This window comes from Mycobacterium sp. PTI7, assembly GCF_056679845.1.
This window is the reverse complement of the sequence record NZ_CM155252.1, coordinates 4,205,861-4,262,885: the sequence shown is the minus strand read 5'-3', so window position 1 is coordinate 4,262,885 and position 57,025 is coordinate 4,205,861. Positions and strand designations below refer to the sequence as shown.

Below are 57,025 nucleotides of genomic sequence, written 5' to 3'. Positions count from 1 at the left end.
CCTCGGCGGGCGTGCCCTTCTCGAGGATCACGCCGCCGTCGGTGAACAGCACCTGATTGGACACCTGCTTGGCGAACTGGATCTCGTGGGTGACGATCACCATGGTCCATCCCTCGACGGCGAGGTCCTTGATCACCGACAGCACCTCGCCGACCAGTTCGGGGTCGAGCGCCGAGGTCGGTTCGTCGAACAGCACCAGTTTGGGCTTGAGTGCCAGCGCTCGGGCGATTCCGACGCGCTGCTGCTGCCCGCCGGACAGCTGGAACGGGTACTGGTCCTGCTTCTCGCGTAGGCCGACCTGGTCGAGCAGTGCGACGGCGTCGGCGACGGCCTCGTCCCGCGGCCGCTTCTGCACGATCACCGGTCCTTCGATGACGTTCTGCAGCACCGTCTTGTGCGGGAACAGGTTGTGGCCCTGGAACACGAAGCCGCTGCGCGACTGGAACCTGCGCACCTCGGGCTTCGGTGTGGCCGTGGCGAAGTCGATCTCGACGTCGTCGACCCGGATCACACCTGCGTCGGCGCGGTCGAGCGCGTTCAGCGTGCGCAGCAGCGTCGTCTTGCCCGAGCCCGACGGCCCGATGATCGCCGTGGCGGTGCCGCGGGCGACCTTGAAGGACACTCCCTTGAGCACCTTGTTGTCGCCGAACGCCTTCTCGACGCCCTCTGCGGTGACGCGGTACTCGACGGCGTCGTCGGAGCCGTTCCCGGGATCGGTCATCTGGCCACGTACCTTTCCAGTCGGTGCTCGACGCGACTCTGGCCGAACGACAGCACCAGGCAGATCACCCAGTAGTACACGGCGGCCGTGCCGTAGAGCGCGAAGAACTCGAACGTCGGCGCCGCGACGATCTGCGCCTGCCGCAGAAGTTCGGTCACCAGGATGGTCGAGGCGAGCGAGGTGTCCTTGACGAGCGAGATGAGCGTGTTCGACAGCGGCGGCACGGCCACCCGTGCGGCCTGCGGCAGGATGATGCGCCGCAGCGCGCCGACGTAGTTGAGGCCGATGGTCTCGGCGGCCTCCCACTGGCCCTTCGGGATGCTCTGGATCGCGGAGCGGATGATCTCCGCGGCGTAGCCGCCGACGTTGAGGCTGAACGCGATCACCGCCGCGGGGAACGGATCGATCTTCACGCCGAACTCGGGGAGCGCGAAGAACACGATGAACAGCTGCACCAGCAGCGGGGTGCCGCGGATGATCGAGATGTAGAAGCGGGCGACGTTGCTCAGCACCACGTTCGACGACAGCCGCGCCAGCGCCACCCCCAAGGCGATGATCAGGCCCAGGATGAAGCTGATGATCGTCAGGGGGATCGTCATGGTCAGCGCCGCCTTGGCCAGCGGCCAGAGGTTGTCCAGCACCAGCTGCGTGGCCGACCGGACCTGCGGCGCCTCCTGGGCCGATCCCGGTGCGGCACTGGTCTGCGACGCGCCGGTGGCGTCGGCCTTGAGGTACTTCTGCGAGATCTCGGTGAGCGTGCCGTCGGCGCGCAGTTCGTCGAGGGCACCGTTCAGTTCGGGCAGGTATCCGCTGTCCTTGCGGGCGGCGAGACCCTGCTCGCTCTTCTCGTCGGTCTGCGCGGCGATCTTGACCGACGTGTCGCCGGTCTCGGCGAGGTAGGCGTAGACGGCGATGCTGTCGTTGACCGTGGCGTCGATGCGGCCCTGGTTGAGCAGCGTGATGGCCTGCGCGAAGCCTTCGACGGATTCGACGTTGGCGCCGGCGTCACGGGCCACCTGGGCCCAGTTGCTGGTCGTGGACTGGGCGGTGGTCTTGCCCTTGAGGTCCGCGAGGCCCTTGATCGAGTCGTCGTCGGCGCGCGTGACGATCACGCCCTCGCCCACCGAGTACGGCTGCGACAGGTCATACTTCGCCTGGCGTTCGGGGTTGATGGTGACCTCGTTGGCCACCACGTCGAAGCGGTTGGCCTCCAGTGCGGCGAAGATGGAGTCCCACGGCGTCTCGACGAATTCCACCGGGACGCCCAGCTTGTCGCCGATGGCGCGGGCGACGTCGACGTCGTAACCGGTGAGTTCACCGGTGGCGGGATCGTGGTAGCTGAACGGCGAGTACGTGCCCTCGGTGCCGACGCGCAGGACGCCGGCCTCCCGGATGGGGGTGGCCGCGGGTGCGCCCGTCGCGTCGGCCTTGAGGTACTTCTGCGAGATCTCCGACAGGGTGCCGTCGGCGCGGAGTTCGCCGAGCGCGCGGTCGAGTTCGGGCAGGTATCCGCTGTCCTTGCGGGCCGCGAATCCCTGCTCACTCTTCTCGCCGACGGTGCCTGCGATCTTGACCGACGTGTCGCCGGTCTCGGCGAGGTAGGCGTACACGGCGATGCTGTCGTTGATGACGACGTCGACGCGGCCCTGGTTGAGCAGGGTGATCGCCTGGGTGAACCCCTCGACGGCCTCGACGTTGGCGCCCGCCTTGCGCGCGACGTCCGACCAGTTGCTGGTGGCGTTCTCCGCGGCGGTCTTGCCCCGGATGTCGGCGAGGCTCTTGATCGAGTCGTCCCCGGTGCGGGTGACGATCACGCCCTCGCCCACCGAGTACGGCTGCGACAGGTCGTACTTGGCCTGCCGCTCGGGGTTGATGGTGACCTCGTTGGCGACGATGTCGAACCGGTCGGCCTCGAGCGCGGCGAAGATGGAATCCCACGGCGTCTCGACGAATTCGACCTTGACGCCGAGCTTCTCGCCGACGGCCTTGGCGACGTCGACGTCGTAGCCGACGAGGTCGCCGGTGGCGGGGTCGTGGTAGCTGAACGGGGAGTAGACGCCCTCGGTGCCGACGCGCAGGACACCCGCCGACGCGATCGGGTCGGCGCCCCGGTCGCCGGACGATCCGCAGCCGGCCGCGCCGAGGATCACCGCCGCGACGAGGACGACGGCGAGCAGCGCCCGACGCATGATGGTTCTCACGGGCGGACGGTAGCAATGCCGACCCGATTCGCGAAGGGTTCTGCTCACGTGGGCCGATATACCCACGGTTCGGCCGGCAACCGTCCGGGCTCGAACTCGTCGAGCATGCCCGGCAGGTTGGCGGCGGAGAACCCCAGGGATTCGCCGATCCGGGCGAGGGCCTGCTCGACCCCGACCTCGCCGAGCGTCACCGCCCCGTCGCGCTTGGCCAGCCGCTTGCCCTCGACGTTGAGCACCAGCGGCACGTGCCCGTACGTCGGCGGGACGTGTCCCAGCAGCGTCGCGAGGTAGGCCTGCCGCGGCGCGGACGCCAGCAGGTCGTCCCCGCGCACCACCTGGTCGATGCCCTGGGCGGCGTCGTCGACCACGACCGCCAGGTTGTAAGCGGGAACGCCGTCGCCGCGGCGGAGCACGAAGTCGTCGACCACGCCGGTGTACTCGCCGTGCAGCACGTCGGTGACGGTGAACGTGGTGACGTCCGACCGCAACCGCAGGGCGGACGGGCGGCCGGATGCGGCACGTTCGGCTCGCTGCCCGGCGGTGAGGTCTCGACACGTTCCGGGATAGGCGCCCTCCGGTGCGTGTGGAGCGCGCGGCGCCTGCTGGATGTCCCTTCTACTGCAGAAGCATTCGAAGGTCAGGCCGCGATCGGTCAGCTCGTCGACGACGGCGTGGTAGCGCGGCTTGTGCGCGCTCTGCACCTCCGGCGGTTCGTCCCAGGTGACGCCGAGCGCGGCGAGGTCGGCGAGTTGCCGCGCCGCCACCTCGGGTCTGGTCCGGTCGTCGAGGTCCTCGATCCGGACCAGGAAGCGACGTCCGGTGGAACGGGCGAACAGCCAGGCCAGCGCCGCCGTGCGCAGGTTACCCAGGTGCAGGTCTGCGGAGGGGCTCGGCGCGAATCGACCGGCGGGCGTCATGCCCGAAATCTAGTCGGCTACGCGCACGCCGCCGCGTCGGCCAGCCGGGACCGGGCCTGATCGACGCACCGGGCCCACGTCGCTCCGGGGACGTGCACGGCCGTGTCGCCGGGGAACGCGCTCGAAATCACCAGCGAGGGACGGAGTGTGGAGAGGACGCGCAGGCTGGCGTCGAGCGCGGCGGGGTCGCTGATCGGGGGCAGGAATCCGGCCGCCCACGTTCCGTCGCCGCCGAGGAAGATGGTGTCGCCGGTGAAGAGGTAGGTCTGCCCGTTGGCGCCGGGCACCAGGTAGCTGGTGCTGCCCGGAGTGTGGCCGGGGGTGGGGATGACCTCGATGCCGTGGTCGTCGACGTGGCGGCCGGCCAGCGGGACGTCGACGCGTGAATGTTGGCCGATCGCAGAGAGTTCGGCGGCGGGCGCGTGCAGCCGTGCGCCGAAGCGGTCGGCGATCCGGGCCAGCATGGGGCCGGCCTCGTCGCGGTGGGACAGGTACTGGTGGGCGATGCCGCCGAGGCCCTCGATCCCGTCGAAGTCCGCGTCGGTCGCGGTGCCGTAGAACAGGACGTTTCCCGCCGGCCCGCCGGTCCAGAGGTAGGCGTGGGTGGTCAGACCCGGGAACGGGCTGTCGACCCTGGTCTCCCACAGGTCACTTCGGATGGGGCGCATGGTGTTCTCCTCGGTGTGGTCGCCGTCGATCGACCCACCATGCAACCTCAACCTCTATTCAGGTCAAGGGACGTGTCAGCTGGCCTTCGTGGTCTGGCTCTGCAGTGCCACCGACGCGGTGTCGACGGCGGACTGCACGCCCACCCCGCGGCCCTGGACCGTCACCGCCAGACGCGTCCGGTCCCCGCGAAACAGGTCGCGGGAGAACTCGCACGGCATTTCGTTCTGGTCGTAGGTGACCCGGGTGATCAGCAGCAGCGCCGACTTGGGCTTGATGCCGAGCAGGGTGGCCTCCTCGGGCGTGGCGTTCACCGCCTCGATGCGCTCGTCGGCACGCGCGGTGACGAGACCGTAACGGGTCTCCAGCATCTCGTAGATCGAGCCGCCGAGCTGCTGCTCGAGCAGTCCGGGGAAGGCGTCGGCGGGGAACTGCGCCAGTTCCAGTGAGATGGGCGATCCGTCCGCGAGCCGGACGCGTTGGATCTCGACGACGAAGTCCTCGGCGGTGAGGTTCAGGGCCTGCTGCGTGGGACGGTCGGGTGCGGTGATCTTCGTCGACAGCACTCGGGTTCCGGCGACGTAGCCCTGGTTGGCCAGGAACGCGGGCACGCCGACGACGTCGGACAGGCTGCGCTGCACCTGGGCGTGGCTGATGAAGATGCCGCCGGCCCTGCCGATGACGCGGTCGACGAGCCCGGCCTCCTCGAGCGCGGCCAGCACCTGGCGCAGGCTGGACCGGCTGGTCCCGTAGCGCTCCGACAGGTCGCGTTCGCTGCCGAGCTTGGTGCCGGGGACGCCCGCGTTGATGTCGCCGACGATGCGGCGCCGCAGTTCCTCCGTGGGCGTGGACACCGCGACCTCCCTGACCGATCGATTTGGTACGACCAAATATAGGGGACGTGGCAGCTCGGCGAGCTACATGTCGGCGATGGCCTCGGGTGACTCCGGCAGGATCTGCCCGCCGTCGACGACCAGAGACTGTCCGGTCACGTAGGCCGCCTCGTCGGTGGCGAAGAACAGTGCCGCGTTACCGATGTCCGCGACGCTGCCGAGGCGTCCGGCCGGCACGGCGGCGGCCATTTGGTTCATGTAGTCCTGGCCCATTTCGATCAGGCCCTCGGTGAGGATGTTGCCCGGCAGCACGGCGTTGACGGTGATCTTCTTCGGCGCCAACTCCATTGCTGCGGTGCGCAGGAATCCCAGCTGTGCCGCCTTGCTGGCGCCGTAGTGCGACCACCCCGGGTAGCCGGTGACGGGTCCCGTGATCGACGACGTGATGATGACCCGGCCGTGTCCGGTGGCGGCCAGCGCCGAGATCGCGGCCTGCACGATGTAGACGGTGCCCTTGACGTTGACGCCGAGCACCTGCTCGAGGTCGTCGGGCGTCATGTCCTCGAGCCGCGCCGACGGGAAGATCCCGGCGTTGGCGCAGACGACGTCCAGCGAGCCGTGCCGCTCCACGGCGGTCGCGACCACGCGCCGGCAGTCCTCGGGGCTGGTCACGTCGGCGGCGAGCCCGCTGACTGCTCCCTCGTGGCCGGCGAGCGCCGACACGGTGGCGTCGATGTCGGTCTGGGTGCGTCCGGTGATGACGACGTTGACCCCCGCGGCGGCGAACACCTCGGCGATCCCGCGGCCGATGCCCTTGCTGCCGCCGGTGACGATGGCGGTGCGGCCCTTCAGTGACGCGAACATGGTTGTCTCTCTTCGTTCGTGGCGGGTGGGTCAGGCCAGTCGCTGGCCGTCGAAGGTGAGATAGCGCTCGGCGAGGGCGCAGCTGCCCTCGGCGTAGGTGATGGACATGGCCTGCGACTCGCGGGAATGGGCGTGCGAACCCATCCAGGCCAGCAGCAGGAGACGGCGCAGCAGGACGAACGACGGCAGCATCGCCTCGTCGGCCGGCGACATCGGTCGTCTGGTCCGGTATCCGGTGACCCACGCGTCGAGCCACTCCGGCACCGCGGGATCGTCCTCGAAGAACGACACCGCGGTGCCGACGTCGTAGAAGTACCAGCCGAATCCGCAGTCGTCGAAGTCGATGACGGTGATGGCGTCGTCGTCGACGAGCAGGTTGGCGAGCCGCAGATCGGCGTGCACCAGGCCGAACACGTCCGGGCCGGTGCCGTAGTCGGCGAGCCGCTTCTCGAGCAGCCTGGCCGCCTGGGTCAGGACGGCCGACTCCGACGGTCCGACCCCGACGGCGTCCTGCCAGCGGCCCCAGCGCGGGGTGTCGCCCAGACTGTGCTGCCAGTCCCAGGCGAAGCGCCCGAAGCCCTCCGGCCGCTGCCATGCCCGGGAGTGATCGTGCAGCGCGGCGGTGATGCGTCCGAGCGTGTGGAAGTCGTCGACGGTGAGCGACTCGGCCTCGGGCTCGGCGCCGGGCACCATCGCGAAGTGCACGACGTGGCGGTCGGTGCCGCCGTGGCCGACCGTGACGACGCGGCGTCCGTCGCGCGCGGGCAGGACGGTCGGCACGGTCACGTCGCCGTCGCGCCGCAGCGCGTCGAGCCAGTGCAGTTCGGACTCGATCTCGTGGGCGCGGTGATAGTCCTTGCGGTGCACCCGCAGGATCGAGCGCTCACCGGTCGCGGCGTCTTCGACTGCGTACGTGGCGTTCTCGGACAGGTTGAGCAGCCGGAGCGTCGAATCGGGGGACAGGTCGTAGGCGGTCAGCGCGAGTTCGGCGACCTCGACGTCGTCCGCCACGAAGGCATCGTCGTCTCCTGTGTCGCTTCCCTGGAGCCTCGCTTGCGCGGACTGCCCTCCGGTGTCAGCCGCGGCGCTCATCGGTACAGCCTGCACTCGCCCGTGGTGGTCTGCACGTCGGCGCCGTCAGACGGTGCTGGCCGCGGCAGCGCGGGCCCGCTCGACGGCCGTCTCCAGCCGGTTCAGCACGTCGTCGCACAGGTCGCGGGTGAGAAGCAGGCCCGGCTTGAACTGCAGGACGCGGGGATCGAGGGTGGAGAAGATCGCCCAGACGCCGTTCTCGTACAACTCCCGCATGACGAACTTGGCGCCCTCGGGGTGGTTGAACTCCAGCCCGATCACCACGCCGTTCTGCCGGATCCCGATGAACCAGTCCGGGTAATCGGCCTGGATGCGGGCCAGGCCGGTGGCGAACACCTCGGTGATCGCGTGCACGTTCTCCCGGACCTCGGGGCGACTGGTGATCTCGAGGGTCTTGATCGCTGCGACGCAACCGAGTTCGGCGCCGCCGAAGGTCGAGATGTGGGCGAAGCCGTCCTGGTCGAGCCAGCGGGAGGCGCGCTCGCCGAGCATCGCGGCGGTGATCGGGTACATGCCGCCCGACAGGCCCTTGCCCGCCACCATGATGTCGGGTTCGATGCCGTGCTTGGTGATGCCCCACATCTCGCCGGTGCGCATCAGGCCGGTCTGCACCTCGTCGGCGATGTACAGCGAGTCGTAGCGGACGCACAGGTCCTTGACCGCCTCGAGGTAACCCGCTGGCGGCAGCGGGAATCCGTACGTCGCGGGGATGGTCTCCATGATGACGGCGGCGACGTCGCGATCACGCAGCGCCTGGTCGACGGCGTCGACGTCGCCGAAGGGCACCTGGATGAACTCGTCGGGTCGGTCGGAGAGGAACAGCTTGGAGAACCGGTCGTCACCGGTGGCGACCGCCAGGCCGGTGTGCCCGTGGTAGGCCTTGATGACCGAGACGATCTTGCGCCGCTGCGTGGCGTGCCGTGCGCTCTTGAGCGCGATGTCGATGGCCTCGCCGCCGCCCGAGCCGAACGCCACCTTCTCGATCGATGCGGGCGCGGACTCGACGAGACGCTGCGCCAGCGCCGTTCGCGCCACCGAGGGGAAGTGGTGGTTGCCGACGTCGAAGTACTGCATGCCGTCGATGAGGGCGGCCATCACCTCGGCGTTGCGGTGCCCGAGGTTGTAGGTGCCGCCGTTGAGGTGCATGTCGATCAGCCGGCGACCGTCCATGTCCCACAGGAAGTATCCGTCGCGGCGGTCGATTACCAGGTCGACGCCGGCGTCGGTCCAGAACTGCGTCTTGTCCGGATTCCAGTACTTCTTGGCCAGTTCCAGCACTTCGGCCTTCGACTGGAATGAGAACGTGCCGTAGTCGTGCACCGGGGCTCCTGCCGTGAACGTGCGTGTGGGTGTGGAGAGGGGGCCGGAGCGACGTCCGGATCCCCGCGCGTCGTCGCTGTCGAACTCCCTCACCCTAAAAAGGTTGGACCATTTGTGTCAATGGTTGCAGTTCCTGTTGCGAGACCTAATTGGTCGTGCCAATATTCGGAGGTTCGCCTGTGGGATGAACCACACCGGACACCCATCGTTCGCCTGAAAGGTACTCCCACAGATGACCGAACAAGTCGTGTCCCGCGACGAAAACACAGGTGACTCCGTCCAACGGCTCAAGCGCAACGCCGTCGGCACCTTCGGTGTCATCTTCATGGCCGTGGCCACCGCCGCACCCATCACCGCAATGGTCGGCAACGTCCCGATCGCCGTCGGGCTCGGAAATGGTTCGCACGCGCCGGCCGGCTACCTGGTCGCCACCATCGTGCTGGGCCTCTTCGCCATCGGCTACGCGACGATGGCCAAGCACATCACCGCCACCGGCGCGTTCTACGGGTTCATCTCGCACGGTCTGGGTCGCGTGGTGGGCATGGCGAGCGGCGTCATCATCACGATGGCCTACATCGTGTTCGAGGGCTCGCTGATCGGCATCTTCTCGTACTTCTTCGTGGACTTCGCGAACACGCAGTTCGGCTTCGCCATCCCCTGGCTGGTCCCGGCGATCCTGATGCTGGTGCTGAACTGCATCCTCACCTACTTCGACGTGAACCTGACCGCGAAGGTGCTCGGTGTCTTCCTGATCACCGAGATCGTGATGCTGTCGCTCGGTGCGCTGGCGGTGCTGTTCCGCGGCGGCAACCCCGAGACCGGTTTCGCGGTCGCGGAGACGCTGAACCCCGTCGGCGCGTTCACGCCTGCGGCGGGCGTGGTCGGCGCCAGCGCCGGTATCGGTCTGTTCTTCGCGTTCTGGTCGTGGGTCGGCTTCGAGTCGACGGCCATGTACGGCGAGGAGTCCAAGGACCCCAAGAAGATCATCCCCCGCGCCACCATGATCAGCGTGCTCGGCGTCGGCCTCTTCTACGTCTTCGTGTCGTGGATGGCGATCGCCGGAGCGGGACCGCAGAACGCGGTGGCGCTGGCACAGGATTCGGCGACGGCAGGCAACATCTTCTTCGACCCGGTGCAGGCCACCTACGGCGACTGGGCGATCACCCTGTTCAAGCTGCTGCTCGTCACGGGCTCCTTCGCCTGCGGCATGGCCTTCCACAACTGCGCGTCGCGCTACCTCTACGCGATGGGCCGGGAGGGACTGTCCAAGGGACTGCAGAAGACGCTCGGCGCGACCCATCACAAGCACGGCTCGCCCTACATCGCGTCGTTCGTACAGACCGGCATCACGCTCGTCCTGGTCCTGCTGTTCTTCGCCGCGGGCATGGATCCGTACGTCCACCTGTACGGGCTGCTCGCCATCCTGGGCACCATGGCGATCCTGATCGTGCAGTCGCTGTGCGCGTTCTCCGTCATCGCCTACTTCCACCTCCACAAGAACCATCCGTCCAGCGCGCACTGGTTCAAGACGTTCCTCGCTCCACTGCTCGGCGGCATCGGCATGCTCTACGTGGTGTACCTGCTGTGGATCCACAAGGACACGGCTGCCGGCGCGGCCTCGGGCACGCTGCTGTTCAAGCTGACGCCGTGGATCGTGGTCGGGCTGTTCGTGCTCGGTGGTGCGATGGCGCTGTACTTCAAGCTTCGCGATCCGCGCCGCTACGAGATGATCGGCCGAGTCATGTACGAGGACACCGAAGTTCGGGACTGACGGAGCAGCGACCAGAGGAGGTTGACCGGTGGAGCAGTTGGGACGGTTTCGCGTCCTCGATGACAAGCCGGTCAACCTCGACGGGTTCAGCGTCGCAGACCCCGAACTCGGCCTGGTCGCCATGCGCAGTCCGTGGGACCCCTCCCCGTCGCTGACCATCCGCGACGGGGAGGTGCTCGCACTCGACGGCAAGTCCGCCGCCGAGTTCGACGTGATCGACGAGTTCATCGCCCGGTACGGCATCGACCTCGCGGTCGCCGAGGAGGCGATGGCGCTCGACGACGCCGCGCTCGCCCGCATGGCGGTCGACGTGAACGTCCCTCGCGCCGAAGTGATCCGGCTGATCGGCGGCACCACGCCGGCCAAGCTCGCCCGGGTGGTCGCCCTCCTCAGCCCCGTCGAGATGCAGATGGCGATGACCAAGCTGCGCGCCAGGCGGACGCCGAGCAACCAGGCGCACGTGACCAATCAGCTCGACGACCCGCTGCTGATCGCCGCGGACGCCGCCAGTGCCGTGGCCTACGGCTTCCGCGAGGTCGAGACCACGGTGCCCGTGCTCGGCGACGCCCCGTCGAACGCCGTCGCCCTCTTGATCGGTAGTCAGGTGGGCACGCCCGGCGCGATGGCGCAGTGCTCGATCGAGGAGGCGCTCGAACTCCGGCTCGGGCTGCGTGGCCTGACCAGCTACGCGGAGACCATCTCCATCTACGGCACGGAGCAGGTGTTCGTCGACGGTGACGACACCCCGTTCAGCAAGGCGATCCTCACGTCCGCCTACGCCTCGCGCGGCCTCAAGATGCGGGTCACCAGCGGAGGCGGCGCCGAGGTGCTGATGGGTGCGGCCGAGCGGTGCTCGATCCTCTATCTCGAGAGCCGGTGCGTCTCGCTGGCCCGTGCGCTGGGCAGCCAGGGCGTGCAGAACGGCGGCATCGACGGGGTGGGCGTCGTGGCGTCGGTGCCCGAGGGCATGAAGGAACTGCTCGCCGAGAACCTGATGGTGATGATGCGCGACCTCGAGTCGTGCGCCGGCAACGACAACCTGATCTCCGAGTCCGACATCCGGCGCAGCGCGCACACGCTGCCGGTCCTCCTCGCGGGCGCCGACTTCATCTTCTCCGGATTCGGCTCGATCCCGCGCTACGACAACGCCTTCGCGCTGTCGAACTTCAACTCCGACGACATGGACGACTTCCTGGTCCTGCAGCGGGACTGGGGCGCCGACGGCGGACTCCGCACGGTGTCGCCCGAGCACCTCGAGCGCGTCCGGCGCCGCGCTGCCACCGCCGTCCAGGCCGTGTACCGGGATCTGGGACTCGCCGACTACGACGACGCCCGGGTCGAGGAGGTGGTGCTGGCCAACGGGTCTCGCGACCTACCCGCGGGCCACCCGAAGATGGTCGCCGAGGCCGCGTCGTCTATCGAGGCCCGGCAGCTGACCGTCTTCGACGTGATCGCCGCACTGCATCGCACCGGCTACGCCGACGAGGCGCAGGCGATCACGCGGCTCACCCGCGAACGGTTGCGCGGCGACCAACTGCAGACGTCGGCGATCTTCGACGACGAGTTCCACGTCCTGTCCAAGCTCACCGACCCGAACGACTACGCCGGTCCCGGAACGGGATACGCGCCCACGCCGCAGCGGCGGGCCGAGATCGACGGCATCCGGCAGGCTCGCACGTCGGCGGAGCTGACCGCCGACCAGGTGGAGCACCAGGGTCACCTGACCGTCCGCGACGTGGAGGTAGCCCGCCAGGGCAGCGATCCCCGCGAGGTGGTCATCGGGCTGTCCCCGGCCTGGGGACGCAGCGTGTGGCTCTCCCTGTGCGGCCTGACCATCGGCGAGGTGCTGCGGCAGATCTCGGCGGGTCTCGAGGAGGAGGGCTGCGTGCCGCGACTGGTCCGGATCCGCTCGACGATCGACGTCGGACTCATCGGTCTGACGGCCGCCCGGCTGTCCGGGTCGGGGATCGGCATCGGGTTGCAGGGCAAGGGGACTGCGCTGATCCACCGGCGTGACCTCGCGCCGCTCGCCAACCTGGAGCTGTTCAGCGTCGCGCCGCTGCTGACGGCGAAGATGTACCGCGATCTCGGCAAGAACGCCGCCCGGCACGCGAAGGGCATGGCGCCGGTGCCGATCTTCACCGGCGGCACCGACGAGTCGATCTCGGCGCGCTATCACGCCAGGGCGGTCGCGCTGGTGGCCCTCGAGCGCGAGGCGTGCGAACCGGGCGAGGCGCCGATGACGGTGGAGGTGGCGCGGCCGTGACCCGGACCGAGATCACCGTCGACAACGCGGTCGACGGCAAGCTGGGCCTGCCGGACCTGCGGATGGATCCCGCCGTACTGGCCCACCAGGCGGTGGTGGCCGAGGAGGGCGGTAATCCGCAACTCGCCGAGAACTTCCTGCGCGCAGCCGAACTCGCGATCCTCGACGACGAGGACGTGATGGCGCTCTACGAGGCGCTGCGGCCGCACCGCTCCACCGCCGCCCAACTCGCCGACCTGCAGACGTCGCTGGAGGCCCGCGGCGCATCGCGTTGCGCCGCGCTGGTCGCCCAGGCCGCGGTGGTCTACGCACGGCGGGGTCTGTTGCGTTGACGGTGACGGTGGCCGGCATCGACGTCGGCAACCACACCACGGAGATCGTCCTCGCCCGGGTGGTGGACGGCACCGTGACGCCGATCGCGCACGCGCAGGCGCCGACCCGCGGCCGCAAGGGGTCCCGTGACTCGCTGCTGGGTGCGGCGGCGCTGCTGCGGAAGGCCGAGGCGGACGCCGACGTCCGGGTGGACGAACTGCTGCTGTCCGCACTGCGGCCGGTCGACACGGCGACGGCGCCGCTGCCACCCCCGACGTCACCACGCTCCCCGGTGCGGAACCTGCGCCGGCCCGACGCGAGCACTCCCGCGGGCACCGGGTTCGGGGTGGGCCGGCACGTCCTGCTTGCCGGGCTCGACGGCCCGCCGTCCGACGGGCCCGTCGTGGTGTCGGTGGACGCGCTGACCGACTTCGAGGTGGCGGCCGCCGCCATCACCGACGCGGTGCAAGCAGGGTGGCGGGTGGTCGGGGTGATCGCCGCGCAGGACGACGCCGTGCTGATCCGCAATCGCATCCCGGTGGCGATCCCCGTGGTCGACGAGGCCGACGTCGACGTGGACCCCGGCGCTCTGATCGCGGTCGAGGTGGTCGAGGAGGGGCGCGCGTACCGGGCGATGGCGGACCCCATCGCGCTCTCCGCGGCCCTCGGCATCGACGCCGCCGCGATCCACGACGTCGCGGAGTTCTGCCGCGAACTGTCGGACGCGTCGGCCATCGCCGTGACCCGGCGTGTGGGACCGCCACCCGTGCCCGCGGTGGACGACGACTTCGTCGACTGCACCATCGACGGCGACTCCCGGCGCTACACGCCGTCGCAGGCCCACGCCGTGCTGCGGCTCGCGCCGCCCGGGTGCGTCACGTACCTGCGACTGTGCGCCGTCCCCGCGGCCGAGCACGGGATCGCCGTCGAAGACGCGTTCTTCACCGATCTCGGCACCCTCGACGACGGCGCGTGGCTGCGTCGCGGGGTCGCCGACGCCCACGGCACCGTGGTCGCGATGCTCGCCGCCGACGAGGTGTCCGACGCCGCCGAGACGCTCGCCGGCCTGACGGACCGGCCGGCCCGCACGCTCGCCACCGAGCCCGCGGCGGCCGCCGCGGGCGCCCGCACCACGGCGGGTCTGCCGCCGGACTCGATGGTGTGCGACATCGGCGGTGGCACGGTCGATCTGATCGGTGCCGACCGCACGGTGGTCGCGGCGGGGGCGGGGGAGACCATCACGGTCGCGGTGGCACGCGTCCTCGGCATCCCGCGGGCGCTGGCCGAGCAGGTGAAGCGGACGCCTGCGGTGCGCGTCGAGGGGCCGCACGTGGCGCACGAGGAGGACGGGCGGCGGGTCTTCCTGGACTCACCCGCGCCGTCGGACGCGATCGGGCGACTCTGCACGCGTGGCAGCGCCGGGCTGGTGCCGTTCTCGAACCGGTTGGCCGCCGAGGAGTGGCGGAGTCTGCGGCTGGCGATCAAGCGGGAGACCATCGCCGCCAACATCGCCCGCTGCCTGCGTGCCTTCGACCGGCCGCCCGCTGCGCTGGTGCTGGCCGGTGGCGGCGCGCTCGACGACGAGCTGCTGCGCTCGGTCGCCGAGGCGCTGCGCGGCGTGCCCGTCGCGGTCGGGCGCGCGGACGTCGACGGCATCCACGGTCCGCGCTTCGCGGTGGCCAGCGGACTGGTGCACCTGTTCGCGGCGGGTCGCTGACGCCGCGATCGTGAATCTGGCGACGCGACACGCGAGGGATCCGTCGCCAGAGTCACAGTGGGCGGCTAGTACCGCCGGCCGAGCCCCGGCACGATGTCGTCGAGGTCGAAGTCCACCGGCTGCTCGAGTTGGTCGTACGTGCACGACCGCGCGTCGCGGTCGGGGCGCCACCGGTTGAACTGCGGCAGGTGGCGGAAGCGTCCGCCCTCCATGTGGTCGTAGCGCACCTCGACGACCCGCTCCGGTCGCAGGGGCACGAACGAGAGGTCCTTGCCGGCGTTCCAGCGTGATCCCGCACTGCGCGGCGTCGGCTCCTCGGCGGTATCGGCCATCCGCCCGCCCCAGTTCCACGGATGCTCGTCGAACGGCACGACCAGCGACTGCAATTCGGTGAACAGCGTCTTGCGCGTGGCCATGGGGAACGCACCGATCACGCCCACGGACGCCAGCGTCCCGTCCTCGGCGTAGAGGCCCAGCATCAGCGAGCCCACCGCGTCGGCGCCGGACTTGTGCACGCGGTAGCCGGCCACCACGCAATCCGCGGTGCGAGCGTGCTTGACCTTGAACATGATTCGCTTGTCGGGCTGATAGGTGATCGTCAGCGGCTTGGCGATGATGCCGTCGAGGCCGGCGCCCTCGAACTCGTCGAACCACCGTCGCGCCACGTCGGCGTCCGTGGTCGTCGGCGTGACGTGGAAGCTGGTGCCGGTCTCGCGCATCGCGTCGACGAGTGCCGAGCGCCGCTCGGCGAACGGCCGGGCCGTGTAGTCGTCGTCGCCGAGCGCCAGCAGGTCGAAGGCGATGAACGCCGCAGGCGTCTTCTCCGCGAGCATCCGTACCCGCGACGCGGCGGGGTGCATTCGCAGTTGCAGCGCGTCGAAGTCCAGGCCGTGCGCGCCGGCCACGACGATCTCGCCGTCGACGACGCACCGCTCGGGTAGCTCCCGGAGTGCGGCGGCGACCAGCTCCGGGAAGTAGCGTGTCAGCGGCCGCTCGTTGCGGCTGCCGAACTCGACCTCGTCGCCGTCACGGAAGCAGATCGACCGGAAGCCGTCCCACTTCGGCTCGTACGACGCGTCGGGTGGGATGGCCGGCACCGACTTCGCGAGCATCGGCGACACCGGTGGCATGACGGGGAGGTGCACCCGCCCATTGTCGCGCCCCGCCCGGACCGGCCGACGCCTGCCGTGCCGCGCAGCGGATCCCCGGGTCAGCCCGTGACGTCGCGGCCGATGAGTTGGCGGGCCACGATCCACTGCTGAAGTTCGTTGGCGCCCTCGAAGATCTCGAGGATCTTCGCGTCGCGGTACATCTCCTCGAGTCGCACGGACTCGCCGGTCTCGGCCACCTGCCGGGCGAAGCCCAGCGCGCCGTGGATCTGGATGGCCTCGCGCGTCACGTCGTTGGCCAACCGGGTTCCGTACGCCTTCGCCATCGCCGCCTCGGGCTCGGCGCTGCGGTCGCCGCGATCGAGCAGCGTCGCGGCCTTCTGATACAGCATGCGGGCGCACTCGATCTCGGTCGCGCGCTGGGCCATCGTGAACTGCCAGTGCTGCATCGCGCCGAGCGGACCACCGAAGACGTGACGCGTACGCAGCCGGTGGACCGCGAGGTCCAGCGCAGCCTGGGCCACCCCGACGCCCGCCGCGCCGATGCCGATGCGCCCGCGAACCAGCGCGGACAACGCCACGCCCAGGCCGCCACCGGCCGGTCCGAGCAGGTTCCCGTGGGGGACGAGGACGTCGTCGAACACGATGTCTGCGGTGATCTGACCGCGGTGGCCCATCTTCAGGTCCGGTGCACCGATGCGCACGCCCGGCGAGGACAGGTCCACCAGCAGCATCGTCGCCCGGCTGCTGCCCGCACCGGCGCGGACCAGCACCGAGACCCAGCCCGCCACGATGCTGTTGGTGATCCAGCGCTTCCGCCCGTTGACCACGAAGCCGTCGGGGGTCTCCTCGGCGACGGTCTGCATGCGTTCCGCCGTGAGGTCCGAGCTGGTGTCCGGCTCGGTGGTGGCGAAGGAGAAGGCCGTTCGCCCGCTGATCAGCTCCGGGATAAGGTGCCTGCGTAGCTCGTCGGAGGCGTAGGTCAGCGTCTGGGGGACCAGGATGCACTGGCCGTCGTACACCCCGGCCATCGACGACGACTGGTAGGCGATCTCCTCGGTGACGGTGCAGGTGCCGAGCATCGGATGGCGCAGTCCGCGCCCGAATTCGGCGTCGAAGGGGACGGCGAACATGCCCTCGGCCGCGAGGCCGCGAAACGCCTCCCACGGGAAGCTGTCGATCGATTCCTCCCGCTGACCGATGTCCCGGGCATGGGGGGCGAGCCGCGTGGCCACGGCGGCGCGGGCCTCGGCGCGGAGTTCGACGATCTCGTCGGGGAGCCACACGTCGTGGGTCATGTGGTCCTGGGTGCGCGGGACCGACTGGGTCACCGGTGGCGCTTCGCGTGTCGGCACGGATCCTCCTCGGGGCGGTGACCCGAAGCGTAACAGTCAGCGCTGACCGTTAGTGCTGACGTCGAGCATCTGGCACGCCATCGAACGCCACATCGGCAGGTGCGGATCCGAGTCGGGGTCGCGGTCGACGATCGAATAGGTGAGGGCCACCCCGCGCATGCTGCTGAACAGCAGCTCTCGGAGGTCGTCGAACCCGGGATGGCTGCTGTGCACCGGCCCGAACATCGTGGCGACGACGTGGGTGATCGCCCGGCCCAGCCGACGTTCGGACGCCGCCAGCTGCTCTCGCAGATCCGCGTCGGTGCGCGCAGCCGACCACAGGTCCATGGCGGCCCAGAAGTACGGCTGGCGGAAGGTTCGCCACAGGAGATCGACTGCGTGACCGATGCGTTCGGTACCTGCGGGATCGAGGTCGTCGGCCCGCTCGAACCACCGCTCCATGTCGGCGATCCGCTCGTCGGCCAGATGTTGCGCGGCGGCCACGAGCAGCGCGTCGCGTGACGGGAAGTGGTGTAGGAGCCGGCCGCGGCTCACGTTCGCGCGCTCCTGTATCGCAAGTGTCGTCGTGTTGCGATACCCGCGCTCGACGAGCAGTTCGACGGCCGCGTCGAGGATGAGGGACCGACTGTTCGCCCGCCGGCTCGCCTGCGATCGGACCGATGTCGCCGATTCCGTCATGACCGAAGGTTAGCGCGGCGGCGGTCGGGAACGATCAGAGTTGACCGCAACCGGGCCGCGCACCGTCACTGCGGAGTCCGCTTGGTCTCCCGCTCGGCCGCGTGGTCCTCGATCGCCTTGCCGATGGCGTGCGTGGCGCGGTCCATGAAGTCGGTGCCGCTGGCCAGCACCCAGTCACGGGATGCGACCGGTCCCGCGAGCTGACCGGTGAAGTGCGGCATCACGTACTGGGCGAACAGCTCGTAGCTCCTGAGCTTCGCCGCGGGCGGTGCCCAGTCGTGGTCGAAGAGGAGGAAGGCCCCGAAGCCGCCGTCGCTCGCCTCGATCAGCTCCTCGATCTTGGCCACCGCGTCGTCGGGCGTGCCGATCACCGCGAAACCGGACTGGTGGTTGTTGGCGAGGATCTCCTCGACGGTGTCGCCCTGCACCGGGCCGGCGGGGAGCAGATGCTTGAAGTACTTGGAGAACTCGACGATGCCGTGTTCGACGTCGCGCTCGGCCTGCTCACGGGTCTCGGCGATGTGCATCGGGCCGACGAGGCGCCACTTCGAGCGGTCGGCGACGTGGCCGTTCTCGCGGGCGACCTCCTCCCACGTCTGCCAGTGCTGTGCGAGCAGGTCCATGCCCTGCCGCGCCGTCGCGGCGATCGACAGCATGCCCACGCCGTGCTTGCCGGCGCCGCGTGGACCCGTGGGGGAGAACGACGCCGCCACCGCGATGTCGAAGCACGGATCGCTGTAGGGCCTGAGCTGCAGACGCGCGTCCTGCAGCGTGAATCCGTCGGTGTGCATGGTGACGGTCTCGCCGCGCAACAGCCGCGTGATGGCCTCGAGACACTGCTCCATCCGTGGCCGCTGCTGATCGGCGGGGATGCCCAGCATGTGCGCGTCCGAGGTGAGCTGGCCCGGGCCGCAGCCGAGCATCACCCGGCCGCGGGTGAGGTGGTCCAGCAGCACCATGCGGTCGGCCAGCATCAACGGCTGGTGGTACGGCAGTGAGCTGACGCCCGTCCCGAGCTTGATGTGCGTGGTCCGCTCGGCGGCGACGCCGATGAACACCTCCGGAGAGGCGATGATCTCGAACCCCGCCGAGTGATGCTCGCCGATCCACGCCTCGTGGAAGCCGAGCCGGTCCATGGCGACGATCAGGTCGAGATCGCGTTCGATGGCGAGCGTCGGGTTCTGTCCGGTCGGGTGAAACGGTGCCATGAAGTTTCCGAAGCGCATCTTCCACGTCCTCTTCCCGGGGACTTCGACGCTATTACACGGCGACCCGCGTCGGGGGCACATCGTCGTCGGACGGCCGCGCGATGAGTTCGGCGAAGGCGGGTAGTCCTAGTCGGCGACAGTCGCCCGACGCGAGCACCGATGAACCAGGATGGACACCGTGGACCTCCCCGTACCGCCACCCGTCGAGCCGATGCTGGCCAAGGCCGCGGCCACGGTGCCCGCCGAGCCCGGCACCTGGTCCTACGAACCCAAGTGGGACGGCTTCCGCGCGCTGGTGTTCCGTGACGGCGACGACGTGGTGATCCAGTCCCGCAGCGGCAAGGACCTCGGCCGCTACTTCCCCGAACTGCTCGTCTCGCTGCGCGACGAACTCGCCCCCCGCTGCGTGGTGGACGGCGAGGTGGTCGTGCCCCGGGAGATCGACGGTCGCATCCGACTCGACTGGGAGTCGCTGAGCCAGCGCATCCATCCCGCCGAGTCGCGGGTGCGCAAGCTGTCCGAGGAGACGCCCGCGCACTTCATCGGCTTCGACGCGCTCGCGACCGGGGAACGCGCGCTGCTCGGCGAGCCGTTCCGGACGCGACGCGAGGCACTGGCGGAACTGATGCTCCCAGAACGTTTCTGCCACGTCACCCGCACCACCGAGGACGCCGACCAGAGCACGCTGTGGCTCACCACCTTCGAGGGCGCGGGGCTCGACGGCGTCATCGCCAAGCGCCTCGACGGGAAGTACCTGCCCGGCAAGCGCGACATGATCAAGGTCAAGCACGCGCGCGATGCCGACTGCGTGGTGATGGGCTACCGGATCCACAAGAGCGGCGAGGGGCTCGGGTCGGTCCTGCTGGGGCTGTACCGCGACGACGGCGAATTGCAGATGGTCGGCGGCGCAGCCTCGTTCACGGTCAAGGACCGGATCAAGCTGCTGGCCGAACTGGAGCCGCTGCGCGAGGGCGACCAGGTCAACGACGGCGAACCGTCGCGCTGGAACTCCGCGGCCGATAAGCGGTGGATCCCGGTGCGTCCGGAACGGGTGTGCGAGGTGGCCTACGACCAGATGGAGGGCAACACGGTCGACGGCCGGCGGTTCCGCCATGCCGTGAAGTTCGTGCGGTGGCGCCCCGACCGCGATGCGTCGAGTTGCACGTTCGACCAACTCGACGTCCCGCTGAAGTACGACCTGTCCGACGTCCTGGAAGGCCACTGATGCCCACGCCCGCAACCGAGATCGACGTCCACGGGATCAAGGTCCGGCTGACCAACCCCGACAAGCCGTACTTCCCCAAGCTCGGCGCCGCCGGCACCAAGGGCAAGCTCGTCGACTACTACCTGGCCGTCGCCGAACCCATGGTCCGCCTGCTGCGTGACAGACCCGTTCACCTGCAACGCTTTCCGGACGGCATCGACGGCGAGGAGGTGTACCAGAAGCGGGTCCCGGTCAAGCATCCCGACTACCTCGAGACGTGCACTGTCACGTTCCCGTCGGGCCGCACCGCCGACGCGCTCAAGGTGACCCACCCGTCGGCGATCGCGTGGGCCGCCCAGATGGGCACGGTGACCCTGCACCCGTGGCAGGTGCGCTGCCCCGACACCGAACACCCCGACGAGTTGCGCATCGACCTCGACCCCCAGCCGGGCACCGGCTTCCCGCAGGCGCGGGAGATCGCCGTGGACGTCCTCAAGCCGCTGCTCGACGAGCTGGGCATCGCGGGCTATCCGAAGACCTCGGGTGGACGCGGCGTGCACGTGTTCATCCGGATCGCCCCCGAGTGGGACTTCGTCGAGGTGCGGCGAGCGGGCATCGCGCTGGCCCGCGAGGTCGAACGCCGCGCGCCCGACGCCGTCACCACGTCGTGGTGGAAGGAGGAGCGGGGGGAGCGGCTGTTCGTCGACTACAACCAGAACGCCCGCGACCGGACCTTCGCGTCGGCGTACTCGCCACGCCGCACCGAGATCGCCACCGTGTCGACGCCGCTGTCGTGGTCCCAGTTGGCCACCGCCGACCCCGACGACTACACCATCGTCACCGTGCCGGACTTCATCGCGGGCCGCACGGACCCGTGGGCCGACATCGACGCCCACGCGCACTCGCTCGCCCCGCTGCTGGAGATGGTGAAGGCCGACGAGGAGGAGCGGGGACTGGGCGACCTGCCGTACCCGCCGAGCTACCCGAAGATGCCGGGCGAGCCGCCACGCGTGCAGCCGAGCAAGAAGGTCGCGGCTCACTGGGATGCGGACGGGAACCCCGTCGCCGGCTCCTGAAGACTCACCTCGTGCGGCTCGACGTCCGAGCTGCCGTCGCGGCAGAAAGGCCGACCCGTGCCCGTCGCATTCATCACCGGTGCCAACGGATTCATCGGCCGTGCCCTGGCGGCTCACTTCGGCGCCGCGGGCTGGTCGGTGCGCGGTGTCGACCGCGTCGCCGATCCGGCACGCGGCGTCGTCTCAGGCGACACCACCGAACCGGCGGGGTGGGAGCGCCACCTCGACGGGTGTGAGGTCCTGCTGCACACCGCGGCTGTTGTGAGCAACGCGGTGGCGGCCGACGTGCAATGGACGGTCAACGTGCTGGGCACCCGTCGGGTCATCGAGGCGGCCACGCGCGCACGCGTCGGCCGGGTCGTGCACCTCAGCTCGGTGCGGGCGTACGGCGACCTGGGTTTTCCGCCCCTCGTCGACGAGTCCTGGCCGCTGCGTCCCGACGGACACGCGTACGTGGACACCAAGGTCGCATCGGAGGCGGTGGCCTTCCAGGCGCATGCCGCCGGGGACGTGGCCGTGACCGTGATCCGGCCCGGAGACGTCTACGGGCCGGGTTCGCGGCCCTGGACCGTCATTCCGGTCGAGGAGACCAGGAAGGGACGACTCATCCTGCCGGCGGGTGGCAGGGGCGTGTTCTCACCGGTGTTCGTCGATGACGTGGTGCACGGGATCTTCCTGGCCGCGACCCATCCGGACGCGTCTGGTCAGGCCTTCAACCTCCCCGGCCCGGCGCCCGTGACGTGTGCCGAATTCTTCGGTCACTACGCCAGGATGCAAGGCCTGCCGCCGCAGCGCACGGTGCCGACCGCGGTGGCCGTGACTCTGGCCTCCGCGGTGGGGACCTTCGAGAGGATGCGTGGCCGCCCGAGCGAGCTGAATGCCGAGACCGTCCGGTACCTGACCAGAACCGGTGGATACTCGCGAGCCAAGGCGCAGCGGGTGCTCGCCTGGATCCCGCGGGTCGGTCTCGCAGACGGAATGCACGTGACGGAGCGGTGGCTGCGCGCCGAGGGCCTGATCGCCGCGACGTAGACCACCGGGGGTCGTCAGCGAAGCGAGAGCACGCCCTCCGGGGTACGCGTCATCCAGGACTCGGGGATCTCACGCGGTTTGCGCCACGACCGTGCCGCGGACAGCGCCGCCACCGAGGACACCTCGATGGCGCCGAGGACCAGCAGTGGCCACACGGCGCCCGCCAGGAGGCTGAGCGCCAGGGTCTGGACCGTGGGAAGACGGCGGTCACCCAGGTGTCGAGCGGCCACGAAGGCGATGGCCGAACTCACCAGCCAACCGCCCAGATATGCCAGCGCCCAGGTCGCCATACAGCCGTGTCTCCCTTGCCAGGTCGTTGTCGTCGCCGTCAATGTAGCGCTGTTTGCTGGCGGCAAACAAGCGTTTCGCGAAGCCCGTCAATGACCGTTGCGCTGGGCAAACCGTATGGCTACGTACTTTTCGTTAGCTGACGGGGACCACTCCGCGGGGAAGTGTGAGAGGCAGGTCGTTGTACGTCGCGATGCCCGGAGGAGCCGCGACCACCGCCGAGATGGCGTTGATGGCGGGCATCGCGGTCATGATGTGGCCCAGCACCATGAACTCCTCGAGCGTGGTCGCCTCGAAGTACGGCGGCGGCAGGAAGCTGATGACGTTCTTCACCGTCGGCCTGCCGTCGACCTGGAGCACCCAGCCGTCCTGCTCGATCTTCCAGTCCGGCTCCAGGGTCTGGCCCTTGCGCCACTTGAGGTTGCACTCGACGACGGTCTTACCTGCGACGATGCCCTTCCAGCTGGCGTGGACGCCGGCCACGCAGCCGGCGGGGATGGTCCACGAGCCCAGGTCGAGGTCCTCGGTCGTCTGGGCGAACTCGCTGTCGCAGCGGACTTCGTCGAGCTCGACGCCGAGCGCGTCGCCGATCAGCCGGATGGCTTCGCCGAACACGCCGGTGCCTCGTGCGGCCATCTCCTGAAGGTCCGGGCTGTCGATCGGCTGACCGAATCCGACGGGCTTCTCGGTGGCGGGCGAGTCGTAGAACGTGGTGTCCGCGGCCTCGTTGATGGTGACCTTGTCCACGCGATCGCAAATGCTTGCCGTGAGAATCGCCAGCAAGTTGACGTAGCCGGGGCTGATTCCCGAACCGAACATCGTCGATCCGCCGCGTGCGCAGGCGTCGGCGATCCGATCCCGCCCGGGACCCTGGTTGTGGCCTGTAATGAACGATGCGGTGGCGACGACGTTGACGCCCGCGGACAGGATCGTCACCAACTCGTCGACGTCGATCCACATGGGGTTGTAGACCACGCAGTCGGGCTTGAGCGCGAGCAGTGCGTCCACGTCGTCGGTCGCCGCGACGCCGAGCGGACCGACACCGGCCAGCTCGCCCGCGTCACGGCCGACCTTGTCCTTGGACCACGCGTACAGCCCGACGAGTTCGAGGCCGGGGTTGGCGGCGATCGCCGCTACCGAACTCTTGCCGACATTGCCCGTCGTCCACTGGACGACCCGGAGAGGAGTGTTGTTTGGCACTCGCTCAGCATAGGGACGCGTCGGTGTTGGTCAGGCCGAAATCGGCGAGATCTAGGGACCGGAGGTCAGCGTGGCCTTGCCGGTGATCTGACGGCCGCCGCGGTCGATCCAGACCAGGTCCACCACGTCGCCCGCATAGTGCCGGTCGAGCACGTCGGTGAGCGTGGTGGCCGAGCCGATCCGCTCGCCGTCGATGCTCAGCAGCACGTCGCCGTCGAGCAGTCCGGCCGCCTCGGCGGGCCCGCCGCGAATGACCTCGCGCAGGAGGACGCCGGGCACCGAACTGTCCTGGTCGGCGCTGCTGACGCCCACGCCGAGCAGCGTCGGCGGCCCGATGTGGATGCTGTCGGAGCGTGCTCCCGTGCGGATCTGGGCCGAGATGCCCAAGGCGTCGTTGATCGGGATCGCGAACCCGGCGCCGCCGGGTCCCATCCGGAAGTTGACGGTCGCCGCGGTCGTCACGCCGACCACCTGGCCCGCGGAGTTGACCAGGGGGCCACCCGAGTCGCCGGGCCGCACGGGCGCCGCGAACTCGATGAGCCCGGTCATCTCCTCGAAGCTGCCGGTGAGTTCGTCCTTGGCGTTGATGGTCCTGCCGAACCCCGTCACCGTGCCCGCCTCGTTGGTCAGCGGGCTGCCACTGCCGGCTGCGTTCCCGAGCGCGACGACGGGTTCACCGGCGACCAGTGCCGACGAGTCGCCGATCGGTGCGGCCGGGAGACCGCCCGCGCCCCGCAACTGGAGGACGGCGATGTCCTTGGACCGGCTGTACCCGACGAGGTCGGCGGGGTACGGCCTGCCGCCGACGAGGGCGGTGACGGTGTCCGCGCCACCCACGACGTGGAAGTTGGTCAGCACGACGCCGTTGGGGTCGATGACGACGCCGGTGCCGCTGCCGATCGCACGCTGGTAGTTGATCGTCGTGTCGATGCGGACCACGGCGGGTTCGACGGACGAGATCGCGGACGCGAGATCCGCGGGCTCGGCCTGGACTGGTGCCGACGCGATGAGCGACGCGGTGGAGGCCGCGAGGACGGTGAGAACTACCCGCGATCGGTAAAGGAACCTAGCCATGCGCCGCCTTCACCTCAGTGGTATCCGTCTCTCGTGTGATGGAGACGGCCAGCTGTCGGCGATCGTGCCTAGCTGGTCAGTCGTCGAGGGCTACCCCGCCGCGTGAGCGACGAAACAGCCGTGACGAGGACTTACCTGCCGGACGCCGGTTGCGCAGCTTCCCGCTCTCCTCGGAGTCATTCTCCTCGGAATTCTCATCGTCGCCCGCTGAAGAGGCGTTACCGGATGCGACGGAGGTCACCTCGCCGTCGCGGGGCGCCTCGTCGGACTTCGCCACCCCGTCGGCGTCGATGACCTCGACGGTCTCCTCGGCGTCGGGATCCACGAGGGTCGTGTCGACGGTCTCGAGGTCGGCGTCGTCGGTCTCGAGGTCCTCGTTGGCCGCAGCCGTGCCACGACCGCGACGACGGGTATTGACCTTGGACTTGAGCGGCTTGGGCGGCGGGGGAGGCAGTTCGGCGGCGAACGCCAGGTAGAAGGCGAACGAGCCGAGCAGCGCCAGCGCGGCGGCCGCGCCGTAGACGCCGAACAGCCACTGCCCGACGCTGTCGAGGTTCAGCCAGATCTCGCTGACGGCGGTCCCGACGATCAGGACGCCGGCCACTACGTGCAACACGATCGCCGACGTACGCAACGTCAACGCCAGCTGCGGGGTGCCGTACTCGGGCTTGCGGGTCCGCAGCCACGTGAACACGACGGGCAGGGCGGCCAGCGCGACGAGCAGGCCGCACACGATGCGCATCGAGGTGCCGATCGTCGTCGACCAGCTGCCGACGAACTCGTACCAGCGCGGCAGCACGAAGAAGAAGTACAACCCACCGGCGAGGAGCAGGAACGATGCGTGCCACAGGATCGCGATCCAGCGCCGCATACTCCTCCTCGAGTTCGGTGATGTGCGGGGCCCGAGGGCGACCGGACTGACGTCCACCGGTCGCACCTCGGACCCGAGTGCGGAGGATAGGGGATTTGAACCCCTGAGGGCTATTAACCCAACCCGCGTTCCAGGCGAGCGCCATAGGCCACTAGGCGAATCCTCCGCGGGCCATGGTAGCCGACCGGGCTGCGTCGCCCTACCGGCCCGAGGATCAGCCGCTCCGCTCCTGCCCTCCGGAACCACTCCCGGGTCGCTCCGCTCCTGCCCGCCGGACCCCACGTACTACACTCGTCTCGGACCCCGCGCGGCGTCCATCCTGTGAACTCCCCCAGGGCCGGAAGGCAGCAAGGGTCAATGGGCTCTGGCGGGTGCGCGGGGTCCCCTATCTTTTCTGGGCTAGATGGCGGAAAGGCGCGCCGTGTCCTTTGAGTCCCTCGGACGGGACGACCTGCAGGCACAGCACGACCTGCAGCGTCGCAACTACTCCGACCTCCAGGCCAAGAAGCTCAGCCTCGACCTGACGCGCGGCAAGCCGGCCCCGGCTCAGCTGGACCTGTCCAACGAGCTGTTGACGCTGCCCGGCTCCGGCAAGGACGCCTACCGCGACGGTGACGGCACCGACACGCGCAACTACGGCGGCCTGCACGGCCTGCCCGAGCTGCGCTCGATCTTCGGCGAGCTGCTCGGCATCCCGGTGCCGAACCTGATCGCGGGCAACAACGCGAGCCTCGAGATGATGCACGACGTCGTGGTCTTCTCGCTGCTGCACGGCGGCGTCGACTCGCCCCGGCCGTGGCGCGACGAGCCCGGCATCAAGTTCCTCTGCCCGTCCCCGGGATACGACCGGCACTTCGCGATCACCGAGAGCTACGGCATCGAGATGATTCCCGTCCCGATCCGCGAGGACGGACCCGACGTCGACCTCATCGAGGAACTCGTCGCGAACGACCCCGCCATCAAGGGCATGTGGTGCGTGCCGGTGTACTCCAACCCCACCGGCACCACCTACTCCTGGGAGAACGTGCGCAGGTTGGTCCAGATGGAGACTGCCGCAACGGACTTCCGCCTGTTCTGGGACAACGCCTACGCCGTGCACACGCTGACCCACGAGTTCCTCCGGCAGGTCGACGTGTTGGGTCTGGCCGCGGCCGCGGGCAACCCGCACCGTCCGCTGGTGTTCGCGTCCACGTCGAAGATCACCTTCGCGGGCGCGGGTGTCAGCTTCTTCGGTGGATCGCTGGGCAACATCGCCTGGTACCTGCAGCACGCCGGCAAGAAGACGATCGGCCCCGACAAGCTCAACCACCTGCGTCACCTGCGCTTCTTCGGCGACGCCGACGGCGTCCGGCTGCAGATGCAGCGGCACCAGGAGCTGCTGGCGCCCAAGTTCGCGCTGGTCGCCGAACTGCTCGAGGACAGGCTGGGGGAGTCCAAGATCGCCTCCTGGACCGATCCCAAGGGCGGGTACTTCGTCAGCCTGGACGTGCTGCCCGGCACCGCCAAGCGGACCGTGTCGCTGGCCAAGGACGCGGGCATCGCCGTAACCGAGGCGGGCGCGTCGTTCCCGTACCGAAAAGATCCCGAGGACAAGAACATTCGCATCGCGCCGACCTTCCCGTCGCTGCCCGACCTGCGGGAGGCCATCGACGGTCTGGCCACCTGCGCATTGCTGGCGGCCACCGAGTCGATGCTGGCCCGCGACTAGTCACCTGCTGGGCGGTCGCGCGTCGGTCACGATCGGTAGCCTGCTTCCGTGGCTCTCTACCGCAAGTACCGTCCCTCCTCGTTCGCCGAGGTCGTCGGGCAGGAACACGTCACCGAGCCGCTGTCCAACGCCCTGACCGCGGGTCGCATCAACCACGCCTACCTGTTCTCGGGGCCGCGCGGGTGTGGCAAGACGTCCTCGGCCCGCATCATGGCCCGCTCGCTGAACTGCGAGCAGGGGCCGACGCCCACCCCCTGCGGCGTGTGCGGGTCCTGCGTGGCGCTGGCACCCAACGGCCCCGGGAACCTCGACGTCACCGAACTCGACGCCGCCAGCCACAACGGCGTCGACGACGCGCGGGAGCTGCGCGACCGGGCCTTCTACGCCCCGGCCGAGTCGCGGTACCGCATCTTCATCATCGACGAGGCGCACATGGTGACGCCGCAGGCGTTCAACGCGCTGCTCAAGATCGTCGAGGAGCCGCCGGACCACCTCATCTTCGTCTTCGCGACCACCGAACCGGAGAAGGTCCTCACCACCATCCGGTCGCGCACGCACCACTATCCGTTCCGCCTGCTGGCGCCCAAGACCATGCGCGGCCTCGTCGAGAAGATCTGCGCGCAAGAGGACGTCCTCGTCGACGACGCCGTCTACCCCCTGGTGATCCGGGCGGGCGGCGGCTCACCGCGTGACACCCTGTCGGTGCTCGATCAGCTGCTGGCGGGCGCGCATGGCAACCACGTCAACTACGCGAGCGCACTCTCGCTGCTCGGCGCCACCGACATGGCGCTCATCGACGAATCCGTCGACGCGCTGGCGGCCGGCGACGCCGCCGCCCTCTTCGGGGCGGTGGAATCGGTGATCGACGCCGGACACGATCCGCGCCGCTTCGCGACCGACCTGCTCGACCGGTTCCGTGACCTCATCATCCTGCAGGCGGTCCCCGACGCGGCTGCCCGCGGTGTCGTCGACGCCCCGGCCGACGCGTTGGACCGCATGCGCAGCCAGGCCGACCGGATCGGCTCGGCGACCCTCGCCCGCTACGCCGAGGTCGTACACGCCGGGCTCGGTGAGATGCGGGGCGCCACCGCACCCCGGCTGCTCCTCGAGGTGGTCTGCGCGCGGCTGCTGCTGCCGTCGGCCAGCGACACGGAAGCCGCTCTGCTGCAACGCATCGAACGTCTCGAGATGCGGCTGGACGTGTCGATCCCCGCGGGGGAGGCCGCTCAGTCCGGTGTCGCGTCGACGCCTGCCCCCACCAAACAGTTCGCGCGGCGCAGTCAGGTGGAACCCGCAGCGCCTGAGCCCAGTCCCGCGCCCGCCGCGGCTCCCGCCGCCCCGCCCGTCGGTACCGTGGCGCCGCTGCCACCCGTCCCGGTGCCCGCCTCCAGGGTCGCGGCCCCGCCGCCGGCCGCCGAGCCCGTGGCCCCGCCGGAGCACGCCGCCCCGCCCGAGCGGGCTGCCGCGCCCGCCGCGCCCGTCGAGCAGGCGACCCGCGTGGAGCGGCCGGCCCCCGTGGCCCGCCCCGAACCGGTGGCTCCGCCGTCGCGGCCCGAGCCCGCGGCGCCGCCCGTCGAGCGAGCCCCGGAGCCCGGCCCGCCGCCCCCGGTGGAGCGTCCGCGCGTCGAACCGCCCGCTCCCGCAACCGAACCTGCGGCACCCGTGCCCGCCGCCGGCCAGCCCGACGCGGCGACCGTCCGCAGCCTCTGGACCACGGTGCGCGAGAAGGTGCGCGAACGCAGGCGGCCCACCGACGTGATGCTCGACGGAGCGATCGTCGTCGCCGTCGAGAAGGACACGCTGGTGCTGAGCCACGTGTCGGGGCCGCTGGCCAAGCGCCTCAACGAGCAACGCAACGTCGAGATCATCCGCGACGCGCTCAAGGACGCGTTGGGGGTGAACTGGAACATCCGTTGCGAGGCAGGCACTCCCGTCGGCTCCCCGGATCCGCGCGCGCAGCGCAACGCCGGACCGTCGGCGCCGCCACCGGACGTCGAGGACGAGGAGAGCATGCTCGCCGAGGCGCAGCGGGACGACCCGACGCCCCGGCGCGATCCCGAGGAGGTAGCCCTCGAGCTACTGCAGAGCGAGCTGGGCGCCCGCCCGATCGAGAACCGCTAGGGCGTCCACCAGGGCCGCAGCGGCAGTCCGCCGTCGTTGCCCTTCTCGTCGACCTTGACGGCCAGGACCTGGTGCAGCTGAATGACGTTCACCTCGAAGCCGAGCCTCGAACCGGCCATGTAGAGACCCCACACCTTGGCCGTGGGCAGCCCGACCTCGGCGACCGCCTCGTCCCAGTTGTCCACCAGGTTGCGGCACCAGTCGCGCAGCGTCATCGCGTAGTGGTGCCGCAGGTTCTCCTCGTGGACGACCTCGAGTCCGGCGTCCTGGGCCTCGGTGATGAGGCGTCCGGCACCCGTCAGCTCGCCGTCTGGGAACACGTAGCGGTCGATGAACCCCTTCGCCGCGGCGTGCGCGCGGTTGTCGGGACGGGTGATGCTGTGGTTGAGCAGAAGTCCGCCGGCGCGCAACCGGGACTTCAGGAACTTGAAGTACGACGGGTAGTTGCCGACCCCGATGTGCTCGGTGAGACCGATCGAGGACACCGCGTCGAAACCGATCTCGCGGACGTCGCGGTAGTCGCTGTGCCGGACCTCCGCCAGCGCGGACAGTCCCTGCTCGGCGATCGCCTTCTGCGCCCACTCGGCCTGCTGCTTGGACAGCGTCACCCCGATGACGTTGACGCCCTGGCGCGCGGCGTAGCGCACCATGCCACCCCACCCGCAGCCCACGTCGAGCAGGCGGTCGCCGGGCTTGAGGCGCAGTTTCTCGAACACCAGGCGGTACTTGTTCTCCTGGGCGTCCTCGAGCGAGGCGTCGGCATCGGCGTAGGCCGCGCACGTGTACGTCATCGACGGGCCGAGCACCAGCTCGTAGAACGCGTTCGACACGTCGTAGTGGTGCTCGATCGCGTCGGCGTCGCGAGACTTGCTGTGCCGCAGGCCCTCTGCGATCCTTCGCCACCGCGGCACGGTCTCCTGCGGGGGCGGCGCGATCGGCTTCAGGTGCTCGAATCCGATGGAGCGCACCACGTTCGCGAGCACGCGGGCCGACGGCCGCTTGAAGTTGAGCTTCTCGGCCAGCGTCACGAGCAGGTCGTACGGGTCGCCGGGGTGGGCGCCCTGCATCTCGACGTCACCCGACACGTAGGCCCGGACCAGGCCGAGTTCGCCCGGAGCGGTGGCGATGTAGTTGGTGCCGCGTGGCGTCAGGAGGTCGATCTTGATCTTCGCGTCGTCCGGTCCCGCCGAGCTGCCGTCGTAGGCGCTGAACTTCACCGGCAGGGCGTCACCTGCCGCCATGATCTCCAGGATCTCCGCCAGGGTGAGCTTGCCGGCCGCCGCGCCGAGTCGATCCTTCTGGGTGGTCATGGCTGTTCCTTTGCTCATCGCGGACGTGCTCATCGTCTCTGCACCGCCTTGGCGTACAGGTCCAGCAACCGTGAATCGGGATCGTAGGTCTTCTTGACGGTCCGGTACCTCTCCCCGCCGTAGAGCGCGTCGAACTCCTCGGGGGAGTAGTAGGCGTCCGAGTACAGCGACTTGTGCCCATCGAGGTCGCTGACCTTGCGCTCGATCAGCCGGTTGGTGTGGCCTTCCTGCTCGTCGGGCGACCCGATGGGCACCGATGACCAGAAGCCGATGTTGACGTACGTGTGGTGCGGCCGGATCGGGTAGAGCGGCCAGCCCCCTTCGTCGCGCAAGCGCAACGGGCACAACCAGATCGGCTCGATCGGCACGTTCTCGAGGAACCAGTCGAGGAAGGCGACGGTCTGGCCGATCGGCACCTCGACGTCCTGCACGACGCGCTCGCGCGGCGGCCGGCCGTTGCGCTTCTCGATGCGGTCGGCGATGTCGAACCGCTGGTCGTAGCCGATCAGCTTCCAGTAGAAGGCGCTGCGCCGGAGCCGCCGCGGCCACAGCCGCCGGATCTTCGGGTTCTGCGCGCCGAACGCACGCGAGCACCAGAACCAGTCGGTGTCCCACCGCCACAGGTAGTCGTGGATGGTGAGCCGGTCGTGGGTGACGCCCTCGTCATGCTGGATCGAGCGGTAGTAGACGTCCTGGCCGGTGTAGTCGCTGACCGGTCCCGCCGTGCCCGTGCGGAAGCCGAGGGTCAGGTAGCTCTCGTCGGCGCTGAAGACCACGCCGTCGAGGTAGTCGACGGGCGTGCCGTCGATCTCGCCGGTCTCGACGATGCCATCCATCGTCGTCACCATCTCGGTGAGCGAGGTGAACCGCAGGTGCCGCAGCGCGACGAACGGCCGGACCTCCTCCAGCTCGATCTTCAGCCGCACCGAATAGCCCAGCGTGCCATAGGAATTGGGGAACGCGCGGAACAAGTCCGCGTTCTGGTCGCGCGAGGCCGTGATGATCTCGCCCGTGCCGGTGAGGACGTCCATCTCCAGCACCGACTCGTGGGGCAGTCCGTTGCGGAACGACGCGGACTCGATGCCGAGACCTGTCACCGCGCCGCCGAGCGTGATCGTCTTGAGCTGCGGCACCACGAACGGGCACAGGCCGTACGGCAGCGTCGCGGCGACGAGGTCCTCGTAGGTGCACATGCCGGACACGTCGGCGGTGCGTGCCTCGGGGTCGACGGAGATGACCCCGGTCAACCCGGACGTGTCCAGGCCCTTGACGGTGGCCTTCGCGCGGGCGCGGAACAAGTTCGACGTGGGCTTTGCCAGCCTGACGGTCGCGCTGTGCGGGATCGCCCGGTAGCTCTTCAGCAGTCTCTCCACGCCACGTGCGTGGGCCGACTGCGCTTCGATGGATGCAACAGTCACGGATATACGCTAGTCCCCGGTGGCACCCGATGCGACCGCGCCAGGCCGGGACACCCGGACCGACATCGAATCGACGAGGAGCATTCACCGATGGGACAGGTCAGCGCATCAAGCACCGTCTTGATCAACGCCGAGCCGGACGCCGTGTTCGCGGCCGTCGCCGACTACCAGACCGTACGGCCGAAGATCCTGTCGTCGCACTACAGCGGCTATCAGGTGCTCGAGGGCGGCCAGGGAGCGGGCACGGTGGCGACCTGGAAGCTGCAGGCCACGAAGTCCCGCAGCCGCGAGGTCAAGGCCACCGTCGACGTTGCCGGCCACGCCGTCATCGAGAAGGACGCCAATTCGACCATGGTGAGCAATTACACCGTGGCACCCGCCGGAACGGGCTCGACCGTCACGGTGAAGACGTCGTGGCAGGGCGCCGGCGGCATCGGCGGATTCTTCGAGAAGACCTTCGCGCCGATCGGCCTGCGCAAGATCCAGGCCGAGGTCCTGGAGAACCTGAAGGCGGAACTGGAGAAGGGCTAGACGGTTCGCTGAGGGCGGGTCGCCAGGAACGCGCCGATGCCGCGGACGACCGCTTCGGCGTACTTCTGCCTGCCCTCGGCGCTCTCGATGAGCGACGTGTCGGCGGGGTTCTTCATGTTGCCCAGCTCCACCAGCACCGAGGGGTACTGGGCGAGGTTCAGCCCGGCGATGTCGGCGCGGGGCAGCAGTCCGCCCTGGCCGATGTAGGTGGCGGGCACCAGGCCCGAGGCCTGCATCTGGTCGCGCATGGTGCGGGCGAACTGCACCGACGGCCCGGCCTGCGCCTCGTTGATCGGCGGCGACGAGTAGTTGACGTGGAAGCCGCGGCCGGTCGCCGGTCCGCCGTCGGCGTGGATGGAGACGATCGCGTCGGGCTTGAGCGCGTTGGCCATCGCCGCGCGCTCGTCGACGCACGGTCCTGCGCCGGTGTCGTCGCCGCGGGACATCGCGGTCCGCACCCCCATCGCGGTCAGCTGCTGGCGGATGCGCAGCGTCGTCTCCCAGTTGAACGAGTGCTCGGTGTAGCCGCTGTTGGACGAGGTGCCGCTGGTCTGGCAGTCCTTGGTGCCGCCGCGACCGGTCGGCACCTGCCGGGACAGGAACGCCGCGTCGTTGGAGCCCTGATGGCCGGGGTCGAGGAAGACGATCATTCCGGCGATGCTGCTGGGTGCCGCGGCGGCGACCGGCGCGGCGATCGACGACGCGACCAGCAGCAGGCTCGCGGCGAGGGCGGTCAGGGCGCGCGCGGGCGCGGTGGCTCTGCCACCCATCGAGGAGGTGGCTCTGCCACCCATCGAGGAGGTGGTTCTGTCACTCGTCGAGGAGGTGGCTCCGACACGCAGGCAGGCTGGGGCACGCACGCCGTCACGCTAGCCCCGGGGGCGACTACGCTTGAACCCCAAACGGCCTGGCGCGAACATGCGCAACCAAGCCGAGACCAAGACGCGACAGAGCTGTAGTCAAAGCAGCCGAATCGATCACCGTAAGGGGACCAGCCATGCAACCCGGTCAACAGCCCGACATGTCAGCACTTCTCGCTCAGGCCCAGCAGGTTCAGCAGCAGCTGATGGAGGCCCAGGAGGCGCTGGCCAACTCGGAGGTGAACGGGCAGGGCGGCGGTGGACTGGTCCAGGTCACGATGAAGGGCAGCGGCGAGGTCATCGGCGTGCGGATCGACCCGAAGGTCGTCGACCCGGACGACGTGGAGACCTTGCAGGACCTCGTCGTCGGTGCCATCAAGGACGCCTCGCAGCAGGTGACGCTGCTGGCGCAGAGCAAGCTCGGCCCGCTGGCCGGCGGTCTCGGCGGCCTCGGTCTGCCGGGGGCCTGACACCTTGACGTGCCATGTTTGAGGGGCCCGTCCAGGACCTGATCGACGAACTGGGAAAGCTGCCCGGGATCGGTCCGAAGAGCGCGCAGCGCATCGCGTTTCACCTGCTGTCCGTCGAACCTCCCGACATCGACCGGCTGACCGCCGTGCTCGCCCGTGTGCGCGAGGGCGTGACGTTCTGCTCGGTGTGCGGCAACGTGTCGGACAACGAGAAGTGCCGCATCTGCAGCGACCCGCGACGTGACGCGGCCCTGATCTGCGTGGTGGAGGAACCCAAGGACGTCCAGGCCGTCGAACGCACCCGGGAGTTCCGCGGGCGCTATCACGTGTTGGGCGGTGCGCTGGATCCGCTGTCGGGCATCGGGCCGGATCAGCTGCGGATCCGCGAGCTGCTCAACCGCATCGGCGAGCGGGTGGACGGCGTCGACGTCGGCGAGGTCATCATCGCCACCGACCCCAACACCGAGGGCGAGGCGACCGCCACCTACCTGGTGCGGATGCTGCGCGACATCCCCGGACTGAGCGTCACCCGCATCGCGTCGGGGCTGCCGATGGGCGGCGACCTCGAGTTCGCCGACGAGTTGACGCTCGGTAGGGCGTTGGCCGGTCGCCGGGCGATGGCCTAGTTTGGTGGCCGTGGCGGACGAAGAGTTCAAGGTCGAGGTCGAGCTGGGCAGCGACGAGCACGGGCTGTCCTTCTGGGAGAAGCTCCGCACGCTCGACCTGGACGACGACGCGCGTGAGCGGCTGGGCTCCAAGGTGACGGTGACCCGCGACGGCGACCGCGTGCAGGTCTACACGCACACCCTCGCCGACGCCCGGGAAGCGGAGCGCACCATTCGCGGCCTCGTCGCCGACGACCACGTGGGCGCGGAGTACACCGTGACCCGTTGGGACGGCGCCGCGCAGGAGTGGGTGGACCCCGTCGACGGCGACGTCGTGACCGACGACGCCCCCGAGTCGCCCGCCCCCGATCCGAGCTACGTGATCCTCGAGGCCTACAAGCCGGAGTTCCTGCGCGACCTGGGGTTGTAGGTCGCGGGATTGGGCCTGTTCTGGCCCGCGAGATTGACGTGACCGACACCTCTACTCGCACTTCTTCGCGGTGGCGACAGCCTCGCGAGCATCATGATGGCCGCCAGCCCCTGGCGATCAGCGCAGCTCGCGTCACCCGCAGGACGTCCGCGGGCGAGTCTTCCTTGATGACGTATACGACGCGCCAGCCGAGCCTGTCGAGCGTGCGCTTCACCCGAACGTCCTTCGCGTACTGACGCCGATCCGTCCGGTGCTGGTCGCCGTCGTACTCCGCCGCGACCAGGAAGTCGTCCCACGCCATGTCCAGCCTGCGGACGTAGAACTGCCCGTCGAACACCGGCAGCTGCGTGCGGGGTTGCGGCAGACCCCCGTCGACGAACAGGAGCCGCAGCCGCGTCTCGCGGGGCGACGCCGCGCCGCCGTCGACCAGCGGCAGCGCAACTCGCAGGGCCTTGACCCCGCGGGCCCCGGGATATCGAGCGACGAGCGTGGGGACGCCTCCAAGCGCCGACGGAACCGCGGCTACCAGCGCGTCGAGGCGGGCGACAGCGTCGTCGCGGGGCAGCCGCCGCCCGAGGTCGAACGCGGTGCGGGCGGGTGTCGTGACGGGGATCCCGGCCACTCGCATCACCTCGTCGCGACCCAGCGTGTCGTTCCGGACGACGAGGCCGGGAGGCGGCCGCCCGTTGTTCCAGATCATCTCGACGGGGTGGGTGACGTCGACCCACTGCGCGCCGTGGAGCGCGGACGCGGCGACCCCTGCGATCACCCCGCGGCGTCGGGACCAGAGCCACGCAGCGACGACCCGGTCGTGGAACGTCGGCGTCCACGGCTTCTCGACGTAGACGTCGCGCAGGATCGCCTGATGGAAACGGCGCAACTCGTACTCGGAGACGTCGCCACGCGCCAGCGCTTCGCTGCCGAGGAAGATCCGCGGTCGATCCATGTCGGGACTGTAGGAAGGCCGACTGACATCTCTCGCCGAGATTGATGCCACCGCGAGGAAGTGCGAGTAGACGTGTCGGCCACGTCAATCTCGCGGCGTGACCGGCCGGAAAACCCAGAGATCACGCCCGCCGGGGCGCCGCCAACCGCTCGCGCCGCAGCTGGTCCACCTCGGACAGCTCCAGCGGCGGCAGCTCGCCGACCACCTGGGCCAGCATGTGGTCCGCGAGCTGGGGATTGCGCGCCAGGCACGGACCGTGCAGGTAGGTCGCGATGACGCTGCCCTGCACCACGCCGTCGAATCCGTCGCCGTCGCGGTTGCCCGCACCCGTGACCACCTTGGCCAATGGCGACGCGTCGGGGCCGAGAACCGTTCCGCCGCGGTGGTTCTCGAAGCCGGTGAGCCGGTCGCTGAGGCCGGTTAGCAACGGCTGGGACACCACTTCGCCGATGGTCCGCTTCGGCTGCGGCGAGGTCGTCACGTCGAGGAGGCCGACGCCGTCGACCCGCTCGCCCGACGACGTCTCGTACCAGTGGCCGAGAACCTGGATGGCCGCGCAGATCGCCAGCACCGGAGCGCCTCTCGCGGCGGCCTGCTGCAGGCCGGGGTGGCGGATGAGATGCTTGGTGGCCAGGCGCTGCGCGAAGTCCTCGGCGCCGCCGAGCGTGTACAGGTCGAGTTCGGCGGGCACGGGATCGTCCAGCGTGATCTCGACGATCTCGGCGTCGATTCCACGCAGCGTCAACCGCTTTCGCAACACGACGGAGTTGCCGCCGTCGCCGTAGGTCCCCATCACGTCGGGCAGCACCAGCCCGATCCGCACCGTCGACTCGCTCGAGCGCGGGGTCATCGCTTCACCGCCCGACTCAGCTGCGAGAACGCCGTGTAGTTGGCGACGACCTCGACGTGACCGGGCGGGCAGGACGCGATGGCTCGAAGCGGGTTGTGCACCAACGTGTGTCGCACACCGGCATAGCCGAGCCGCACCGCCAGGTCGGTGGCCCGCTCACCGGCCGCGACGACGGGATGGTCGACGAAGTGCTCGAAGTTGACGTCCCACAGCCAGGACAGGTCCTCGCCGTCGGGCACCTGGCCGTTGACCGAGATCACCACCGAGCCGGCGTCGGTGTCCACCATCGACAACGCCTCCTGCCAGCCCGCGGGGTTCTTGGCGAGCAGCATCCGCACGGTGTGCTTGCCGACCTGGATCGTGGAGTACCGGCCCGCGACCTCGTCGACGCCCTCGACGGCCGCGACCGCGGCGGCGGGATCGGCGCCCAGCGTGACTGCCGCCGCGATCGCCTGGGTGGCGTTGCCGCGGTTGACGGTGCCGGGCAGCGACAGCGCCATCGGCAGCGACAGCCCGTCGGGTCCGTGGACGTGGGTGTCGTCGTACCACCACTGCGGCGTGGGCCGGGAGAACTCGGTGCCGGTCGAGTGCCAGTGCACCCCGTCGCGGACGATCACCTCGCCGCTGCGCGGGCAGCTCACCGAGTCGTTGGCCCAGCCGCCACCGGCCGCGACCCACACGACGTGCGGGCTGTCGTAGGCCGCCGACGTCATCAGCACGTCGTCGCAGTTGGCCACGACGACCGTGTCGGGGTGCCGGGCCAGACCGCCGCGCAGCGTGCGTTCGATGTGGTTGATCTCACCCACCCGGTCGAGCTGGTCGCGGGACAGGTTGAGCAGCACGACGACCTCGGGGTCGACGGCGTCGGCGACGTGCGGCACGTGCATCTCGTCGACCTCGAGCGCGGCCAGCGAGGCGTTCCGCGACCCGGCGAGCGCCGCGATGAGCCCGGCGTCCATGTTGGCGCCCTCGGCGTTGGTGGCGACGGGCCCGACCGTCGCGAGCGCCGCCGCGGTCATCCGCGTGGTGGTGGACTTGCCGTTCGTGCCGGTCACGACCACCGAGCGGCGGTTCCGGCCGAGCTGGGCGAGCACCGACTTGTCGATCGTCATCGCGACCAGGCCGCCGATCATGGCGCCGGCGCCCCGGCCGGACACCCGCGACGCCCAGCGCGCCGCGGCTCCGGCGCCCAGGGCGAGCCGCCCGCGCGCGGACATCGTGCTCCGCTCCAGCCCTCTGGTCATCCCGGGAAGTCTAGAAGGGGTGAAGTGCGTGGGCGACACGCGGCGCTGGGGAGGTGGGGTTGTCGGGGCGCCGTGCCATCCTCGAATTCGTGAGTGTCGTCTGGGGCCGACCGGCCACCGAACCCGGAGCGGGTTGGGCGGTCGTCGACGTCGAGACGACGGGCTTCCGCCCAGGACAGGCGCGCATCGTCAGCGTGGCCGCGCTGGCGGTCGGGGACGACGGCAACGTCGAGGGCAGCTTCTCGAGCCTGCTGAACCCGGGCGTCGACCCCGGCCCGACCCACGTACACGGCCTGACGTCGGAGATGCTCGCCGGGCAGCCCACGTTCGGCGACGTCGTCGACGACCTCAGGGACGTGCTGCGCGGCCGCACGATGGTGGCCCACAACGTCGCGTTCGACTACTCCTTCCTGGCGGCCGAGGCCGAACTGATCGACGCCGAACTCCCGATCGACACGGTGATGTGCACGGTGGAGTTGGCGCGGCGGCTCCGGCTGGGCTGCGAAAACCTCCGCCTGGAGACGCTGGCCGCGCACTGGGGCGTCACGCAGATGCGGCCGCACGACGCCCTCGACGACGCGCTGGTGCTCGCGCAGATACTCAAACCCTCGCTGGCCGGCGCGCACGACCGCAGGACGTGGCTGCCGGTGCGGTCGGTCTCGCGGCGGCGCTGGCCCAACGGGCGCGTCACGCACGAGGAACTGCACTCGCTGAAGACCGTCGCCGCGCGCCTACCGTGCCCGTATCAGAACCCGGGCCGATTCGTGCCCGGCCGCCCGCTGGTGCAGGGCATGCGGATCGCGATGTCGACCGAGGTCACCCACACCTACGAAGAACTGATCGAGCGCATGCTGCACGGCGGGTTGGCGTTCACCGACGCCGTGGACCAGCAGACGTCGCTGGTGATCTGCGACCGCCCCGAGCCGGACCAGGGCCGCGGCTACCAGGCCGGCGAGATGGGCATCCCGCTGGTCACCGACGCCGACTTCATGCGTCTGCTCGACCGCGTCGTGGGCGGACGCGACGTCGAGCCGTTCGTGGAGCCGACGTCCGCGGGCGATCAGTTCACGCTGTTCTGACCGGTCCGGCGCCGGCTGCGGCATACGTCGACGTGACCGTCGGGGCGCGGTAGCCGCCGTCCCGCATCGCGATCTCGACGGCGTCGGTCACCGCACCGGCGCGGTCGGTGGGGACGAGCACGATCACGCAGCCCCCGAAGCCGCCGCCCGTCATCCGCGCACCGAACGCGCCTGCCGCGACGGCGGAGTCCGCGATCGCGTCGAGGTGGGCGGTGGTGATCTCGAAGTCGTCGCGCATCGAGGCGTGCGAGGCCGTCATCAGTCGTCCCGCCGCGCCGAAGTCCGCGGCACGCACCGCGGCCACGAAGTCGAGCACCCGCGCGTTCTCGGTGACGATGTGACGGGCGCGCCGCCCGTCGACCGGATCGCGGACGGCGTCGAGTGAGTCGTCGGCGCCCACCTCGCGCAGCGAGGCGACGCCGAGGTCGCTTGCGGCGCGCTCGCACGAGTCGCGCCGTGCCGCGTACTCGCCGCCGGCGTGCTCGTGGACGGCGTGCGAGTCGATCAGCAAAAGCGTGACGCCCGCCGCGTCGGGGTTGAACGGCACGGGTTCGACGGTCACGTCGCGGAAGTCGATGAGCAGTGCCCGTCGCGGTTCGCCGAACAGCGCCGACAACTGGTCGAGCAGGCCTGTCGGCGCACCCACGTACTCGTTCTCCGCCCGCTGCGCGAGCCGGGCCTGGGTGATGCGGTCGAGATCCGGGCCCGACGCCGTCAGCGCACCGAGTGCGGCGCACTCCAGGGCGGCCGACGACGACAGGCCCGCGCCGATCAGCACGTCGCTGGTCAACCGGAGCGTGCCGCCGGTGACGGGATGACCCCCCTCGCGCAGCGCCCACACCACGCCCGCCACGTACGCGGCCCAGCCCTCGACGTCGCCCGGCCGGGTGTCGAGCGGGACGACGACCGATCCCTCGAGGTGGTCGCTGTGCACGGTCAGCACGTCGGTGTCGGCCGGGTCGTACCGGGCGACGGTGCGCTCCGGCAGGGCGATCGGCAGTGCGAAACCCAGGTTGTAGTCGGTGTGTTCGCCGATCAGGTTGATGCGTCCCGGCGCGGCCCAGCTGATCACGACGCCACCTCGCGCAGTCGGGCAGCGACGGCCTCGGGGGTGACGTCGCTGATGTAGGCGTCCATCGCCGATTCGGAACCGGCGAGGAACTTGAGCTTGGTGGCGCTGCGGCGGATCGACATCAGCTCCACGTGGAAGTAGCCCTGCCGTTGCGCGCCCACGCCGGTGTACTGGTGCAGCGCCGAGATGTACGGCAGGGGGGTGGGATACAGCCGATCGAAGCGGCCGAGCACGTCGAGGTAGACCTCCACGAACGCGTCACGCTCACCGTCGGTGAAGTCGATCAGGTTCGCCACGTGGCGATTCGGATAGACGTGCACCTCCACCGGCCAGCGCGCGGCGAACGGTACGAACGCGGTGAACGACTCGTTGCGCGCGATCACGCGGCTGCCGTCGGCGACCTCGGTGGCGAGAATGTCGGCGAACAGGTTGTCCCCGGTGCGCCGGTGGTGGGCGTCGGCCTGTCGGAGCACGGCGGCGGTGCGCGGGGTCAGGAACGGGTAGCCGTAGATCTGTCCGTGCGGGTGGGTCAGCGTGACGCCGATGTCCTCACCGCGGTTCTCGAAGCAGAACACCTGCTCGATGCCGTTGCGTGACAACATGTCCGACGTGCGGTATCGCCACGCGTCCACCACCAGGCGGGCATGCGACGGGTTGAGGCCGGCGAACGAGGCATCGTGATCGCTGGAGAAGCAGATCACCTCGCAGCGGCCGTGGCCCGGTGCGGCGAGGAAGCCGCGGCCGTCGTCGTCGGGCAGCGTGAACGTGGTGTTGACGTCGGCGCCCGACAGGCTCGGGAAGCGGTTCTCGAAGACCACGACGTCGTAGGCGGGCGCGGGGATCTCGCTGCGATCGCCCGTGGGCCCCGGGCACAGCGGACACTGGTCGGGCGGCGGCTTGTACGTGCGGTCCTGGCGCAGCGCGGCGATGATCACCCACTGCCCGGTCTGCCGGTCGAATCGCACCTGCGACGACTGGTCGACGCGCGGGGGGAGTAGGCGGCGGTCGGGCACGGGTGCGGCGGAATGTCCTGGCAGCGAAAAGAAGTACTCGTCGCGTCCGTCGGCGAGCGTCCAGTGCAGCGGATCGGTCACGACCCCACCTCGGCGACCCGCAGTTCGCCCACCTCGGCGGCGACGACCGCGCGGTCGGTTTCCGCGAGACCGTCGTCGACGATCAACGTGTCCACCCGGTTCAGTCGGGCGAACACGTTGGTGCCGATCTCCCCGTACTTGGTGTGATCGGCCAACACCACGAGCCGCGCGCCGATGTCGATCAGCGTCCGATTGACCTGTGCCTCGGCGACATTCGGTGACGTCAACCCCACCCGGGGGTCGAAGCCGTGCACGCCGAGGTAGGTGGCGTCGACCCGGAAGGACGCGATCGTGGTGTCGGCGACGGGTCCGACCAGGGCGTCGGACGGCGTGCGCACCCCGCCGCTGAGATAGGTCTGCGGGGCCGCGCTGCCGTTGTCGGTCGGGTCGGTGAGTGCGGCGAACACGCTGAGCGAGTTGGTGATCACGGTGATGCTGGGTCGGTGCCGGAGCACGCGGGCGAGTTCGGTGGTCGTGGTGCCCGCGCTGATCGCGATGGTCATGCCGTCCTCGACGGTGCCCGCGGCCACCTCGGCGATCGCGGCCTTCTCGGCGCGCTGCTGGGACGCCTTGACCGACGACCACGGTTCCTCGCCGCGGTTGTGCCGCAGCACCGCGCCGCCGTGCACCTTGCGCAGCAGACTCTGCGAGTCGAGCGAGTCGAGGTCGCGGCGCACGGTCATCTCGGAGACGTCGAGTTCGAAGGCCAGGTCCGCGACGCGCACGGATCCCCCGGCCTGCAGCGTGCGCAGGATCGCGGCGCGGCGTTCAGCAGCGAGCATGGGTTCCTCTGCTAGTGGGATTCGCACATTATCAAACAAGATGGGGCACTTCCGGCCGTTTTGGCGGCGGAGGCTGTTACTTTCTGCAAGTTCCTGTTTGAATCTGTGATGAACGCACTCCAAAGAAGGAGTTGACCCATGACCAGCACCCTGGTCGCCGAATCCGTATTGCGGCTCGACGTCGGCTTTCTCGACTACTCGCTGATCGCCATCTACTTCGTCTTCGTGCTCGGCATCGGCTACATCGCCCGCACCCAGATCTCCACCAGCCTGGACTTCTTCCTCTCCGGACGGAAACTGCCCGCCTGGGTGACCGGCCTGGCGTTCGTCTCGGCCAACCTCGGCGCGGTCGAGATCATGGGCATGGCCGCCAACGGCGCCCAGATCGGCCTGTCGACCATGCACTACTACTGGATCGGCGCCGTGCCGGCGATGCTGTTCCTCGGCGTGGTGATGATGCCGTTCTACTACGGCTCCAAGGTGCGCAGCGTGCCGGAGTTCATGCGCCGGCGCTTCGGGCCCGGCGCCCACCTGGTGAACGCGATCAGCTTCGCCGTCGCGCAGGTACTGATCGCCGGCGTCAATCTCTTCCTGCTGGCCACCGTCATCAACGTGCTGCTGGGCTGGAACCGGTGGCTGTCGCTGATCGTCGCGGCCGTGATCGTGCTGACCTACACCGCGCTCGGGGGCCTGTCGGCGGCGATCTACAACGAGGTGCTGCAGTTCTTCGTCATCGTGGCCGCGCTGGTCCCGCTGACCATCTTCGGGCTGATCAAGGTGGGCGGCTGGAGCGGGCTCAAGGACAAGCTGATCGACACCGTCTCCGACGGAGCGGTCACCGCCTCGGTCAACGAGCAGCTCAACACCTGGCCGGGGCAGGCGCTCAGCGGATTCGACAGTCCGGTGTGGTCGGTGGTCGGCATCGTCTTCGGCCTGGGCTTCGTGCTGTCGTTCGGGTACTGGACCACCAACTTCGTCGAGGTGCAGCGCGCGATGGCGTCGGACTCGATGTCGTCGGCGCGCCGCGCGCCGATCATCGCGGCGTTCCCCAAGATGTTCATCCCGTTCGTGGTCGTGCTGCCCGGCATGATCGCCGCCGCCGCGATCGGCGACATGATCGACTTCAAGTCGGCCGGCACCGGGGACATCACCTACAACGACGCGATGCTGCTGATGATCCGCGACATCCTGCCCAACGGCCTGCTGGGCGTGGCGATCGCGGGCCTGCTGGCCTCGTTCATGGCGGGCATGGCGGCCAACATCTCGGCCTTCAACACCGTGTTCAGCTACGACATCTGGCAGACCTACGTCGTCAAGGACCGCCCGGACGGGTACTACATCGGGGTCGGCCGGATCGCCACGGTCGCGGCCACCGTGCTCGCGATCTTCACCGCGCTGATCGCGGCCGGCTACTCCAACCTGATGGACTACCTGCAGACGTTGTTCGGGTTCTTCAACGCGCCGCTGTTCGCGACGTTCATCCTCGGCATGTTCTGGAAGCGGATGACGCCAACGGCGGGCTGGATGGGTCTGGTCGCCGGCACGCTGTCCGCGATCGGCGTCTTCCTCCTCGGCGAGGCGGGCGTGATCGCCCTGCCCGGGCAGGGCGTGCCGTTCGTTGCGGCATCGGCGGCGTTCGTCGTCGACATCGTCGTCAGCGTCGCGGTCACCATGGTGACCCGGCCGAAGCCCGTCGCCGAGCTGGCGGGCCTGGTCTACTCGCAGACCGACGTGGACATCTTCCGCGATCCCGACGGAGCCGGAAAGCCGTGGTACCAGAAGGCCGTTCCGCTGGCCAGCGTCGCACTCGTCCTCGTCATCGCCCTCAACCTGCTCTTCCACTGACCCCCGGGAGCATCGATGTCCGACCCCTACACACCCCAGTCGCGGTTCCGCTTCTTCGACATCCGCAACATCATCGGCGCCCTGCTGGGCATCTACGGCGTGCTGCTGACCCTCGCCGGGTTCTTCCCGCAGATGCTGGCCGAGCACTCCGACGCGGCGGCCGAACGCAACCGCACCGACCTCTACATCGGCACCGACGCGAACTGGTGGGTGGGGCTCGTCCTGCTCGGCGTCGCCGGCCTGTTCTTCGCCTGGGCGGTGCTGCGGCCGGTGGTGCCCGACGAGCCCGACGTCGTCGAGGAGCGCACGCGGACCGAGTGATCCGCCGATGACCGACGCCCGGCGGATCACCCTCGCGAACGGCGCGTGCACGGCGGTGTTCACCGACTTCGGGGCGCGGCTGCTCGAACTGCACGTGCCCGACGCGCACGGCACGCTCGCCGACGTCGTGCTGGGGCGGCCGTCGCTCGCCGAGGTCGACGAGGCCTACATGGGCGCCACGGTCGGGCGCTGCGCCAACCGCATCCGCGACGGCCGCGTCGACATCGACGGTGTGCCGATCCGGTTGAGCCGCAACGAGGGTGGCAACCACCTGCACGGTGGGTCGCGGGGCTTCGATCGGATGATCTGGTCGGCCGCCGAGGAGGGCGACGCGGTCGTCTTCTCGCGGATCTCGCCGGCCGGCGAGGAGGGCTATCCCGGCGCGCTGGCCGTCAGCGTCACCTACCGGCTCGTCGGTACGTCACTGAGCGTCGACGTCCGTGCGACCACCGACGCCCCCACCATCGTCAACGTCGTCCACCACTCCTACGTCAACCTCGGTGGGCACGACGCGGGTAACGTCGCCGATCACGTTCTGCTGGTGCGTGGTTCGGCCTACCTGCCGGTCGACGGGGCGCTCCTCCCGACCGGCGAGATCCGCCCGGTGGCGGGGACGCCGTTCGACTTCCGGACGCCGGCACCCATCGGTGGGACGGGCGTCGACGTCGACCACACCTGGGTGCTCGACGGTGCGGGTACCAGGGAGGTCGCCGTGCTCGTCGATCCCGCCAGTGGACGCCGGATGTCCGTGTCCACGGATCAACCCGGCCTGCAGGTCTACGCCGGCGGGCACCTCGGCGGCCTCACCGCGAAGGGCAGCGCCGGCACGTACCGCGCCGGCGCCGGCGTCGCGCTCGAGGCCCAGCACTTCCCCGACACTCCGAACCACCGCCACTTCCCGTCCATCGCACTGCGCCCCGGCGAGACCTACGCCAGCACGGTGCGGTTCGACTTCTCGGCGACGTAGCGCGTCGTCACTCCAGGCGCCCGGGCGAGGTTGGCAGCGCATTCACAGGCCGGACCCCCAGCCGACTCACAGCACGCCGAGTGCAGGATGGCTTCGTCGGATCCGATGGAGAAGGGGGTGCGCCGACGATGCTGGACTGGTCGTTGCTGACGGGCCCCGTTCCCGTGGTGTTCGACGTGCTCTCGGTCGTCGCCGGGTCGTGGCTGATCGCCAGTGTCCTTACCTCGGACCGGCGCCCGCGCGGGAAGGCCATCGAGCTGGTGGTCTGCCTGACGGTCGCCGTCGTCACCACCGCCGTCCTCGACCACATGGCCCGCGCGGTGTGGCTGCTGTTCCCCGACCGGCTGGCACCGGCGATCTACGCGTGGGTGGGCGCGGGCTTCTTCGCGGTGGCACTGGCCATCTCGCGTGGCGCGAGACGGCCGCGGCGCGGCATCGTGCTGTCGGTGGTGGCTGCGCTGGTCGTTTTCGCCGCGTGCGCCAACCAGGTGAACGCGATCTACGGCACGTATCTCACGCCCGGTGACCTGTTCGGTGTCGCCCACCACGACGACATCGCCCTGTCAGACGTCGTCAACGACGTGCGCGTCCTGCCCGACGCCGATCCGGTGGACTCGGCGTGGACGCCGCCGGACGGCATGTCACTGCGCGGCAAGATGACCTCAGCGGTCATCCCCGGGCGGTCGTCGGGGTTCACGGCGCGACCCGCCGCCGTGTATCTGCCGCCCGCATACTTCTCGAACCCCCGGCCCCGGCTGCCGGTGCTGGTGCTGCTGGCCGGGCAGCCCGGCGACCCCGACGACTGGGTGAGCGCCGGCAAGCTGGCGTCCATCATGGACCGGTTCGCCGTCCAGCACGCCGGTCTCGCACCGGTGGTGGTGGTCGCGGACGCCACCGGCAGCCGGTTCGCCGATCCGCTCTGCGTGGACGGTCCGCGCGGCAACGCCGAGACCTACCTCGTGAGGGACGTCCCGCAGTGGGTCGCCCAGCACCTGACGGTCGACCCGGACCCGGGCGACTGGGCGATCGCCGGCGCGTCGTACGGCGGGACGTGCGCCCTGCAGCTGGGCACCAACCACCCCGAGACGTACCCGACGTTCCTCGACATCTCGGGGTCGAGCGAACCCACGCTCGGCACGCGCGATCGCACGGTCAAGGAGGCGTTCGGCGGCAGCGACGCGGCGTTCGCCCGGGTCAACCCGATCGACCTGATGCGCGGGCGGAGCTTCCGTGGCAGCGCCGCCAGGTTCGTCGTCGGCGCCGGCGACCGCGATGCGCGCAACGACGCGCACCGGGTGCTGGCCGCCGCCACCGGTTCCGGGATGAACACCCACTACGACGAGGTGCCGGGCTCCCACGACTGGCGATGCTTTACGGCCGCCTTGGCCCTCGAGCTGCCGTGGCTGGCGCAGCGGACCGGGCTGACGTCCTGACCGGTCAGCTCCGCGCGGCGCGGTTGACCGCGGACACGACCGCACGCAGCGAGGCCGTGGTGATCGACGTCGCGATGCCGACACCCCACACGGTCCTGCCGCCGATCGAGGCCTCGACGTAGGCCGCGGCCTGGGCCTCCTCGCCCGCGGACAGGGCGTGCTCGGAGTAGTCCAGCACCGAGACGTCGTACCCGATGGCGCCCAGGGCGTCCACGAACGCGGCGAGCGGACCGTTGCCCGCGCCCTCGATCTCGCGCTCCTGGCCGTCGACGAGCACCGTCGCGACGATCGAGTCGGTGCCGCCGTCGACCTCCGACGCGTCGACGCGCTGCTTGATGCGCTCCAACGGACGGATAGGCGACAGGTACTCCTCGGCGAAGACGTCCCACATCTCCTTGGGCGACACCTCGCCGCCCTCGCCGTCGGTGATCTTCTGGATGGCCTGACTGAATTCGATCTGCAGTCGACGCGGCAGCGCCAGACCGTGATCGGCCTTCATGATGTAGGCGACGCCGCCCTTGCCGGACTGCGAATTCACCCGGATGACGGCCTCGTACGTGCGGCCGACGTCCTTGGGGTCGATCGGCAGATACGGGACCTGCCACAGCATCTCGTCGACGTCGGAGTCCGCCTCGTCGGCGGCGACCTTCATCGCGTCCAGACCCTTGTTGATCGCGTCCTGGTGGCTGCCGGAGAACGCCGTGTACACCAGGTCGCCGCCGTAGGGGTGGCGCTCGTGGACGGGCAGCTGGTTGCAGTACTCGACGGTGCGGCGGATCTCGTCGATGTTGGAGAAGTCGATCTGCGGGTCGACGCCGCGGCTGAACAGGTTGAGGCCCAACGTCACCAGGCACACGTTGCCGGTGCGCTCGCCGTTGCCGAACAGGCAGCCCTCGATCCGGTCGGCACCGGCCTGGTAGCCCAATTCGGCTGCGGCAACGGCTGTTCCGCGATCGTTGTGCGGGTGCAGGCTCAGGATGATGGAGTCGCGGCGGGCCAGGTTGCGGCTCATCCACTCGATCGAGTCGGCGTACACGTTCGGCGTCGCCATCTCGACGGTCGCGGGCAGGTTGAGGATCAGCGGGGCATCGGGCGTCGCGCCGACGATCTCGCTCACCGCATCGCAGACGTCCTTGGCGTACTCCAGCTCGGTGCCCGTGTAGGACTCCGGGCTGTACTCGAAGCGCCACACCGTGTCCGGGTACTTTGCGGCCTCCTCGACGCACATGCGGGCGCCGTCGGTGGCGATCTTCTTGACGGCCTCGCGGTCGGCCCGAAACACGACGCGGCGCTGCAGGATCGACGTCGAGTTGTAGAAGTGCACGATCGCCCGCGGGGCGCCGGCGCACGCCTCGAACGTCCGCGCGATCAGCTCGGGCCGACACTGCGTCAGCACCTGGATCGTGACGTCGTCCGGTACCGCGCCCTGCTCGATGATCTCGCGGACGAAGTCGAAGTCCGTCTGGCTCGCCGACGGGAAGCCGACCTCGATCTCCTTGTAGCCCATGCGGACCAGCAGGTCGAACATGCGGCGCTTGCGCTGCGGGCTCATCGGGTCGATCAGCGCCTGGTTGCCGTCGCGCAAATCGACCGCACACCACATCGGGGCAGTCTCGACGACCTTGTCCGGCCAGGTGCGGTCGGCCAGCGTGATCGGCTCGACCTCCTCGGCGAAGGTGCGGTAACGGCTGACCGGCATCTGGGTGGCGCGCTGGGTGTTCCACGCGGGCTGGCCGGGGTGCGGCGGCCCTGCGGGAGTGGAGATGCTGCGGGCGCTGCTGAAGGCGTCCGGGGAATCGGGGGAGAACGTGGTCATGAGGTGGCTCCGGGTTCGTCTGTGGTGAACGTCAGACCGGCATCGCGAACACCCGCGACGGAGAGCCAGTCCGAGTCAGACTCCGTCGCGGCGCCCGAGGAGGAGCACACGCTGCACGGGCTAGACCTTACTCCGGGCCCGCGGCGGGGCAAAACGGCGGGCTTTCTCGTCGAACTGGAGAGTCACGTCGCCCGATGGGCGTCTCGGCGACGTGACTCTCCAGTTCGGTGCGTCGCGAGCGGTCAGACCTGCGCGTCCGGGAACGCGATCACGGACAGGAAGCGGATGGGCAGCTCGACGAGGTCGACGGGGCCGTGGGCGCCCTCGCCGTCGATCTGCAGCGAGTCGCCGGGATGCAGGCGGTACACCGACCGACTGTGGCTGTAGTCCATCACTCCCTCGAGCATGTAGATGAACTCGGTACCGGGGTGCTGGAACAGCGGGTAGGTCTGGCTCGTCTCGGTCAGCGTCACGTGCAGGCATTCGAGTCGCTTGTGCTCGCCGCGCAGCGAGCTGAGCAGTTCGTACTGGTGACCCTGCCGGGTGCCGTTGCGGACGATCTCCGCGCCGGTGCCTGCCTTGACGAACGCCGCCGGTCGTTCCACGTCGGCTCCGCGGAACAGGCTGGTGACGGGCACGTCGAGGCCCTTGGCCAGCAGCGCCAGCGTGGACAGGCTGCACGACGTCTGGGCGTTCTCGATCTTGGACATCATCGCCTTGGAGATGCCCACCCGGTCGGCCATGTCGGCGACGGTCAGGCCGTGCCGCTGCCGGAGCTGGCGCACGTTGCGTCCGATGGCCGCCTCGAATTCGAGGTCCTCGACGGGCTCGTGCGGATCGCGCTCGCGGGCCGTCCCGGACTGGTTGCGCAGCAGCGGAACGTCGCTCACGGTCACGCTCCTCTCGGCTACCGCATCTCCCCGGCCCCGACGTACGGGTACGGGCTCTTGAGCAGTGTGCCATCGGCGAAGCGGCTCAGCCGGAAGTCGTCCTCGGGGATGCGGGAGTCGCCGCTGCGGCCGTCGATCACCAGGTCGGCCACCAGTCGCCCGACGGCCGGCGCGATCTTGAAGCCGTGTCCGCTGAATCCGGCGGCCACCAGCAGTCCGTCGACGTCGGTCGCCGAGATCACCGGATTCCAATCGGGCGTGACGTCGTAACAGCCCGCGTAGCTGCTGCTGATCGCCGCGTCGGTCAGGCCGGGGAAGCGGGTGCCCACCCGGTCGACCACCAGGTCGACGAAGTCGTCGGTCGCGCGGTTGAGGTAGCCGTCGGGGTCCGCGGTCTCGCCGTGCGACAGATCGCTGTTGCCGAACAGCAGGTCGCCGTTCGGCTCGGGCCGAATGTATTGCAGCGACACCAGATCCGAGAACACCGGCACGCCGGTGACGTCGACGCCGGGGGCGATCAGGACGATCTGTTCCCGGACCACCTCGACCGGGACGTCCACGCCGTGCGGCGAGAGGAACGGCTTCGTCCACACGCCGGTCGCGACGACGACGGTGCCCGCGGCGATCTCGCTGCCGTCGCGCAGCCGCACCCCGGTGGCCCGGGCGCCGTCGATCAGCAGATCGGTGACCTCGGCGCCCTGCCGAACCCGCACCCCCGCGGCGCGGGCGGAGACCGAGAAGGCCTGCGCTGTCTGATACGCGTCGCCGTAGCCGCCGCGCGCCTCCCAGCCGAACGCACCGAACGGCGTCAGGTCGGCGTGTGGCCACATGCGCGCGACCTCGTCGACGTCGATCTCCTCGGTCTCGACGCCCACCGAGCGCTGCGCGGCGAGGCTCTTGCGCAGGGAGTCGACGTTCCGTTCGCCGACGCCCACCACGTAGCCCGTCTGCCGGAAGCCGATATCCTGGCCGAAGACGTCCTCGGCGGTCTCGAACACCTCGAGACCGACGGTGGCCATCGCGGCGAGCGAGCTGACGCCGTAGTGGCATCGCACGATGCCCGACGACTTGCCGGTCATGCCGGAACCGACGGTGTTGCGTTCGCACACCACGACGTCGGTGACGCCACGTTGGGCCAGCGCCCACGCCGCGGCGGTGCCCTCCAGGCCGCCGCCGACGATGACGACGTCCGCGGTCTCGCTCACGCGCCCGCCCCGGGGGTCGAACGTGACGCCACTGCGAACTCTGCCGCGGATTGTCGCCGTGGCGTCACGCTCGGCGGACGGACGCTCACGTGCCGGGGATCCAGTTGGTGCCGGCCAGCGGGATCCGCGCCATCGCGGCGGCTTCGATGGTGATCGCGACGAGGTCCTCGGGTTCGAGGTGGCAGACGTGTGCCTTGCCGCACGCGCGGGCGATGGTCTGCGCCTCCATGGTGAGCACCCGCAGGTAGTTGGCCAGGCGCCGGCCGCCCTCGACCGGGTCGAACCGGGCCGCGAGTTCGGGATCCTGCGTGCTGATGCCCGCGGGATCGCGACCGTCCTGGAAGTCGTCGTAGAAACCCGCTGCGCTGCCGAGCTTCTCGTATTCGGCGGCGTACTTCGGGTGGTTGTCGCCGAGTGCGATCAGCGCCGCGGTACCGATCGCCACCGCGTCGGCCCCGAGGGCGAGCGCCTTCGCGACGTCGGCACCGTTGCGGATGCCACCGGACACGATCAGCTGCACGCCACTTCGGTGCACGCCGAGTTCCCGGAGCGCCTGCACGGCCTGCGGGATGGCGGCCAGCGTCGGGACGCCGACGTGCTCGATGAACACCTCCTGCGTGGCGGCGGTCCCGCCCTGCATCCCGTCGACCACGACCACGTCGGCGCCGGCGTGCACGGCGAGCTTCACGTCGTAGTAGGTGCGGGTGGCACCGACCTTGACGTAGATCGGCTTCTCCCAGTCGGTGATCTCCCGCAGCTCGTTGATCTTGATCGTGAGATCGTCGGGCCCGGTCCAGTCTGGATGCCGGCACGCCGAGCGCTGGTCGATGCCCGGCGGCAGCGTCCGCATGCCCGCCACCCGATCGGAGATCTTCTGTCCCAGCAGCATTCCGCCGCCACCCGGCTTGGCGCCCTGTCCGAGGACCACCTCGATGGCGTCGGCCTTGCGCAGGTCGTCGGGGTTCATGCCGTACCGGGACGGCAGGTACTGATAGACGAGGTGCTTGCTCTGCCCGCGCTCCTCGGGGGTCATGCCACCGTCGCCGGTGGTGGTCGACGTGCCGACCGCGCTGGCACCGCGCCCCAGCGCCTCCTTCGCCGGACCCGACAGCGCGCCGAACGACATGCCCGCGATGGTCACCGGGATGTCCAGGTGCAGTGGGTACTTGGCGTGCCGCGCGCCGAGGACGACGTCGGTGCCGCAGCGCTCGCGGTAGCCCTCCAGCGGATACCGCGACATCGACGCCCCGAGGAACAGCAGGTCGTCGAAGTGTGGCAGCGGCCGCTTCGCGCCCCACCCGCGGATGTCGTAGATGCCGGTGTCGGCGGCGCGCTGGATGGCCGCGATGGTGGCGCGGTCGAACGTGGCGGACTCGCGCAGGCCGTCGCGTGCCCGGTCGTCGGATGCCGTGCTCATCAGTAGCTTCCCGAGTTGTCGACGTGAAAGTGGTAGAGGTCGCGGGCCGACCCGTAGCGGGTGTACGCGGCGGTGTCGTCGTCCTCGAAGCCCGCGGCCTTCAGCAGGCGGCCGAGCTCCTCGTGGTGTTCGGGGCCCATGGCCTTGGCGATGCAGTCCGCGCCCAGCGACGTGATCTCGCCGCGCACGTAGATGCGGGCCTCGTAGATCGAGTCACCCAGCGCCTCGCCGGCGTTGCCGCGGACGACGAGCGTGCCGGCCTGGGCCATGAACGCACTCATGTGGCCGATGTCGCCACCGACGACGATGTCGACGCCCTTCATCGAGATGCCGCACCGCGCAGCGGCGTTGCCCTCGATGACGAGCAGTCCGCCGTGGGCCGTCGCGCCTGCGGACTGCGAGGCGTTGCCCTTGACCCACACGGTGCCGCTCATCATGTTCTCGGCGACACCGGTGCCGGCGTTGCCGTCGATGACGACGTCCGCCTGCTGGTTCATGCCGGCCGCGTAGTAGCCGACGTGCCCGTCGACGGTCACGGTCACCGGCGCGTCGATGCCGACGGCCACGTTGTGGGCGCCCGCGGGGTTCTCGATCACGAAGCGGCCCCGAAGGTCCGGCGCGTGCAGGGCCGTGTTGACCTCGCGCAGCGGAATGGTCTTCAGGTCGAATCGGGTCACCGCGTCCATGCGTACACCACCTCGGGTTCGGGCTCCCAGATCGCCGCGCGCTCGACGCCGGGCAGGCCGGACAGTGCGCGGTACTCGCTGGCCATCGCGACCCAGTCGTCGGTCTCGGCGATGACGGCGGGCTTGCAGGCGATCGCGTCGCGGACGATCGCGAACGAGTCGCGGTTGGACACCAGCAGCGTGTAGAAGCCGTCGAACGTCGAGCAGAGATCCTTCAGTGCGGTCTCGACGTCGTAGCCCTTGGCGAGGCGGTCGGCGACGAAACGCGCACCCACCTCGGTGTCGTTCTCGCTGTCGAACTGCACACCGGCAGCGCGCAGTTCGCGACGGATGGTGGCGTGGTTCGCGAACGACCCGTTGTGCACCAGGCACTGGTCGGGTCCGACCGCGTAGGGGTGCGCGCCCGACGGCGTGACCGCGGATTCGGTTGCCATCCTCGTGTGGCCGACGCCCTGCCAGCCGCTCGCACCGGCGAGGCCCCATGCGTCGGTCAGCGTCCTGGGGTCGCCGACGCCCTTGAGCACGGCGAGGTCGTTGCCGAAGCCCGCGACGAGCGAGTCCGGGTAGGCGGCGGCGACCGCCGCGCGCAGCGTCTCGACCGTCACCTCCGCGGTGACGAGGTAGGTGGCGTCGAGCACCGACACCGACACGGGGACGTCGAGTCCCGCGCCGACGGCGGTGCGGACGGCGTCCGGCCCGTCGCTCACCTCGAGGACGGACACGCAGGCCCGGCCGGGTGGCGTCCAGGTGGGATCGCCGTAGACGGCGACGCCCGCCGAGTCGCTGCCGCGGTTGGACATCTCGCACAGCATCCCGGTGAGCAGCTCGCCGAGTCGGGGGTGGAGGTCCGGGTTGCGCAGGTGCAACCCGACGATGCCGCACATGGGGTGGTTCCTCTCGTGACGGGTGATTCGTGCACGCGCAGCCGCGGTGAGCGCGGCTGCGTGTGCACGAATCGCTAGAAGGCGGTGAGGTACTGGTCGACCTCCCACGGGCTGACCGTGCCGTGGTAGGTGAAGAACTCCTCGCGCTTGAGGTTCGCGAAGTAGCCGGACACGCCGTCGCCGACGGTGTCGAGCACCCCGGTCAGGACGGGGTCGGCCTGTAGGTCGTCGACGGCGTGCAGCAGGGTCGGCGGCAGGGTGCGGCCGGATCCCGCGCCGAGGGCACCCGGGTCGAGGCTGCGCTTGATGCCGTCGATGCCCGCGCCGAGCGCCCCGGCGATCGCGAGGTACGGGTTGGCCGAGCCGTCCCCGCCGCGCAGCTCGACGCGCTGGTCGTCGGGCACCCGCACGTAGTGGGTACGGTCGTTGCCGCCGTAGGTCGGCGTCCGCGGTGCCCACGACGCACCGGACGCGGTCGTCACCGCACCAGTTCGCTTGTAGGAGTTGACCGTCGGCGCGATCACGGCCTGCAGTGCGCAGGCGTGGTCGAGGATGCCGCCGATGAACGCGTACGCGGTGTCGGACAGGCCGAGCCCGCGGTCGTCGGCGTCGTCGGGGAAGACCGGCGTGCCGCCGCTGGTCAGCGAGAGGTGCAGGTGCAGGCCACTTCCCGTGCGGTCGGCGAACGGCTTGGGCATGAAGGTGGCGATCATGCCGCGGTCGGCGGCGATCATCGACAGCAGGTAGCGCAGTGTCACCACGCGGTCGGCGGTGGTCAGGGCGTCGGCGAACTGGAAGTTCTGCTCGAACTGCCCGTTGCCGTCCTCGTGGTCGTTGGCGTAGTTGCCCCAGCCGAGGGCGTTCATCGCCGTCGAGATGGTGGTCAGGTGGTCGTACATCCGGGTGACGCCGCGGGCGTCGTAGCAGGGCTGGTCGGCGGTGTCGTCGGCGTCCGCGGTCACCAGGCCGCCGGCGTCGTCGCGCTTGAGCAGGAAGTACTCCACCTCGGCGCCGACCCACGGTTCGAAGCCGGCGTCACCGGCGCGGGCGATCAGCGACTTGAGGATGACGCGCGGCGCGTACGGCCACGGCTGCCCCTCGACGTGCGGGTCGCAGTGCACGATCGCGAGGCCGTCCTTGATGAACGGGATGGGGGTGAACGACGCCGGATCGGGGATCGCCACCAGGTCGGGGTCCTTGGGTTCCTGGCCCATCGCGCCGACGGCGTACCCGGCGAAACCGACGCCCTCGGTGGCGAGTTGGTCGACCGCCTCGACGGGGACGAGCTTCGCGCACGGCTTGCCGCGCAGGTCCACGAACAGCGCGAGGATGAACGTCGTGCCCGCTGCGGCGGCGCGCTCCGCCAGGGATCCGGTGTCGGTCGTCATGTTAGCCCCGTCTCTTGTCAAGAATCAAAGTATCACCGCGTGAAACAACGTGCAGCGCGAAGAACCCCGGCCGACGCGGGTGAGCGCGCCGGCCGGGGTCCCTGGGTCAGACGACGGTCACGAGGTGGCCATGTCGTAGGAGGACTCGCGGTGGAACGCCGCGTCGATGCCCTGTTCCTCTTCCTCGGGCGAGACGCGGATGCCCATCGTCTTCTTGATGGCGAAGGCGATCGCGAACGCGACGACGAACGAGTAGGCCATCACCGCGAACGCGGCGACCGCCTGCTTGCCCAACTGCTCGATGCCGCCGCCGTAGAACAGGCCGTTGATCCCGTTGGGCATGCCCTCGCTGGCGAACAGGCCGATCAGCAGGGTGCCGACCACGCCGCCGACGAGGTGGACGCCGACGACGTCGAGGGAGTCGTCATAGCCGAACTTCGACTTGAGGCCCACCGCGTAGACGCAGATCGCACCGGCGATGGCGCCGACGAAGATGGCGCCGACCGGCGTGACCGCGCCACAGGCGGGAGTGATCGCGACCAGGCCGGTGATCGCACCGGACGCCGCGCCGACGCCGGTCACGTGGCCGTCCTTGACCTTCTCCACGGCGAGCCAGGCCAGCGTCGCCGCGCAGGTGGCGACGAACGTGGTGACCATGACGATCGCGGCCGAGTTGCCCGCGGCCAGCGCCGATCCGCCGTTGAACGCATACCAGCCGGCCCACAGCAGGCCCGCGCCGAGCAGCGTCAGCGGGACGTTGTGCGGCTTGCGCAGCTGGCCGAACATCGCGGACTTGCCGAGCACGATCGCGACCGCCAGCGCCGCGGCGCCCGCGTTGATGTGCACCGCGGTGCCACCGGCGAAGTCGATCGCCCCGAGGCTGTTGGCGATCCAGCCGCCGACGGAGTTCTCGGTCACGACGCCGTCGAACGCGAACACCCAGTGGGCGACGGGGAAGTAGACGAGGACGGCCCATACGGTCGCGAACAGCATCCACGCGCCGAACTTCATGCGGTCGGCCACGGCGCCCGAGATCAGCGCCACGGTGATCGCCGCGAACAGCGCCTGGAACAACGCGAACAGGCTCACCGGCAACCCGGAGATGGTGGTCTGCGACTCCAGCAGGTCCTTCATGCCGGCGAACTCCGTGAAGCTGCCGACGAAGCCGCCGTAGGAGGTGCCGAACACCATCGAGAAGCCGAACAGCACCCAGAGGACGCCGACGATCGCGACCGCGCCGAACGTCATCATCATCATGTTCGTCGAACTCTTCACCGAAACCATGCCGCCGTAGAACAGCGCCAGGCCAGGGATCATGAGCGTCAGCCCGATGATGCAACACAGCATGAAAGCCGTGGTGCCGGTATCCACTACATCCATCGTCGTACTTCCTTCTCGCGCTTCGTTGGAACACGTGGCGGCCACTCGACGGACCGTTCATTGGCAGTAACTGACGCTCGTGTTACGTGGAAACACGCGCGATGTTGCGGTGATGTAACAGTTCCCGTAGCAAATCCTGGGAGCGGCGTAACCGACCGTTCACCGCGGGACACCGCGAGGCAATCCGGACCGCCCGGGTGACCGGCCGACCGCGGCCTCGTGCCAGAGTCGAGACGTGAGACGACGCCGGCCACTGTTCACCGTGGTGGTGCTCGTCGCCTTCCTCATCGGCGGCAGCATCTGGTGGCTGTTCTTCCGCAACGAGTACTCATCGGCGGAGTGCGCGCCGGTGCGAGAGCTGTTGTCCTACAACAAGGCCGAGGTCGACGCGCTCAACGCCAAGACCCACGTTCCCGAAGAGGGCTCCTACGAGGCGGCGAGAGAACCCAGCGACATCGACTACCGGGCGTGGTCCGACGGGATGTCCGACCGCGCCGA

General features: G+C 69.7%; 52 protein-coding genes, 1 tRNA gene and 1 other RNA gene (2 of these 54 cut by a window edge). 20 read left to right on the top strand and 34 right to left on the bottom strand.

Annotated features, from left to right (window positions below):
* The 8 genes from AC1MEY_RS20530 to AC1MEY_RS20495 form a co-directional block, all read right to left on the bottom strand.
* Positions 1–721, bottom strand: the 5' portion of a protein-coding gene (locus AC1MEY_RS20530; protein ID WP_480227239.1) for an amino acid ABC transporter ATP-binding protein. Its footprint begins 65 nt before the window's first position; only the first 721 of its 786 coding nucleotides appear in the window; the start codon lies at positions 719–721; its stop codon lies off the left edge, out of view.
* A complete protein-coding gene (locus tag AC1MEY_RS20525; RefSeq protein ID WP_480231594.1) occupies positions 718–2,910 on the bottom strand; it encodes an ABC transporter permease subunit in 2,193 nt (730 codons plus the stop codon). The genes AC1MEY_RS20530 and AC1MEY_RS20525 overlap by 4 nt, the downstream gene beginning before the upstream one ends.
* Before the next feature lie 56 nt (positions 2,911–2,966).
* The gene (gene gluQRS / locus AC1MEY_RS20520) at positions 2,967–3,839 is read right to left on the bottom strand and encodes a tRNA glutamyl-Q(34) synthetase GluQRS (protein ID WP_480227238.1); all 873 of its coding nucleotides are present in this window, start codon (positions 3,837–3,839) and stop codon (positions 2,967–2,969) included.
* 17 nt (positions 3,840–3,856) lie between these two features.
* The gene (locus tag AC1MEY_RS20515; RefSeq protein WP_480227237.1) at positions 3,857–4,507 is read right to left on the bottom strand and encodes an MBL fold metallo-hydrolase; all 651 of its coding nucleotides are present in this window, start codon (positions 4,505–4,507) and stop codon (positions 3,857–3,859) included.
* A gap of 75 nt (positions 4,508–4,582) precedes the next feature.
* Positions 4,583–5,359: a GntR family transcriptional regulator gene (locus AC1MEY_RS20510; RefSeq protein WP_480227236.1), complete on the bottom strand. Its 777-nt coding sequence runs from the start codon at positions 5,357–5,359 to the stop codon at positions 4,583–4,585.
* Between the two features lie 63 nt (positions 5,360–5,422).
* Complete coding sequence (fabG, locus tag AC1MEY_RS20505) at positions 5,423–6,202, bottom strand: 3-oxoacyl-ACP reductase FabG (protein ID WP_480227235.1); 780 nt, start codon at positions 6,200–6,202, stop codon at positions 5,423–5,425.
* Between the two features lie 30 nt (positions 6,203–6,232).
* Positions 6,233–7,213: a phosphotransferase enzyme family protein gene (locus AC1MEY_RS20500; protein WP_480227234.1), complete on the bottom strand. Its 981-nt coding sequence runs from the start codon at positions 7,211–7,213 to the stop codon at positions 6,233–6,235.
* A gap of 126 nt (positions 7,214–7,339) precedes the next feature.
* Positions 7,340–8,614: a class-III pyridoxal-phosphate-dependent aminotransferase gene (locus AC1MEY_RS20495; RefSeq protein ID WP_480227233.1), complete on the bottom strand. Its 1,275-nt coding sequence runs from the start codon at positions 8,612–8,614 to the stop codon at positions 7,340–7,342.
* 232 nt (positions 8,615–8,846) lie between these two features.
* Here AC1MEY_RS20495 and AC1MEY_RS20490 point away from each other — a divergent pair, with 232 nt between their 5' ends.
* The 4 genes from AC1MEY_RS20490 to AC1MEY_RS20475 all read left to right on the top strand — a co-directional run bounded on the left by AC1MEY_RS20490 (position 8,847) and on the right by AC1MEY_RS20475 (position 14,680).
* Positions 8,847–10,385, top strand: coding sequence for an APC family permease (locus tag AC1MEY_RS20490; RefSeq protein ID WP_480227232.1), 1,539 nt, complete (start codon positions 8,847–8,849; stop codon positions 10,383–10,385).
* Between the two features lie 28 nt (positions 10,386–10,413).
* A complete protein-coding gene (locus AC1MEY_RS20485) occupies positions 10,414–12,651 on the top strand; it encodes a propanediol/glycerol family dehydratase large subunit (RefSeq protein WP_480227231.1) in 2,238 nt (745 codons plus the stop codon).
* 62 nt (positions 12,652–12,713) lie between these two features.
* Positions 12,714–12,983: a diol dehydratase small subunit gene (locus AC1MEY_RS20480; protein ID WP_480231593.1), complete on the top strand. Its 270-nt coding sequence runs from the start codon at positions 12,714–12,716 to the stop codon at positions 12,981–12,983.
* Positions 12,980–14,680, top strand: coding sequence for a diol dehydratase reactivase ATPase-like domain-containing protein (locus tag AC1MEY_RS20475; RefSeq protein WP_480227230.1), 1,701 nt, complete (start codon positions 12,980–12,982; stop codon positions 14,678–14,680). The genes AC1MEY_RS20480 and AC1MEY_RS20475 overlap by 4 nt, the downstream gene beginning before the upstream one ends.
* A 65-nt stretch (positions 14,681–14,745) precedes the next feature.
* Here the strand turns inward: AC1MEY_RS20475 and AC1MEY_RS20470 are convergent, their stop codons facing one another.
* From AC1MEY_RS20470 to AC1MEY_RS20455, 4 genes are all read right to left on the bottom strand, one after another.
* Complete coding sequence (locus tag AC1MEY_RS20470; protein ID WP_480227229.1) at positions 14,746–15,825, bottom strand: ATP-dependent DNA ligase; 1,080 nt, start codon at positions 15,823–15,825, stop codon at positions 14,746–14,748.
* 65 nt (positions 15,826–15,890) lie between these two features.
* Positions 15,891–17,087 (bottom strand): acyl-CoA dehydrogenase family protein, encoded by a 1,197-nt coding sequence (locus AC1MEY_RS20465; RefSeq protein ID WP_480231592.1) that lies wholly within the window; start codon positions 17,085–17,087, stop codon positions 15,891–15,893.
* A 93-nt stretch (positions 17,088–17,180) separates the two neighbouring features.
* Complete coding sequence (locus AC1MEY_RS20460) at positions 17,181–17,822, bottom strand: TetR/AcrR family transcriptional regulator (RefSeq protein WP_480227228.1); 642 nt, start codon at positions 17,820–17,822, stop codon at positions 17,181–17,183.
* 65 nt (positions 17,823–17,887) lie between these two features.
* Positions 17,888–19,048 carry an LLM class flavin-dependent oxidoreductase gene (locus tag AC1MEY_RS20455; RefSeq protein ID WP_480227227.1) on the bottom strand — a complete coding sequence of 387 codons (1,161 nt, stop codon included), beginning with the start codon at positions 19,046–19,048 and terminating at the stop codon, positions 17,888–17,890.
* A 151-nt stretch (positions 19,049–19,199) separates the two neighbouring features.
* Here AC1MEY_RS20455 and AC1MEY_RS20450 point away from each other — a divergent pair, with 151 nt between their 5' ends.
* From AC1MEY_RS20450 to AC1MEY_RS20440, 3 genes are read left to right on the top strand one after another with little or no spacing between them, the layout of a single operon-like run.
* Positions 19,200–20,255 (top strand): ATP-dependent DNA ligase, encoded by a 1,056-nt coding sequence (locus tag AC1MEY_RS20450; protein WP_480227226.1) that lies wholly within the window; start codon positions 19,200–19,202, stop codon positions 20,253–20,255.
* Complete coding sequence (gene ligD, locus AC1MEY_RS20445; RefSeq protein ID WP_480227225.1) at positions 20,255–21,310, top strand: non-homologous end-joining DNA ligase; 1,056 nt, start codon at positions 20,255–20,257, stop codon at positions 21,308–21,310. Before AC1MEY_RS20450 ends, ligD begins: the two co-directional genes overlap by 1 nt.
* 57 nt (positions 21,311–21,367) lie before the next feature.
* Complete coding sequence (locus tag AC1MEY_RS20440; RefSeq protein WP_480227224.1) at positions 21,368–22,342, top strand: NAD-dependent epimerase/dehydratase family protein; 975 nt, start codon at positions 21,368–21,370, stop codon at positions 22,340–22,342.
* A 14-nt stretch (positions 22,343–22,356) separates the two neighbouring features.
* On the opposite strand, the gene AC1MEY_RS20435 is transcribed toward AC1MEY_RS20440, so the two are convergent.
* The 5 genes from AC1MEY_RS20435 to AC1MEY_RS20415 all read right to left on the bottom strand — a co-directional run bounded on the left by AC1MEY_RS20435 (position 22,357) and on the right by AC1MEY_RS20415 (position 25,941).
* Positions 22,357–22,632, bottom strand: a complete 276-nt coding sequence (locus tag AC1MEY_RS20435) for a hypothetical protein (protein WP_480227223.1) — start codon at positions 22,630–22,632, stop codon at positions 22,357–22,359.
* A gap of 133 nt (positions 22,633–22,765) precedes the next feature.
* The gene (locus tag AC1MEY_RS20430; RefSeq protein WP_480227222.1) at positions 22,766–23,830 is read right to left on the bottom strand and encodes an NAD(P)H-dependent amine dehydrogenase family protein; all 1,065 of its coding nucleotides are present in this window, start codon (positions 23,828–23,830) and stop codon (positions 22,766–22,768) included.
* 51 nt (positions 23,831–23,881) lie between these two features.
* The gene (locus AC1MEY_RS20425) at positions 23,882–24,904 is read right to left on the bottom strand and encodes a S1C family serine protease (RefSeq protein WP_480227221.1); all 1,023 of its coding nucleotides are present in this window, start codon (positions 24,902–24,904) and stop codon (positions 23,882–23,884) included.
* Positions 24,905–24,980: 76 nt separating this feature from the next.
* Positions 24,981–25,775, bottom strand: a complete 795-nt coding sequence (lucA, locus tag AC1MEY_RS20420) for a lipid uptake coordinator LucA (RefSeq protein ID WP_480227220.1) — start codon at positions 25,773–25,775, stop codon at positions 24,981–24,983.
* Positions 25,776–25,855: 80 nt separating this feature from the next.
* Positions 25,856–25,941 (bottom strand) — tRNA-Ser (locus AC1MEY_RS20415).
* Positions 25,942–26,069: 128 nt separating this feature from the next.
* Between AC1MEY_RS20415 and ffs the strand changes: the two genes are divergently transcribed.
* From ffs to AC1MEY_RS20400, 3 genes are all read left to right on the top strand, one after another.
* Positions 26,070–26,166: signal recognition particle sRNA small type (gene ffs, locus AC1MEY_RS20410), an RNA gene on the top strand.
* A 30-nt stretch (positions 26,167–26,196) separates the two neighbouring features.
* Entirely contained in the window at positions 26,197–27,483 is a 1,287-nt protein-coding gene (locus tag AC1MEY_RS20405; RefSeq protein WP_480227219.1) for an aspartate aminotransferase type Ic, read from the top strand.
* Between the two features lie 48 nt (positions 27,484–27,531).
* Positions 27,532–29,604, top strand: a complete 2,073-nt coding sequence (locus tag AC1MEY_RS20400) for a DNA polymerase III subunits gamma/tau (RefSeq protein ID WP_480227218.1) — start codon at positions 27,532–27,534, stop codon at positions 29,602–29,604.
* Here the strand turns inward: AC1MEY_RS20400 and AC1MEY_RS20395 are convergent.
* Together AC1MEY_RS20395 and AC1MEY_RS20390 are read right to left on the bottom strand one after the other, a co-directional pair.
* Positions 29,601–30,914, bottom strand: coding sequence for a class I SAM-dependent methyltransferase (locus tag AC1MEY_RS20395; protein ID WP_480227217.1), 1,314 nt, complete (start codon positions 30,912–30,914; stop codon positions 29,601–29,603). The genes AC1MEY_RS20400 and AC1MEY_RS20395 overlap by 4 nt on opposite strands.
* 29 nt (positions 30,915–30,943) lie before the next feature.
* Positions 30,944–32,332: an FAD-binding oxidoreductase gene (locus AC1MEY_RS20390; RefSeq protein WP_480227216.1), complete on the bottom strand. Its 1,389-nt coding sequence runs from the start codon at positions 32,330–32,332 to the stop codon at positions 30,944–30,946.
* A gap of 90 nt (positions 32,333–32,422) precedes the next feature.
* Here AC1MEY_RS20390 and AC1MEY_RS20385 point away from each other — a divergent pair, with 90 nt between their 5' ends.
* Positions 32,423–32,863, top strand: a complete 441-nt coding sequence (locus tag AC1MEY_RS20385; protein ID WP_480227215.1) for an SRPBCC family protein — start codon at positions 32,423–32,425, stop codon at positions 32,861–32,863.
* On the opposite strand, the gene AC1MEY_RS20380 is transcribed toward AC1MEY_RS20385, so the two are convergent.
* Positions 32,860–33,633: an Rv3717 family N-acetylmuramoyl-L-alanine amidase gene (locus AC1MEY_RS20380; RefSeq protein WP_480231591.1), complete on the bottom strand. Its 774-nt coding sequence runs from the start codon at positions 33,631–33,633 to the stop codon at positions 32,860–32,862. The genes AC1MEY_RS20385 and AC1MEY_RS20380 overlap by 4 nt on opposite strands.
* 227 nt (positions 33,634–33,860) lie before the next feature.
* Between AC1MEY_RS20380 and AC1MEY_RS20375 the strand changes: the two genes are divergently transcribed.
* The 3 genes from AC1MEY_RS20375 to AC1MEY_RS20365 are packed head-to-tail and all read left to right on the top strand — an operon-like array spanning position 33,861 to position 35,228.
* Complete coding sequence (locus tag AC1MEY_RS20375) at positions 33,861–34,193, top strand: YbaB/EbfC family nucleoid-associated protein (RefSeq protein ID WP_480227214.1); 333 nt, start codon at positions 33,861–33,863, stop codon at positions 34,191–34,193.
* A gap of 14 nt (positions 34,194–34,207) precedes the next feature.
* Positions 34,208–34,819 carry a recombination mediator RecR gene (gene recR / locus AC1MEY_RS20370; protein ID WP_480227213.1) on the top strand — a complete coding sequence of 204 codons (612 nt, stop codon included), beginning with the start codon at positions 34,208–34,210 and terminating at the stop codon, positions 34,817–34,819.
* A 10-nt stretch (positions 34,820–34,829) separates the two neighbouring features.
* Positions 34,830–35,228, top strand: coding sequence for a hypothetical protein (locus AC1MEY_RS20365; protein WP_480227212.1), 399 nt, complete (start codon positions 34,830–34,832; stop codon positions 35,226–35,228).
* A gap of 91 nt (positions 35,229–35,319) precedes the next feature.
* Here the strand turns inward: AC1MEY_RS20365 and AC1MEY_RS20360 are convergent, their stop codons facing one another.
* From AC1MEY_RS20360 to AC1MEY_RS20350, 3 genes are all read right to left on the bottom strand, one after another.
* Positions 35,320–36,174 carry a hypothetical protein gene (locus AC1MEY_RS20360; RefSeq protein ID WP_480227211.1) on the bottom strand — a complete coding sequence of 285 codons (855 nt, stop codon included), beginning with the start codon at positions 36,172–36,174 and terminating at the stop codon, positions 35,320–35,322.
* Positions 36,175–36,295: 121 nt separating this feature from the next.
* Positions 36,296–37,024 (bottom strand): type 1 glutamine amidotransferase, encoded by a 729-nt coding sequence (locus AC1MEY_RS20355; RefSeq protein ID WP_480227210.1) that lies wholly within the window; start codon positions 37,022–37,024, stop codon positions 36,296–36,298.
* On the bottom strand, positions 37,021–38,241 hold the full coding sequence (locus AC1MEY_RS20350) for a MurT ligase domain-containing protein (RefSeq protein WP_480231590.1): 1,221 nt from the start codon (positions 38,239–38,241) through the stop codon (positions 37,021–37,023). Before AC1MEY_RS20350 ends, AC1MEY_RS20355 begins: the two co-directional genes overlap by 4 nt.
* A gap of 116 nt (positions 38,242–38,357) precedes the next feature.
* On the opposite strand from AC1MEY_RS20350, the gene AC1MEY_RS20345 reads away from it, so the two are divergent.
* Positions 38,358–39,347, top strand: coding sequence for a DEDDh family exonuclease (locus AC1MEY_RS20345; RefSeq protein WP_480227209.1), 990 nt, complete (start codon positions 38,358–38,360; stop codon positions 39,345–39,347).
* On the opposite strand, the gene AC1MEY_RS20340 is transcribed toward AC1MEY_RS20345, so the two are convergent.
* Genes AC1MEY_RS20340 through AC1MEY_RS20330 form a run of 3 tightly spaced genes read right to left on the bottom strand, consistent with a single transcriptional unit; the run spans position 39,334 to position 42,295 of the window.
* Positions 39,334–40,419 (bottom strand): galactokinase, encoded by a 1,086-nt coding sequence (locus AC1MEY_RS20340; RefSeq protein ID WP_480227208.1) that lies wholly within the window; start codon positions 40,417–40,419, stop codon positions 39,334–39,336. The two genes, AC1MEY_RS20345 and AC1MEY_RS20340, sit on opposite strands and share 14 nt — an antisense overlap.
* The gene (gene galT / locus AC1MEY_RS20335) at positions 40,416–41,513 is read right to left on the bottom strand and encodes a galactose-1-phosphate uridylyltransferase (protein WP_480227207.1); all 1,098 of its coding nucleotides are present in this window, start codon (positions 41,511–41,513) and stop codon (positions 40,416–40,418) included. The genes AC1MEY_RS20340 and galT overlap by 4 nt, the downstream gene beginning before the upstream one ends.
* Positions 41,510–42,295: a DeoR/GlpR family DNA-binding transcription regulator gene (locus tag AC1MEY_RS20330; protein ID WP_480227206.1), complete on the bottom strand. Its 786-nt coding sequence runs from the start codon at positions 42,293–42,295 to the stop codon at positions 41,510–41,512. The genes galT and AC1MEY_RS20330 overlap by 4 nt, the downstream gene beginning before the upstream one ends.
* A gap of 138 nt (positions 42,296–42,433) precedes the next feature.
* Between AC1MEY_RS20330 and AC1MEY_RS20325 the strand changes: the two genes are divergently transcribed.
* The 4 genes from AC1MEY_RS20325 to AC1MEY_RS20310 all read left to right on the top strand — a co-directional run bounded on the left by AC1MEY_RS20325 (position 42,434) and on the right by AC1MEY_RS20310 (position 46,861).
* Positions 42,434–44,140, top strand: a complete 1,707-nt coding sequence (locus tag AC1MEY_RS20325; protein WP_480227205.1) for a sodium:solute symporter family protein — start codon at positions 42,434–42,436, stop codon at positions 44,138–44,140.
* Positions 44,141–44,155: 15 nt separating this feature from the next.
* Complete coding sequence (locus AC1MEY_RS20320) at positions 44,156–44,461, top strand: hypothetical protein (protein WP_480227204.1); 306 nt, start codon at positions 44,156–44,158, stop codon at positions 44,459–44,461.
* 7 nt (positions 44,462–44,468) lie between these two features.
* Positions 44,469–45,428: an aldose epimerase family protein gene (locus AC1MEY_RS20315; RefSeq protein ID WP_480227203.1), complete on the top strand. Its 960-nt coding sequence runs from the start codon at positions 44,469–44,471 to the stop codon at positions 45,426–45,428.
* A 128-nt stretch (positions 45,429–45,556) separates the two neighbouring features.
* Positions 45,557–46,861 carry an alpha/beta hydrolase gene (locus AC1MEY_RS20310; protein WP_480227202.1) on the top strand — a complete coding sequence of 435 codons (1,305 nt, stop codon included), beginning with the start codon at positions 45,557–45,559 and terminating at the stop codon, positions 46,859–46,861.
* Between the two features lie 4 nt (positions 46,862–46,865).
* On the opposite strand, the gene leuA is transcribed toward AC1MEY_RS20310, so the two are convergent.
* The 8 genes from leuA to AC1MEY_RS20270 all read right to left on the bottom strand — a co-directional run bounded on the left by leuA (position 46,866) and on the right by AC1MEY_RS20270 (position 56,518).
* Positions 46,866–48,677, bottom strand: coding sequence for a 2-isopropylmalate synthase (gene leuA / locus AC1MEY_RS20305; protein ID WP_480227201.1), 1,812 nt, complete (start codon positions 48,675–48,677; stop codon positions 46,866–46,868).
* 242 nt (positions 48,678–48,919) lie between these two features.
* On the bottom strand, positions 48,920–49,567 hold the full coding sequence (locus AC1MEY_RS20300) for a helix-turn-helix domain-containing protein (RefSeq protein ID WP_480227200.1): 648 nt from the start codon (positions 49,565–49,567) through the stop codon (positions 48,920–48,922).
* Positions 49,568–49,584: 17 nt separating this feature from the next.
* On the bottom strand, positions 49,585–50,772 hold the full coding sequence (locus tag AC1MEY_RS20295; protein WP_480227199.1) for an NAD(P)/FAD-dependent oxidoreductase: 1,188 nt from the start codon (positions 50,770–50,772) through the stop codon (positions 49,585–49,587).
* An 85-nt stretch (positions 50,773–50,857) separates the two neighbouring features.
* Entirely contained in the window at positions 50,858–52,189 is a 1,332-nt protein-coding gene (locus AC1MEY_RS20290; protein ID WP_480227198.1) for an FMN-binding glutamate synthase family protein, read from the bottom strand.
* Positions 52,189–52,875 carry a protein glxC gene (locus AC1MEY_RS20285; protein ID WP_480227197.1) on the bottom strand — a complete coding sequence of 229 codons (687 nt, stop codon included), beginning with the start codon at positions 52,873–52,875 and terminating at the stop codon, positions 52,189–52,191. Before AC1MEY_RS20285 ends, AC1MEY_RS20290 begins: the two co-directional genes overlap by 1 nt.
* The gene (locus AC1MEY_RS20280) at positions 52,863–53,759 is read right to left on the bottom strand and encodes a class II glutamine amidotransferase domain-containing protein (protein ID WP_480227196.1); all 897 of its coding nucleotides are present in this window, start codon (positions 53,757–53,759) and stop codon (positions 52,863–52,865) included. The genes AC1MEY_RS20285 and AC1MEY_RS20280 overlap by 13 nt, the downstream gene beginning before the upstream one ends.
* Positions 53,760–53,833: 74 nt before the next feature.
* The gene (glnT, locus tag AC1MEY_RS20275) at positions 53,834–55,147 is read right to left on the bottom strand and encodes a type III glutamate--ammonia ligase (RefSeq protein WP_480227195.1); all 1,314 of its coding nucleotides are present in this window, start codon (positions 55,145–55,147) and stop codon (positions 53,834–53,836) included.
* 117 nt (positions 55,148–55,264) lie between these two features.
* On the bottom strand, positions 55,265–56,518 hold the full coding sequence (locus AC1MEY_RS20270) for an ammonium transporter (protein WP_480231589.1): 1,254 nt from the start codon (positions 56,516–56,518) through the stop codon (positions 55,265–55,267).
* Positions 56,519–56,762: 244 nt separating this feature from the next.
* On the opposite strand from AC1MEY_RS20270, the gene AC1MEY_RS20265 reads away from it, so the two are divergent.
* Positions 56,763–57,025 carry the 5' portion of a hypothetical protein gene (locus tag AC1MEY_RS20265; protein ID WP_480227194.1) on the top strand. 211 nt of this gene lie beyond the right edge of the window, so only the first 263 of its 474 coding nucleotides appear in the window; it begins with the start codon at positions 56,763–56,765; its stop codon lies off the right edge, out of view.

Coding starts and splice junctions, on each gene's coding strand:
- AC1MEY_RS20525 (WP_480231594.1), bottom strand. CDS start 2,910: ATGCGTCGGGCGCTGCTCGCCGTCGTCCTCGTCGCGGCGGTGATCCTC.
- gluQRS (WP_480227238.1), bottom strand. CDS start 3,839: ATGACGCCCGCCGGTCGATTCGCGCCGAGCCCCTCCGCAGACCTGCAC.
- AC1MEY_RS20515 (WP_480227237.1), bottom strand. CDS start 4,507: ATGCGCCCCATCCGAAGTGACCTGTGGGAGACCAGGGTCGACAGCCCG.
- fabG (WP_480227235.1), bottom strand. CDS start 6,202: ATGTTCGCGTCACTGAAGGGCCGCACCGCCATCGTCACCGGCGGCAGC.
- AC1MEY_RS20490 (WP_480227232.1), top strand. CDS start 8,847: ATGACCGAACAAGTCGTGTCCCGCGACGAAAACACAGGTGACTCCGTC.
- AC1MEY_RS20480 (WP_480231593.1), top strand. CDS start 12,714: ATGGATCCCGCCGTACTGGCCCACCAGGCGGTGGTGGCCGAGGAGGGC.
- AC1MEY_RS20465 (WP_480231592.1), bottom strand. CDS start 17,087: ATGACCCACGACGTGTGGCTCCCCGACGAGATCGTCGAACTCCGCGCC.
- AC1MEY_RS20460 (WP_480227228.1), bottom strand. CDS start 17,822: ATGACGGAATCGGCGACATCGGTCCGATCGCAGGCGAGCCGGCGGGCG.
- AC1MEY_RS20455 (WP_480227227.1), bottom strand. CDS start 19,048: ATGCGCTTCGGAAACTTCATGGCACCGTTTCACCCGACCGGACAGAAC.
- AC1MEY_RS20450 (WP_480227226.1), top strand. CDS start 19,200: ATGGACACCGTGGACCTCCCCGTACCGCCACCCGTCGAGCCGATGCTG.
- ligD (WP_480227225.1), top strand. CDS start 20,255: ATGCCCACGCCCGCAACCGAGATCGACGTCCACGGGATCAAGGTCCGG.
- AC1MEY_RS20435 (WP_480227223.1), bottom strand. CDS start 22,632: ATGGCGACCTGGGCGCTGGCATATCTGGGCGGTTGGCTGGTGAGTTCG.
- AC1MEY_RS20425 (WP_480227221.1), bottom strand. CDS start 24,904: ATGGCTAGGTTCCTTTACCGATCGCGGGTAGTTCTCACCGTCCTCGCG.
- lucA (WP_480227220.1), bottom strand. CDS start 25,775: ATGCGGCGCTGGATCGCGATCCTGTGGCACGCATCGTTCCTGCTCCTC.
- AC1MEY_RS20395 (WP_480227217.1), bottom strand. CDS start 30,914: ATGACCACCCAGAAGGATCGACTCGGCGCGGCGGCCGGCAAGCTCACC.
- AC1MEY_RS20385 (WP_480227215.1), top strand. CDS start 32,423: ATGGGACAGGTCAGCGCATCAAGCACCGTCTTGATCAACGCCGAGCCG.
- AC1MEY_RS20380 (WP_480231591.1), bottom strand. CDS start 33,633: ATGGGTGGCAGAGCCACCGCGCCCGCGCGCGCCCTGACCGCCCTCGCC.
- AC1MEY_RS20375 (WP_480227214.1), top strand. CDS start 33,861: ATGCAACCCGGTCAACAGCCCGACATGTCAGCACTTCTCGCTCAGGCC.
- recR (WP_480227213.1), top strand. CDS start 34,208: ATGTTTGAGGGGCCCGTCCAGGACCTGATCGACGAACTGGGAAAGCTG.
- AC1MEY_RS20360 (WP_480227211.1), bottom strand. CDS start 36,174: ATGGATCGACCGCGGATCTTCCTCGGCAGCGAAGCGCTGGCGCGTGGC.
- AC1MEY_RS20355 (WP_480227210.1), bottom strand. CDS start 37,024: ATGACCCCGCGCTCGAGCGAGTCGACGGTGCGGATCGGGCTGGTGCTG.
- AC1MEY_RS20350 (WP_480231590.1), bottom strand. CDS start 38,241: ATGTCCGCGCGCGGGCGGCTCGCCCTGGGCGCCGGAGCCGCGGCGCGC.
- AC1MEY_RS20330 (WP_480227206.1), bottom strand. CDS start 42,295: ATGCTCGCTGCTGAACGCCGCGCCGCGATCCTGCGCACGCTGCAGGCC.
- AC1MEY_RS20325 (WP_480227205.1), top strand. CDS start 42,434: ATGACCAGCACCCTGGTCGCCGAATCCGTATTGCGGCTCGACGTCGGC.
- AC1MEY_RS20320 (WP_480227204.1), top strand. CDS start 44,156: ATGTCCGACCCCTACACACCCCAGTCGCGGTTCCGCTTCTTCGACATC.
- AC1MEY_RS20315 (WP_480227203.1), top strand. CDS start 44,469: ATGACCGACGCCCGGCGGATCACCCTCGCGAACGGCGCGTGCACGGCG.
- AC1MEY_RS20310 (WP_480227202.1), top strand. CDS start 45,557: ATGCTGGACTGGTCGTTGCTGACGGGCCCCGTTCCCGTGGTGTTCGAC.
- leuA (WP_480227201.1), bottom strand. CDS start 48,677: ATGACCACGTTCTCCCCCGATTCCCCGGACGCCTTCAGCAGCGCCCGC.
- AC1MEY_RS20290 (WP_480227198.1), bottom strand. CDS start 52,189: ATGAGCACGGCATCCGACGACCGGGCACGCGACGGCCTGCGCGAGTCC.
- AC1MEY_RS20285 (WP_480227197.1), bottom strand. CDS start 52,875: ATGGACGCGGTGACCCGATTCGACCTGAAGACCATTCCGCTGCGCGAG.
- AC1MEY_RS20280 (WP_480227196.1), bottom strand. CDS start 53,759: ATGTGCGGCATCGTCGGGTTGCACCTGCGCAACCCGGACCTCCACCCC.
- glnT (WP_480227195.1), bottom strand. CDS start 55,147: ATGACGACCGACACCGGATCCCTGGCGGAGCGCGCCGCCGCAGCGGGC.